The 57,111-nt window shown below is 68.5% G+C and carries 54 protein-coding genes; 24 read left to right on the top strand and 30 right to left on the bottom strand.

Annotated features, from left to right (window positions below; translation table 11 throughout):
- The first annotated feature begins 16 nt into the window (after positions 1-16).
- From ACFXHE_RS15975 to ACFXHE_RS15960, 4 genes are all read left to right on the top strand, one after another.
- Complete coding sequence (locus ACFXHE_RS15975) at positions 17-1,516, top strand: HD domain-containing phosphohydrolase (protein ID WP_379384168.1); 1,500 nt, start codon at positions 17-19, stop codon at positions 1,514-1,516.
- A gap of 59 nt (positions 1,517-1,575) precedes the next feature.
- A complete protein-coding gene (locus ACFXHE_RS15970) occupies positions 1,576-2,313 on the top strand; it encodes a hypothetical protein (protein WP_379383646.1) in 738 nt (245 codons plus the stop codon).
- A gap of 120 nt (positions 2,314-2,433) precedes the next feature.
- A complete protein-coding gene (locus ACFXHE_RS15965; protein WP_379383644.1) occupies positions 2,434-3,540 on the top strand; it encodes a sulfite oxidase in 1,107 nt (368 codons plus the stop codon).
- Positions 3,541-3,623: 83 nt separating this feature from the next.
- Positions 3,624-4,376: a metal-dependent transcriptional regulator gene (locus ACFXHE_RS15960; protein ID WP_379383642.1), complete on the top strand. Its 753-nt coding sequence runs from the start codon at positions 3,624-3,626 to the stop codon at positions 4,374-4,376.
- A 26-nt stretch (positions 4,377-4,402) separates the two neighbouring features.
- On the opposite strand, the gene ACFXHE_RS15955 is transcribed toward ACFXHE_RS15960, so the two are convergent.
- From ACFXHE_RS15955 to npt, 12 genes are all read right to left on the bottom strand, one after another.
- Positions 4,403-4,702 (bottom strand): protealysin inhibitor emfourin, encoded by a 300-nt coding sequence (locus ACFXHE_RS15955; RefSeq protein ID WP_379383640.1) that lies wholly within the window; start codon positions 4,700-4,702, stop codon positions 4,403-4,405.
- A gap of 25 nt (positions 4,703-4,727) precedes the next feature.
- Positions 4,728-5,774, bottom strand: coding sequence for a M4 family metallopeptidase (locus tag ACFXHE_RS15950; protein WP_379383638.1), 1,047 nt, complete (start codon positions 5,772-5,774; stop codon positions 4,728-4,730).
- A 19-nt stretch (positions 5,775-5,793) separates the two neighbouring features.
- Positions 5,794-6,741, bottom strand: coding sequence for a trypsin-like serine peptidase (locus tag ACFXHE_RS15945; RefSeq protein WP_379383636.1), 948 nt, complete (start codon positions 6,739-6,741; stop codon positions 5,794-5,796).
- Positions 6,742-6,989: 248 nt separating this feature from the next.
- Positions 6,990-7,724: an SDR family oxidoreductase gene (locus tag ACFXHE_RS15940; protein WP_379383634.1), complete on the bottom strand. Its 735-nt coding sequence runs from the start codon at positions 7,722-7,724 to the stop codon at positions 6,990-6,992.
- A gap of 322 nt (positions 7,725-8,046) precedes the next feature.
- Positions 8,047-8,940 (bottom strand): LysR substrate-binding domain-containing protein, encoded by an 894-nt coding sequence (locus ACFXHE_RS15935; protein WP_379383632.1) that lies wholly within the window; start codon positions 8,938-8,940, stop codon positions 8,047-8,049.
- 75 nt (positions 8,941-9,015) lie between these two features.
- A complete protein-coding gene (locus ACFXHE_RS15930; protein ID WP_379383630.1) occupies positions 9,016-9,816 on the bottom strand; it encodes an alpha/beta hydrolase in 801 nt (266 codons plus the stop codon).
- Positions 9,817-9,949: 133 nt separating this feature from the next.
- Positions 9,950-10,729, bottom strand: a complete 780-nt coding sequence (locus ACFXHE_RS15925) for an oxidoreductase (RefSeq protein ID WP_379383628.1) — start codon at positions 10,727-10,729, stop codon at positions 9,950-9,952.
- A 62-nt stretch (positions 10,730-10,791) separates the two neighbouring features.
- Positions 10,792-13,575: an AAA family ATPase gene (locus ACFXHE_RS15920; RefSeq protein WP_379383626.1), complete on the bottom strand. Its 2,784-nt coding sequence runs from the start codon at positions 13,573-13,575 to the stop codon at positions 10,792-10,794.
- 6 nt (positions 13,576-13,581) lie between these two features.
- Positions 13,582-16,227 (bottom strand): AAA family ATPase, encoded by a 2,646-nt coding sequence (locus ACFXHE_RS15915; RefSeq protein ID WP_379383624.1) that lies wholly within the window; start codon positions 16,225-16,227, stop codon positions 13,582-13,584.
- A gap of 108 nt (positions 16,228-16,335) precedes the next feature.
- Positions 16,336-16,731 (bottom strand): ester cyclase, encoded by a 396-nt coding sequence (locus ACFXHE_RS15910; RefSeq protein ID WP_379383622.1) that lies wholly within the window; start codon positions 16,729-16,731, stop codon positions 16,336-16,338.
- Positions 16,732-16,880: 149 nt separating this feature from the next.
- Positions 16,881-17,834, bottom strand: coding sequence for a tRNA pseudouridine(55) synthase TruB (gene truB, locus ACFXHE_RS15905; RefSeq protein ID WP_379383620.1), 954 nt, complete (start codon positions 17,832-17,834; stop codon positions 16,881-16,883).
- Entirely contained in the window at positions 17,834-18,508 is a 675-nt protein-coding gene (npt, locus tag ACFXHE_RS15900) for a 4'-phosphopantetheinyl transferase Npt (RefSeq protein WP_379384166.1), read from the bottom strand. The genes truB and npt overlap by 1 nt, the downstream gene beginning before the upstream one ends.
- 237 nt (positions 18,509-18,745) lie before the next feature.
- Here npt and ACFXHE_RS15895 point away from each other — a divergent pair, with 237 nt between their 5' ends.
- The 3 genes from ACFXHE_RS15895 to ACFXHE_RS15885 are packed head-to-tail and all read left to right on the top strand — an operon-like array spanning position 18,746 to position 22,538.
- Positions 18,746-19,291, top strand: coding sequence for a (2Fe-2S)-binding protein (locus ACFXHE_RS15895; protein ID WP_379383618.1), 546 nt, complete (start codon positions 18,746-18,748; stop codon positions 19,289-19,291).
- Entirely contained in the window at positions 19,288-20,295 is a 1,008-nt protein-coding gene (locus ACFXHE_RS15890) for an FAD binding domain-containing protein (RefSeq protein ID WP_379383616.1), read from the top strand. The genes ACFXHE_RS15895 and ACFXHE_RS15890 overlap by 4 nt, the downstream gene beginning before the upstream one ends.
- Positions 20,292-22,538, top strand: a complete 2,247-nt coding sequence (locus ACFXHE_RS15885; RefSeq protein ID WP_379383614.1) for a xanthine dehydrogenase family protein molybdopterin-binding subunit — start codon at positions 20,292-20,294, stop codon at positions 22,536-22,538. The genes ACFXHE_RS15890 and ACFXHE_RS15885 overlap by 4 nt, the downstream gene beginning before the upstream one ends.
- A 67-nt stretch (positions 22,539-22,605) precedes the next feature.
- Here the strand turns inward: ACFXHE_RS15885 and ACFXHE_RS15880 are convergent, their stop codons facing one another.
- From ACFXHE_RS15880 to ACFXHE_RS15870, 3 genes are all read right to left on the bottom strand, one after another.
- On the bottom strand, positions 22,606-23,562 hold the full coding sequence (locus ACFXHE_RS15880) for a metallophosphoesterase (protein ID WP_354839205.1): 957 nt from the start codon (positions 23,560-23,562) through the stop codon (positions 22,606-22,608).
- Between the two features lie 85 nt (positions 23,563-23,647).
- Complete coding sequence (locus ACFXHE_RS15875; protein WP_379383612.1) at positions 23,648-26,104, bottom strand: Ig-like domain repeat protein; 2,457 nt, start codon at positions 26,102-26,104, stop codon at positions 23,648-23,650.
- A gap of 27 nt (positions 26,105-26,131) precedes the next feature.
- Complete coding sequence (locus ACFXHE_RS15870; protein ID WP_379383610.1) at positions 26,132-27,814, bottom strand: Hsp70 family protein; 1,683 nt, start codon at positions 27,812-27,814, stop codon at positions 26,132-26,134.
- 49 nt (positions 27,815-27,863) lie between these two features.
- Between ACFXHE_RS15870 and ACFXHE_RS15865 the strand changes: the two genes are divergently transcribed.
- The 3 genes from ACFXHE_RS15865 to ACFXHE_RS15855 all read left to right on the top strand — a co-directional run bounded on the left by ACFXHE_RS15865 (position 27,864) and on the right by ACFXHE_RS15855 (position 30,405).
- The gene (locus ACFXHE_RS15865) at positions 27,864-28,388 is read left to right on the top strand and encodes a nucleotide exchange factor GrpE (protein ID WP_379383608.1); all 525 of its coding nucleotides are present in this window, start codon (positions 27,864-27,866) and stop codon (positions 28,386-28,388) included.
- Between the two features lie 63 nt (positions 28,389-28,451).
- Positions 28,452-29,240, top strand: a complete 789-nt coding sequence (locus ACFXHE_RS15860) for an SDR family NAD(P)-dependent oxidoreductase (protein WP_379383606.1) — start codon at positions 28,452-28,454, stop codon at positions 29,238-29,240.
- A gap of 19 nt (positions 29,241-29,259) precedes the next feature.
- Positions 29,260-30,405, top strand: coding sequence for a Rieske 2Fe-2S domain-containing protein (locus ACFXHE_RS15855; protein WP_379383604.1), 1,146 nt, complete (start codon positions 29,260-29,262; stop codon positions 30,403-30,405).
- A gap of 64 nt (positions 30,406-30,469) precedes the next feature.
- Here the strand turns inward: ACFXHE_RS15855 and ACFXHE_RS15850 are convergent, their stop codons facing one another.
- On the bottom strand, positions 30,470-31,888 hold the full coding sequence (locus tag ACFXHE_RS15850) for an MATE family efflux transporter (RefSeq protein WP_379383602.1): 1,419 nt from the start codon (positions 31,886-31,888) through the stop codon (positions 30,470-30,472).
- A gap of 401 nt (positions 31,889-32,289) precedes the next feature.
- Here ACFXHE_RS15850 and ACFXHE_RS15845 point away from each other — a divergent pair, with 401 nt between their 5' ends.
- On the top strand, positions 32,290-33,864 hold the full coding sequence (locus ACFXHE_RS15845; protein ID WP_379383600.1) for a mucoidy inhibitor MuiA family protein: 1,575 nt from the start codon (positions 32,290-32,292) through the stop codon (positions 33,862-33,864).
- 9 nt (positions 33,865-33,873) lie between these two features.
- On the opposite strand, the gene ACFXHE_RS15840 is transcribed toward ACFXHE_RS15845, so the two are convergent.
- Positions 33,874-34,098 (bottom strand): cupin domain-containing protein, encoded by a 225-nt coding sequence (locus ACFXHE_RS15840; RefSeq protein WP_379383598.1) that lies wholly within the window; start codon positions 34,096-34,098, stop codon positions 33,874-33,876.
- A 24-nt stretch (positions 34,099-34,122) separates the two neighbouring features.
- Here ACFXHE_RS15840 and ACFXHE_RS15835 point away from each other — a divergent pair, with 24 nt between their 5' ends.
- Positions 34,123-34,551 (top strand): hypothetical protein, encoded by a 429-nt coding sequence (locus tag ACFXHE_RS15835; protein ID WP_379383596.1) that lies wholly within the window; start codon positions 34,123-34,125, stop codon positions 34,549-34,551.
- A gap of 18 nt (positions 34,552-34,569) precedes the next feature.
- Here ACFXHE_RS15835 and ACFXHE_RS15830 read toward each other — a convergent pair whose 3' ends face one another.
- From ACFXHE_RS15830 to rimP, 7 genes are all read right to left on the bottom strand, one after another.
- The gene (locus ACFXHE_RS15830; protein ID WP_379383594.1) at positions 34,570-35,556 is read right to left on the bottom strand and encodes a bifunctional oligoribonuclease/PAP phosphatase NrnA; all 987 of its coding nucleotides are present in this window, start codon (positions 35,554-35,556) and stop codon (positions 34,570-34,572) included.
- Between the two features lie 7 nt (positions 35,557-35,563).
- Entirely contained in the window at positions 35,564-36,016 is a 453-nt protein-coding gene (gene rbfA, locus ACFXHE_RS15825) for a 30S ribosome-binding factor RbfA (protein ID WP_379383592.1), read from the bottom strand.
- 20 nt (positions 36,017-36,036) lie between these two features.
- A complete protein-coding gene (locus ACFXHE_RS15820; RefSeq protein ID WP_040859602.1) occupies positions 36,037-36,327 on the bottom strand; it encodes a DUF503 domain-containing protein in 291 nt (96 codons plus the stop codon).
- Positions 36,328-36,436: 109 nt separating this feature from the next.
- On the bottom strand, positions 36,437-39,538 hold the full coding sequence (gene infB / locus ACFXHE_RS15815; RefSeq protein WP_379383590.1) for a translation initiation factor IF-2: 3,102 nt from the start codon (positions 39,536-39,538) through the stop codon (positions 36,437-36,439).
- 108 nt (positions 39,539-39,646) lie between these two features.
- The gene (locus ACFXHE_RS15810) at positions 39,647-39,952 is read right to left on the bottom strand and encodes a YlxR family protein (RefSeq protein WP_354839708.1); all 306 of its coding nucleotides are present in this window, start codon (positions 39,950-39,952) and stop codon (positions 39,647-39,649) included.
- A gap of 152 nt (positions 39,953-40,104) precedes the next feature.
- Positions 40,105-41,154: a transcription termination factor NusA gene (nusA, locus tag ACFXHE_RS15805; RefSeq protein ID WP_379383588.1), complete on the bottom strand. Its 1,050-nt coding sequence runs from the start codon at positions 41,152-41,154 to the stop codon at positions 40,105-40,107.
- Positions 41,151-41,771 (bottom strand): ribosome maturation factor RimP, encoded by a 621-nt coding sequence (gene rimP / locus ACFXHE_RS15800; protein ID WP_379383586.1) that lies wholly within the window; start codon positions 41,769-41,771, stop codon positions 41,151-41,153. The genes nusA and rimP overlap by 4 nt, the downstream gene beginning before the upstream one ends.
- Positions 41,772-42,083: 312 nt before the next feature.
- Here rimP and ACFXHE_RS15795 point away from each other — a divergent pair, with 312 nt between their 5' ends.
- The 3 genes from ACFXHE_RS15795 to ACFXHE_RS15785 all read left to right on the top strand — a co-directional run bounded on the left by ACFXHE_RS15795 (position 42,084) and on the right by ACFXHE_RS15785 (position 44,759).
- Positions 42,084-42,668 carry a hypothetical protein gene (locus tag ACFXHE_RS15795; protein ID WP_379383584.1) on the top strand — a complete coding sequence of 195 codons (585 nt, stop codon included), beginning with the start codon at positions 42,084-42,086 and terminating at the stop codon, positions 42,666-42,668.
- Positions 42,665-43,099: a ferritin-like domain-containing protein gene (locus ACFXHE_RS15790; RefSeq protein WP_379383582.1), complete on the top strand. Its 435-nt coding sequence runs from the start codon at positions 42,665-42,667 to the stop codon at positions 43,097-43,099. Before ACFXHE_RS15795 ends, ACFXHE_RS15790 begins: the two co-directional genes overlap by 4 nt.
- A 229-nt stretch (positions 43,100-43,328) precedes the next feature.
- Positions 43,329-44,759: a three-helix bundle dimerization domain-containing protein gene (locus ACFXHE_RS15785; protein ID WP_379383580.1), complete on the top strand. Its 1,431-nt coding sequence runs from the start codon at positions 43,329-43,331 to the stop codon at positions 44,757-44,759.
- A gap of 298 nt (positions 44,760-45,057) precedes the next feature.
- Here the strand turns inward: ACFXHE_RS15785 and ACFXHE_RS15780 are convergent, their stop codons facing one another.
- Positions 45,058-45,285 (bottom strand): hypothetical protein, encoded by a 228-nt coding sequence (locus tag ACFXHE_RS15780; RefSeq protein ID WP_379383578.1) that lies wholly within the window; start codon positions 45,283-45,285, stop codon positions 45,058-45,060.
- Positions 45,286-45,501: 216 nt separating this feature from the next.
- Positions 45,502-46,158: a TetR/AcrR family transcriptional regulator gene (locus tag ACFXHE_RS15775; RefSeq protein WP_379383576.1), complete on the bottom strand. Its 657-nt coding sequence runs from the start codon at positions 46,156-46,158 to the stop codon at positions 45,502-45,504.
- Positions 46,159-46,248: 90 nt separating this feature from the next.
- Between ACFXHE_RS15775 and ACFXHE_RS15770 the strand changes: the two genes are divergently transcribed.
- Positions 46,249-47,751 carry an MFS transporter gene (locus ACFXHE_RS15770; protein WP_379383574.1) on the top strand — a complete coding sequence of 501 codons (1,503 nt, stop codon included), beginning with the start codon at positions 46,249-46,251 and terminating at the stop codon, positions 47,749-47,751.
- 344 nt (positions 47,752-48,095) lie between these two features.
- Here ACFXHE_RS15770 and ACFXHE_RS15765 read toward each other — a convergent pair whose 3' ends face one another.
- Positions 48,096-49,157 (bottom strand): protein kinase family protein, encoded by a 1,062-nt coding sequence (locus ACFXHE_RS15765; RefSeq protein ID WP_379383572.1) that lies wholly within the window; start codon positions 49,155-49,157, stop codon positions 48,096-48,098.
- 222 nt (positions 49,158-49,379) lie between these two features.
- Here ACFXHE_RS15765 and ACFXHE_RS15760 point away from each other — a divergent pair, with 222 nt between their 5' ends.
- Positions 49,380-50,060: a class I SAM-dependent DNA methyltransferase gene (locus ACFXHE_RS15760; protein WP_379384164.1), complete on the top strand. Its 681-nt coding sequence runs from the start codon at positions 49,380-49,382 to the stop codon at positions 50,058-50,060.
- Between the two features lie 263 nt (positions 50,061-50,323).
- Here the strand turns inward: ACFXHE_RS15760 and ACFXHE_RS15755 are convergent, their stop codons facing one another.
- Positions 50,324-50,659: a hypothetical protein gene (locus ACFXHE_RS15755; RefSeq protein WP_379383570.1), complete on the bottom strand. Its 336-nt coding sequence runs from the start codon at positions 50,657-50,659 to the stop codon at positions 50,324-50,326.
- Between the two features lie 565 nt (positions 50,660-51,224).
- Between ACFXHE_RS15755 and ACFXHE_RS15750 the strand changes: the two genes are divergently transcribed.
- The 3 genes from ACFXHE_RS15750 (at position 51,225) to ACFXHE_RS15740 (ending at position 52,093) form a co-directional block, all read left to right on the top strand.
- Entirely contained in the window at positions 51,225-51,425 is a 201-nt protein-coding gene (locus ACFXHE_RS15750) for a hypothetical protein (RefSeq protein ID WP_379383568.1), read from the top strand.
- A 139-nt stretch (positions 51,426-51,564) separates the two neighbouring features.
- Entirely contained in the window at positions 51,565-51,798 is a 234-nt protein-coding gene (locus ACFXHE_RS15745; protein WP_379383566.1) for a hypothetical protein, read from the top strand.
- 7 nt (positions 51,799-51,805) lie between these two features.
- Complete coding sequence (locus tag ACFXHE_RS15740) at positions 51,806-52,093, top strand: hypothetical protein (protein WP_379383564.1); 288 nt, start codon at positions 51,806-51,808, stop codon at positions 52,091-52,093.
- 240 nt (positions 52,094-52,333) lie between these two features.
- On the opposite strand, the gene ACFXHE_RS15735 is transcribed toward ACFXHE_RS15740, so the two are convergent.
- Complete coding sequence (locus tag ACFXHE_RS15735; protein ID WP_379383562.1) at positions 52,334-52,945, bottom strand: helix-turn-helix domain-containing protein; 612 nt, start codon at positions 52,943-52,945, stop codon at positions 52,334-52,336.
- 107 nt (positions 52,946-53,052) lie between these two features.
- On the opposite strand from ACFXHE_RS15735, the gene ACFXHE_RS15730 reads away from it, so the two are divergent.
- The 3 genes from ACFXHE_RS15730 to ACFXHE_RS15720 all read left to right on the top strand — a co-directional run bounded on the left by ACFXHE_RS15730 (position 53,053) and on the right by ACFXHE_RS15720 (position 55,617).
- Positions 53,053-53,871: an MBL fold metallo-hydrolase gene (locus tag ACFXHE_RS15730; RefSeq protein ID WP_379383560.1), complete on the top strand. Its 819-nt coding sequence runs from the start codon at positions 53,053-53,055 to the stop codon at positions 53,869-53,871.
- 425 nt (positions 53,872-54,296) lie between these two features.
- Complete coding sequence (locus ACFXHE_RS15725) at positions 54,297-54,977, top strand: SDR family oxidoreductase (protein WP_379383558.1); 681 nt, start codon at positions 54,297-54,299, stop codon at positions 54,975-54,977.
- A 25-nt stretch (positions 54,978-55,002) separates the two neighbouring features.
- A complete protein-coding gene (locus ACFXHE_RS15720) occupies positions 55,003-55,617 on the top strand; it encodes an SDR family oxidoreductase (protein ID WP_379383556.1) in 615 nt (204 codons plus the stop codon).
- Between the two features lie 73 nt (positions 55,618-55,690).
- Here ACFXHE_RS15720 and ACFXHE_RS15715 read toward each other — a convergent pair whose 3' ends face one another.
- The gene (locus ACFXHE_RS15715) at positions 55,691-55,957 is read right to left on the bottom strand and encodes a hypothetical protein (RefSeq protein ID WP_379383554.1); all 267 of its coding nucleotides are present in this window, start codon (positions 55,955-55,957) and stop codon (positions 55,691-55,693) included.
- Positions 55,958-56,043: 86 nt separating this feature from the next.
- Here ACFXHE_RS15715 and ACFXHE_RS15710 point away from each other — a divergent pair, with 86 nt between their 5' ends.
- The gene (locus ACFXHE_RS15710) at positions 56,044-56,961 is read left to right on the top strand and encodes a helix-turn-helix domain-containing protein (protein ID WP_379383552.1); all 918 of its coding nucleotides are present in this window, start codon (positions 56,044-56,046) and stop codon (positions 56,959-56,961) included.
- Positions 56,962-57,111: the final 150 nt, after the last annotated feature.

Here is a 57,111-nt window from a genome sequence, read left to right as displayed (position 1 = left end):
CTTGGCGGCACTTTCGATGGCGATCGATCTGGGTTTGGGCCAGCCGATGGAACACATGCTGCGGTCCGCCGTCATCGGGACCCGGCTTGCCGATCTGCTGCGCCTGACCGAGGAGGAGCGGTCGGCCGTCTTTCACACGTCGCTGCTGATGTGGATCGGATGCCATGCCGATTCGCACGAGTACGCCCACTGGTTCGGCGACGACATCACGGTTCGCCACGACAGCTTCGCGGTCGACTGGTCGGGATTACCGTATCTCCGCTTCTTGCTCCGCAATGTCGGACGCGGGTTGCCGGTGGGCAAGCGGGCGCAGATCGGCGCGACGTTGTTCAAGGACGCCAGGGGCAACCTCGGCAAACTGGTGCGCTCGCACTGCGCTTCCGCATCGCTGCTGGCCGAGCAGTTCGGCCTGGGCGAGGAGGTCGCCTCCGCGCTGCGTTTCGCCTTCGAACGGTGGGACGGGCGTGGACTGCCGAACGGAGTCGCGGGCACCGACATCCCGATCGTGATGCGGGTCGTCCAGCTCGCCGATGTCGTCGAGGTGCCCCATCGCGCCGACGGCGTCGAAGCGGCGATCACGGTGGCCCGCAGCCGAAGCGGCGGACAGCTCGACCCGCACCTGGTGTCCGTCCTCGCCGGCTCGGCACGGGATCTGCTCGGCCTGCCGGACGACGCGTGGCCGGCGGCCGCGGCTGCACTGCCCGATCCGGACCGGATCGTCACCGGCGCCGAACTCGATACGCTGCTGCAGGCGCTCGGCGACTTCGTCGACCTGAAATGTCCCTTCACCCTTGGTCATTCGCGTGGGGTGGCCGACCTGGCGCATGCCGCGGCGAGCTGCGCCGGACTGGGCCCGGCGGATGCGGACCTGATGCGCCGGGCAGGGTATGTCCACGACCTCGGCCGCATCGGCGTGTCCAACCACATCTGGGAGAAACCGGGACCGCTCACCGCCTCCGAATGGGAACGCGCGCAGATGCACCCCTACCTGACCGGCCGGATCCTGAGCCGAGTGCGCGGTCTCGAGGCGGTCCGAGCCGTCGCGGAACGGCATCACGAACACCTGGACGGCTCGGGGTACCCGAACGGTCTCGCCGGCGGCGCGCTCTCCGTGAACGACCGGCTGCTCGCAGCCGCGGTGAAGTACCACAGCTCGCGGGAACCGCGACCGTATCGGGTGGCCCTCGACCCCGACCAGGCTGCTCGCCGGCTGCGCCGCGACGCAGCTGCCGGGCAACTCGAACCGACCGCGGTCGAGACGGTGCTGGAAGCCGCGGGACACCGGCGGTCCCGGCGACCCGCACGCCCGTCCGGTCTGACCCCCAGGGAAACCGAGGTACTGATCAACGTGGCCCGGGGTCGATCGAATCGGGAGATCGCGAAGGCCCTCGGCGTTTCGGAGAAGACGGTCCGCAATCACGTCGAACACATCTACAGCAAGATCGGGGTCACGAACCGGGTCGGGGCGAGCCTGTTCGCGACGCAGCACGGCATGGTCAGCCCGGTGTCACTGTGAACCGGAAAAGGGGGCGAATGCCCCATGACCACCCGGGTCGTCCCGACGACGATCGTTCCATGACGACCATCAAGAACCCCAGAACCGCGTCGCAGGCGATGCTCGACCGGCCGGCGCTCTGGCCTGGCACGGACGAACGGCTCGCCGGTTACGGCGTGATGGGTGTGCCGTTCGAAACCGGGGACTACCTGGCACTGCGGCATTTCGCCGCCACGTCGATCGGTGCGGGCTATCGCGCTGTGTGGCACCGGAACCCGGCAGGCGACTGGACCTTCTACTCCGACGTGGCGCCGGAACTCAGCTGTGCCCGGTACTTCTCCGACGGCGGCTCGGCCACCACGGTCCGCACCCCGATCGATATCGAGTGGGTCGGCCCGTACTCCTTGGAGGCCCGGATTCCCGGCATTCTCGAGTGGCGGATCGACCTGGAGGCCACCGGCCGCACCCGCCTGCTGAGTGCCGTGGGACACCACACCCCGGCCGCGGTATGGCGCAGCGACCGTTGTCACCGGATCATGGCCAAGGGCGTGGGCCCGATGCTGCAGGTCGGGCATATCCGCATGAGCGGAACCGCCCCGAACGGGCAGCACTTCGCGGCCGGACCGATGCTGATGTGGCTCGTCTCCGCCAGCCGGGCGCGGATGCGCGGAGTCGATCTCGGCGCACCCGCTCCGCTGCCGGAGCAGCAGCGGCTCGGCGATTTCTGGCTGCCGCAACGCGGCGTGTTCGTCGTCGCGAAAGCCGCGTTCGAATCATTCGACCCGGCCAGACACCTGGCCCCTGCCGCCGCGGCGTGATCGCGGGCGACACCGTCGGTCATCGATGTTCGAAGACCGCAATTTCGGCACCCGGATCGTTCCGGCGCCGGTAGGTTAGGGCCTGCGGGAATTGAACCCAAAGGTCAGGAGTGCGCCTCGATGACCTGGACTACCGGCCCGGTCATACCCTTGATCAGCCCTCGGTCGGCCCACCGACAAGCCGTAGCGGCGGGCCTGGTCGTGATGAGCCGCGACCCGCTCAATGCCGAGACGCCGGTTTCCGAATTGGGGGGCGGCGTCACTCCGAACGCGCGGTTCTACAAGCGGAATCATTTCCGGATTCCGGATCTCGACCCGGGCGACTGGCGGCTTCGGGTCACCGGGCATGTCACACATCCGTCGACGTGGACTCTGCCGGACCTGCGCCGAATGCCGTCGCAGACACGGATTGTCACCCTCGAGTGCGCCGGCAACGGCCGAGCGGCCCTGGACCCACCGACGCCGGGAGAGCAGTGGGGACTCGGCGCGGTCGGCACCGCGGAATGGACCGGAGTGCCCCTGCTCGAGGTGCTCGCGCAGGCGGGTCCCGCGCCCGGAGCATGCGAGGTGGTGTTCCGCGGTGCGGACAGCGGGCCTGTCGACCGGCATTCGGGAACGATCCGCTACGAGCGCAGCCTCGACCTGACCGATGCCCGGCACAGCGGGGCGTTGCTCGCCTACGCCATGAACGGTGAGCCGCTATCGGCCCTCCACGGCCGCCCGCTCCGGCTGGTCGTTCCGGGCTGGTACGGCGTGGCATCGGTGAAGTGGCTCACCGACATCGAGGTCCTCGACCATCGGTTCGCCGGGTACTTCCAGACCGAAAAGTACTGCTACGAGTGGGAACGCGGAGAGCAAGTCGTCACCGAGCCGGTGCGCCTGCTGCGAGTACGGTCCGTGATCACGGTTCCTGCGTCGAACGCCGTGGTACGCCCCGGACCGCTCACCATCCAGGGTGTCGCCTGGTCCGGGCTCGCCCCGATCACCGGCGTCGAGGTCTCGATCGGCGGAGGGAGCTGGCAGCAGGCTCGATTGCCGGGGAGGCAACTGCCGGACAGCTGGCGTGAATGGGATCTCGTCGCCTCTGTCGATGCCCCCGGACCGACGACCGTGCGGGTGCGGGCGACGGATGCGGCCGGCCACACCCAGCCCGACGAGCCCGCATGGAATCGGTTGGGGTACGGGGCAAACGCTGTCCACTGTGTGCCGATCCACGTCACGCGATAGCGGACCCGCCCGCCGAACCGTGCTCCCTACCAGCGAGCGCGCCGATGTGTGAAACCGCGCGAGGTGTGCCTAAGCTCGGGTACGTGCCCGGAAAACGAGACATCGCCACCCGCCGTGAGCTGGCCGATCCGTCCGCACCTTCCGAACCCCACAGCAAGACCACGACCGTCGCCCCGGTGCTGTCCTCGGTCGCCCAGGACTATCTGAAAGTGATCTGGACGGCGCAGGAGTGGTCGCAGGAGAAGGTGTCGACCAAGCTGCTCGCCGAGAAGATCGGCGTCTCCGCCTCCACGGTGTCCGAGGCCGTCCGCAAGCTCGCCGACCAGGGGCTGGTCGAACACGCCCGCTACGGGGCCATCACGCTCACCGAGGACGGCCGCCGCGCCGCGATCGCCATGGTGCGCCGGCACCGGCTCATCGAGACCTTCCTGGTCAATGAACTCGGCTACGGCTGGGACGAGGTGCACGATGAGGCCGAGGTGCTCGAGCACGCCGTCTCGGAGACGCTCATGGATCGCATCGACGCCAAACTCGGCCACCCCGACCGGGATCCGCACGGGGACCCGATCCCGTCGGTGGACGGCGCGGTGCCCACTCCCCCGGCCCGCCAGCTCAGTGATTTCGACGCCGGCGAATCCGGCCGGGTGGCACGGATTTCCGACTCCGATCCGGCCATGCTGCGCTACTTCGATTCGCTCGGCATCGCCCTGGACACACCCATCGCCGTGGTGGAGCGGCGCGATTTCGCGGGCACCATCGCGGTGCAGGTCGACGAACGCACGATCGACCTCGGAAGCATTGCGGCCGAAGCGATCTGGCTCAGCGAAGCGCACTGACCGGGCGGCCGGCAACTCCGTCGCGGTCAGGCGGGCGCGGCCGGAGTCGCCCGGGAGGTGAGGGCCGCGAGCAGCGAGGAGACCTCGGCGGGCACGTACGGCTGACTCCATCGATACGTCCGAGTCCGGGTTCCGTCGCTGACGGTGACCTCGTAGCTGAACCCATCGGGAACACCGGTCCCGGCCGATCCGGCGGGGTCGCCGGTGAGAAGTCCCGCCGCGATCGTGGCGTCGCCGGGCGGCAGGTCGGCGGCATCGACCTCGGCGGTCAAGTCCAGACCGGCCAGCCCACCCGACCGTCGATATGCGATGCGTATCGGCGACATACGAACGAGCGTAGTCCCGATGCGATCACTGCACCGGAACCTTCACCGCGTCCCAGCCGGCCCGCACCGCGTCCGTTTCGCTACTCGTGGCGCCGAAGCGGGTGCGCGCGTTCTTCAACGTGAGGGTCGCGAAGCCGGTGAAGGTGCTGTTGGGCTTGAGCCTCGGGTCGTTGAGGGTTTCGTACCAGATCGTGCCCGGCGCCTGCCATGCCGGTCCGCCGATCGTGAGGGCGGTGACGGCGAACGCGCGGTTGGGGATTCCGGAGTTGATGTGGACGCCCCCGTTGTCCGAGGTGGTCTGCACGAAGTGGGCCATGTCCGCCGGCTGATTGTCATGCTTGTTGGCGGTGCCCGGTGCTTTCATCGACCGCAACGCCGGTGTCAGCAACGGCCCCACGATGTCGCCGCCGATGAGCCAGTCCGCCTGCGCGGCGTTCTGGCCCAGGTGGTACTGCTTGACCAGCGACCCGAACACGTCGGAGATCGATTCGTTCAGCGCACCCGACTCGCCCGAGTAGATCAGGTTCGCTTCGTGCTGGGTGACGCCGTGGGTCAGCTCGTGGCCGATCACGTCGATTCCCCGGGTGGTGTCGGTCAGGATCTGGCCGTCACCGTCGCCGAAGAACATGCGCCCCTGACCGTCCCAGAACGCGTTGTCGAAGGCGGTGCCGTAATGCACCAGCCCGGCGATCGGCATTCCCTGGCCGTCGATCGAATCTCGTTGAAACACATCCCAATACAGCGAGTAGGTAGCGCCGAAGCCGTCATATGCCGCGTCGACGGAGGCGTCCCCGGACGGCGGGTCGCCCTCGTGCCGGACCAGTGTGCCCGGACCCGGGCTCTCCGAGTGCCGCTGGTCGTAGATCCAGCGGTGCGGGGTGCCGCCGGCGGCGGCCAGCGCGAGCCGGACGGGCGCGACGAGCCGGGCCGCGGCCTCGGCACGAGCTTGCCGGAAGGAACTGTCCCGGTCCAGGGCCGTCAAGACCGCCAACCGCTGCTCGTGCGTCGCCTCCCTCGCCAGCGAGACCAGCAGGTCGGGCGGCAGAATGCAGGCGAGCGAATGCCTTCTCATGATGTCTCCCCCTTGGTTCTCAGGCGCGAACGAGGCTGCGGTTCGCCGGATCGGAGATCCAGTCGAGCAGGCCCTTGACGTCCTGGGTGAAGTACGGTCCGTATTCCACCGTGTCGCCGTCGTTGATGTGAAAACTCTGCAGCCCGTTCGCATATTGGCGCGCTGAACCGTTGAAATCGGTGATCCACGGTCCGCCGCTGCTGCCGTGCTCCATATTGTCGTTGCTCAGCCCGATGGTGCCGGTGGTCGAACCGGATTGCACCGTGCCCAGGGCCTCGTCCATCTTGTTGCCGTCGAACGGCGGGCTGGGTGTCGCGGGGTAGCCGACCGCGTCCCAGACCCGGCCCGCGGTGGCGGCGTTCCACAACAGCCCCAGCCAGCCCACCTGATTTCCCGGGGCGCTGTCGAACCAGATCATTCCGTAGTCGAAGGCGCGGTCCCCGCGCTGAGTCCACGCCGTCCAGGCCGCGGCAGAGTTGTAGTTGAAGCGGTAGGCCGGGTCCGAGGTGGCGCGACTGGGATAGGACGGGAAGAACGCCAGATTGGTGGACCAGTTGCCATTGCCGAAGACGCAGTGGCCGGCGGTGAGCAGGACGTTCGGCGCGACGAACGCCGCCGATCCGGCGAAGTTGCCGCTGTTCTGGGTGAAGAAGAGCTTGCCGCAGGCGGTGTACGGGTAGGCGAGCGGGTTCAGTACCGGGTCGGCGTCGCTGGTGCCGCCATGGCCCGAATCTCGGTGTGCGCGTGCGGTTCCATTGTGACCCGCCGGAGTATGTCCGGCCTTTCCGGATGGCTGCGGTGCGATCGCCTGCCGGGGCTGCGCGGCCTTACGCTCCCGCGGCAGCGGAACCGGAATGGCCGCGGCTCGGCGTTCGGGCGTCCAGTATTCTTCGCCGGCCTCGACGCCGGCCATTTCGGCCGGGCCGGATCCGACCACGTAGTTCTCGTTGTCGCGTGATGTGCTCATTGTGGTGGTCTCCTCTTCGGGCGGTTTCCAGCAGGGTCGAATCTGCGGGATCATCGAATGACCCAGCCGGAGAATGAGTTCGGAGGCCGCGAGTAGCCACAGCCCCCTCACCCCCGAGGCCGGTAATGGATGGGCCCGTTTCGCCCCTCTACAGGGTGAGCCGGTCCGACCCGAAGGGCATGAGTACTCGGCTACTCGAATCGACGCGTCAGCAATCAGGCAGCATCCGGAGAACCACCGGCGCGAGATCAGACGAGGCGGTGCCCGCCGTCCACGTGCAGGACGGTGCCGGTGACGAAACCGTTGCCGATGACCGAAAGCACGGCGGCCGCAATGTCGTCCGGTCGCCCCAACCGCCGGGCGGGCAGCTTCTCCGCCATGGCCGCCAGCCGTTCCTGCTTGTCCTCCCAGGGCATCGACTCCCAGATATCGGTCAGCACCCAGCCGGGCGACACCGCGTTCACCCGAATCGGGCTCAGCTCCACCGCCAGCGCCCGCGTCAACCCCTCCAGCGCGGCATTCACCGCCGCCACCATGGCCCCGCCCACCGCCGGGCGGTAGGCGGCGATTCCGGAAATGAAGGTGAGCGAGCCGTTCTCCGTCAACCGCGCGTGCTTGGCCAGCAGCATCGACCCGATCAGCTTGGTCTCGAGAAAGCCGCGCCCGTGCTCGAAATCGAAGGTGGCGACGGGTCCGTACGCCCCGGCCAGATCGGCGGCGGTGGTGATCACATGATCGACGGTCCCGACGGTCTCGAACAACCGCGAAATCTGTTCCTCGTCAGCGACATCCGCGACGACGGCACTCACCTTCCCATCCCCGAGCTCCCGCACCGCGTCGGCCAGCCGCTGCTCCGACCGGCCGACGATGATCACCTCGTTGCCCGCCGCCAGCAGGGCGTCGGCGATCGCCTGGCCCATACCGGAGCCGCCGCCCACCACGACCGCCCGTCCGACCTGTGTTCCGAATCCGTTGTCTGTCATGCCATTGAGCAAACCGGCGGCGCACACCCCGCGTCCACGACGCGCGGTCGAACAGCCGTGAGGCCGGGGCTAACACCGCAGGCCGGCCGCGTGCGGCAGGGCCGGAACGCCGCGAGTATGGCCGCCAGCGCCCGCAAGTCCGGGCCGACGAACGCGGGCACCTCCGGCGCGGTGGCCGCCAGGTCCAACAGCCGCTCGTTCAGGCCCCTCGCCGGGGCAGGCCCACGCCGTCGGCCCACATGGTCACCGCGCGATCCAGCAGGCGGCTGCGGCTGTCGCCGCCCGGATCGTTTCTCGAAGTCGAGGCCCGGGCGGGCACCGGTCAGCTGGAACCGAGGCGGAGGCCGCCGGCCAAGGCGTCGGCCATGGTGTGCAGCAGGGGGTTTCGGGTGGTGGTGCGCCAGGCGGCGGCGTAGGTGATGACCAGAGGGCGGGGTTGCAGCGGCCGCCAGACCAGGCCGGGGACCGTCGCGGTGCGGGCGGAGCCGACGCCGATGGCCCCGGGGCGGAGCGGTAGCAGCTGCAGCATCTGGGCGTGGCTCATGGCGCTGTCGCTGAGGACGACGGTCGCACCCCGCTCGCGCAGTTGCGACAGCACCGAGTCGTGGACCTCGGGGGCGGCATCGCGGGCGAACATGATGAGCTCGTGGTCGCCGAGGTGCGCCGGTTCCACCGAAACCGCTGCCGCGAGCGGGTGTTCACGGGACATGACGATGCCGAGCTCCTCGTCGGCGATGGGCGTGCAGGTGAGGTGATCGGCCAGCCGGACCGGCATGCGCAACACGGCCAGGTCGACCTCCTCCCGATCCAGCAACCGCGCCTGGTCGCCGCTGGTACCGGTGGACAGCGCGATGCGCACCCCCGGCTGGCGGGCCTTGAGCAGCGCCTCGAGCCGCCCCGGCAGCCAGGCGGGCGCGCCGTTCACGATGCCGAGGCGGAACACCGCGTCGCCGGGCTGGGCGACCGCGCGGGTCGCGCGCAGGGCGGTCTCGGCCGCCTCCAGCACGTTCCGGGCGGTCTTCAACAGCACCTCACCCGCGGCCGTCAGCTCCACGCCATGACTGCCGCGGATCAGCAACGGTCCGCCGACCTCACGTTCGATGGCCCGGATCTGCTGGCTCAACGTCGGAGTGGAGATGAACAACCGCTCCGCCGCGCGCCGGAAATGCAGCTCCTCCGCCACCGCCACGTAATACCGCAACTGCCGCAATTCCACCCTTGAAGAGTAGGCGGCCATGCGGGTGCGAGGGTCATCTGCTCGGCGCTTCGGGTGGGCGATTGCGCCCGCACCTCACAGGCCCTGCGCTGCCAGCCAGGTCAGGGTGGCGTCGGCGATCTCGGCCCAGCCGTGGTCGATGGTCAACGAGTGCCCACGATCGGGGAAGGAGAGCAGTTCGGTGGGGGCGTCGCTGTGGCGATACTGCTTCAGCGTCGCGGTCGTGATGACCTCGGGGACCGTGTGGTCCTGGCCGCCGGCGATCAGCAGCAGCGGTGTGGCCGGATCGCGGTCGGTGTTCACCGCGGCGGGCGAATGCGGCAGGAAGTTGGCGGTCGCGGCTTCGAACAGCGGCCGGCCCGGCGCGGGCACCACCCACCGCCGGTAGAGCTGCGTGGTTTCCTCCTCGCTGATCGCGTTGCCGAAGGCGTAACGAAACTGCTCCTCGGTCAGCGATACCGCACGGTGGATGTTGGCCGGGTTGCGGAACACCGGCAGAGTCGCGTGCAGGGCCGACAACGGCAGTGGCAGTACGCCTTTGATCTGCGCGGCGTCGATCGCCACCGCCGCGGCGGCCTTGCCCTCGCCGAGCAGTTTCTGGGCGATCATGCCGCCGAAGGAGTGTCCGACGAGGATCGGTTTCGCCGGCAGCTCGGCAATGATCTTGCTGTAGTGGGCGTCCACGTCCTCGATGCCGTGATCGGCGATCGACTCCGGCGCGGAGCGAGCGGCCTCGACATCGGCCGGCATCCCCGGCCAGCCCGGCGCGACGGCCTGGTAGCCGTGCTCGGCGAACTTGACCACCCACGGCTGCCAGGAATCGGGATGCAGCCACAGACCGTGGATGAAGATGACGGGAAGTTTCGAGGTCGTCATTGTTGCCTTCTCTCTTCGGGTTTCGCTCTCGATGACAGATCCTCGTCTCCGGCTCCGCTCCTCCGCTTCGGTCGATCGACTCAATTTCCCGGATCGCGCGAGCGCGCAATCGAATTCCTGCGGCCCGGGCAGTTCACCAGGTCGGGACGTAGCCGCCATCGATGCGGAAGTCCGCGCCGGTGATGTTGCCGCCGCGGTCGCGGGCCAGCATCACCACGATCTCCGCGACCTCTTCGGGGGTGGAGAAGCGGCCTGTCACCATCGCCGCCGAGGCCGTCGCGGCCACCTCGTCGGCGGGAATGCCCGCACTGCGGCTCACCGTCGCCGCAACGCCGTCGGCGGCCAGCCAGAGATCGGTGGCGACCGGTCCGGGGCTCACGGTGTTGGCGCGAATCCCCTGGGGCCCGAACTCTTTCGAGATCGCCTTGGTGAACGCGGACAACGCGGCCTTGGCCGCGCTGTAGTCGACCACCAGCGCTTCGGGCAGAATCGCGTTGACCGAGCTGATATTGACGATGCCGCCACCGCCGGCGGCGATCATCAGCGGGATCGCGGCTCGTGTGGTCCGTACCGCGGCCAGCAGGTTGAGCTCCAGCGTCGCCTGCCACTGATCATCGGTGATCGCCAGGAAGCCGTCGGTGCGGGCGGGTGCTCCGCCGACATTGTTGACCAGTACGTCGATCCGATCACCGGCCGCTGCCACCAGTTCGGCGGCCGCGGCGGGTTCTTTCAGGTCCGCGGCGACGAAAGTGACGTCGCTGCAGTCGATCACGGCCGCGAGCTCGGGGCCGAGTTTTCGAGCACCGGCGACGACGTGCGCGCCTTCGGCGGCCAGGGCGCGCACCACGGCCAAGCCGATGCCCCGGCTCGCGCCGGTGACGACGGCGGTGCGGCCCTGCAATCGATTCTCCATCGTGACTCCTTGTGGGTGAACGGAATTGGGATTCATGAAGCCCGGCGAGTGGAGCGAGTGGACTATCCGTTCGCCGCCGCGACGGGGTTCTCGTCGAATTCACCGTCGTGCGACTCGACCCCGAACGAGCTGCCGAGCTGGTTGCGGGAGGTGATACCGAGCTTCGGGAAGATTCGGTACAGGTGTGAGCCGACGGTGCGTGGCGAGAGGTAGAGACGTTCGGCGATCTGGCGATTCGAAAGACCTTGCGCGGCCAGTCGCGCGATCTGGGCTTCCTGCGGGGACAGCACCTCCGGCGTAGCGGAGTCGGCCGGGGTGTCGCGTTCACCGGCGGCACGGAGTTCGGCGCGGGCTCGGCGCGCCCAGGTGGTCGCACCGATCAGATCCAGAGTCGTCTGCGCGGACCGCAGCAGGGCGCGGGCTTCGGCGACCCGTCGTCGGCGACGTAGCCAATTGCCGTAGGCGAGTTCGGTTTTGGCGCGCACCAGCGGCCAGCGAGCGAGGTCGCGGCCCAGCGCGCCACGGTACAGCGCTTCGGCCATGGCGTCGTCGGCGAGGACGGCCCGGGCATACGCCAGCTGAATGTGCAACAGCGGGGAGGGCGTGACCGCCGCCGTGGCCTCGAGTTCCGCGATCGTGCGGCGGGCTTCGTCGACGCGGTCGGCATGGACGGCCGCCTCGGCGAAGAACATCACCCCGTCGAAACTTTCGCGCTGGTGGTAGCACGGTTCGCTCGGGTCGAACAGCTTGCGCAGCAGATCGAAGGCCACCTGGAAGTGGTCGGCGCACAGCCAGGCCAGTCCGCGCGCCAGCTGCAGGAACGACAGCAGATTGTTGAGCCCGCCGGGGCTGACGGACTCTTCGGCGAACGCCACCAGCGCCAAGGCCCGGTCGAGCTCGCCGCGGAGGCCGCACAGCATCGCATCGCCGATGGTGGCGCCATTGATCCAGATCGGCTGGCGGGTTTCCTCGGCGACCTGGCGGCCCTCGGCGATCACTTCGGCCGCGCGCTTCCAGTCACCGGTCCACAGCAGATCGCCGGGTTGCATCGCCAGGGTGTGGGAGAGCAGTCCGAGTCTGCCCTCGGCACGAAGCAGGGTGTCGGCACGGCTCAGCAGGTCGATGGCCCGCGGCGAGTCGCCGATCGCGTGTGCCGCCATGCCGAGCATGCGCAACGCGTCGGCATCGGCGGTGCCCGTGATCGGCCCGCCGAGCCGTTCGTGCACGAGGGTGCCACACCGCACCGGTTCGGCGACCGCCACGATCGCCGCCCACCGCGGATCGCCGACCGCAATGGACTGCTCCTCGGCGACCGTGACGACCAGGGCCCGAGCCCGCGGCCCGGTGTCGGCCCACCAGCATCGAAGTGCCGCGCCCAGCAGCAGATTCAATGCCAGGTCGAGATCGCCGGCCGCGGCGGAACGCCGGGCGACCTCACACAGCTGCTCGACCCGGGCGGCGTCGCCGGGAGTGCCGTCGGAGAAGATCTCCCGGATCCACTCCATCCGGGCGTGGTCGAGCTCGGACAGTTCGGTGCCCGCGGCGCCGCGCAGCAACCGGTCGACGAGATCGACCTGCCCGAGTCCGAACGCGTATTCGGCGGCCAGCAGCAGCCGTCTGCCCCGGGTCGGGGATGCGGTGCACAGCTGGGCGGCACGCTCCAGCGCCCAGATGGCGGCGGTGACTCCGCCACGGCGCAGCGCGATCGCGTGGCTGGCTTCCAGCTCGTCGGCCACGTCGTCGTCGGGGCCGACGATGGATTGGGCGCGATGCCAGGTACGCCGGTAGGGCTCATCGACGAGGGCCTCGGCCAGGGCGGCATTGGCGGCCATTCGCTGCGCCGGTGGTACCGATTGCAGCACCGCCGACCGCACCAGCGGATGGTGCAGGCGCACCCGCATGCCATCGACATGCAACAGGCGTGCGTCGATAGCGGGGTCGAACACATCGACCCGCACGTCGTCCCCGATGAGCAAGCTTGTGGCCGAGAGGATTTCGGGCAGCGCGTCGGCATAGTCGATCGCCGCGATCAGCATGGCCGCGCGAGTCGCGGCGGGCATCTCGGCGACGCGGCCCGCGAACGCACGCTCCAGTTTCGCGGTCAGCGGCAAGAATTCCGGACTCCGGGCCTGCGCGCCGGCACCGTCGTGGTCACGCCAGGCCAGCGGCAGCTCGACCAGGGCGAGCGGATTGCCGCCCGCCTCGCGGCGGATACGGGCTTGCGCCGCCTGGCCGATCGCCCCCGCGTGCCGCGCCAGCAGCACCCGTGAGTGCGTGTCGTCGAGTCCCGGCACCTCCAGTTCCGGTGTGCGCGCGCCGGCGTACGGGCCGGAGTACCCGGTCCGTAGCGACGCCAGGATCACCAGCGGATCCTTGCTGATCCGGCGCGCGACGAAGGCCAGCACCTCCTGGGAGGGACCATCGAGCCAGTGCATGTCGTCGACGATCGCCACGCGCGCGGTGTCACCGTCGGTCAGCAGATTCAGCGTGGCCAGCGCGACCATGAAGGTCTCGGGCCTGGGCCCATCGTGGATCCCGAACGCGGTCAGCAGCGCGGCGCGCTGCGGCGCGGGCAGCCGCTGGACCGCGGGCAGCAGCCCGCGAACCAGCTGATGCAACCCCGCGAACGGCAGGCCTGCCTCCACCTCGACGCCGGCTGTGCGCAACACCTCGAGACCCGCGGTCGCCGCCTCGCCCGCCATGGCGTCGAGCAGCGCGGTTTTGCCGATACCCGGAGCACCGACGATCGTGCAGGCGCCACCGGCCGCAGGCAGCTCGTCCAGCAGCGACCGCAGCACCGCCAACTGTGGTGCCCGGCCGATCAACGCGTGCCCGTCCACTGGCATGCCCACCTACTTCCCGGCCCCGGACCGATAGAGCGCGACAACACGCGGAACGATGGACAGTCGTTCCGCGATCTCCCCATCACTGTGACCCGCCGCCAGCAGATCGGCCAAGGCGCCATACCGTGCGGCGCCACCCCTCCCGGTGATGGGCCAGTCCACGGCATCGCCATTGGCGTGCAGCTCGATTCGCGCTTCGTCGGCCAGCGCGAGGGCGTCGATGCGGTCCAGTCCGGTCGCCGCGGCCGACAGCAGCACGCCGGCCTGCCGATGCCGTCCACGCCTGCGCAGCCACCGGCCGTAGGCCAGCTCGGTCTTCGCGCGAGCCAGCGGCCAGCGCGACAGATCGTGCCGTAATGCCTCCAGATACAGCTCTTCGGCGTCACCGGCGTCACCCGCCAGGACGGCGCGCGCGTAGCGCAGATGCACCTGCCGCATGGAGGCCACGCCCTCGGCCGAGCCCAAACCCACGACGATGGCTGCCGCGTCCTCGCGGTGCCCGCCCCGGACAGCGGCATCGGCGAAGAACATCAGCGCGGTGTACTGCTCACGCGGGTGATACGACCGGTCGTCCGGATCGAAGCAGCGGCGCAGTGCACCGTAGGCGTCCCGGGGCCGCCCGGCAGCGAGCCAGGCGATACCTCGCGCGACCTGCACACAGCAGAGCAAGTCGTTGACTTGCCTTCTGCTCGCCGACAATTCGGCGTCGGCGGCGATCTCCAGCGCGGTGTGCGCCCGGCCCCGGAGCGCCTCGTGGACCGCTTCACAGACACGCGTGCCGGCCTCCCAGATGGGCTGGCTGGTCCGGCGGGCGAGCTCGAGACCTTCCGCCGCGGCCTCTCCGGCGGCGTCGAGATCGCCGAGTACCAGGTTCACCATCACGGCCATGGACAGCACCTGCGACAGCAATCCGAAGCGTCCTTGCGTACGCAGAATGTTCGCGGATCTGCCCAGATAATCCTGGGCCGCGTCCTCGGCTCCGATCGCGTGCGCCGACATTCCCAGCAGCCACAGGCTCTGCCCGTCGGCGATCCGATCGGCGGGCCGCGCACGCAGGATGTCGAGAACCGTGGCCCCGCACCGGATCGGCTCGGCAACCGCGACCGCGGCGACCCGGCGCGGATCCTCCCAGCCGTCGATCAGCTCGGCGGTCCGCACCACCCGCGCCTTCGTACCGGGCTCCGTATCGGCCCACCAGCACCGGAGGGCGGCCGCCAGCAGGAGATTCAACGCCAGGTCCACCTCGCCCGCCGCGATCGAGCGTTCCGCCAGATCACACAGACCGGCGATGCGAAGACGATCACCGGGGACACCGTCGTGAAAGATCTCCCGCAACCACTCCATGCGGGCCACCGCCAGCTCCGACAGCTCGGTCTTCGCGGCCGCGTCCAGCAGCCGCGCCACGAGATCGGCCCTGCCCGCACCGAAAGCGTGCTGCGCCGCCGAGAGCAGACGTTCACCACGCCGGGCCGAGTTACTGGTCAGCTGCGCGGCCCGTTCCAAGCCGTCGATCGCGTCCAGCACCGCGCCGCGGGCCAACGCCACCGTGGCGTTCGCGGCCAGCCCGTCGGCGATCTCGTCGTCGGGGCCCATGATCGATTGCGCGCGATGCCATATCCGGCGATAGGGCTGCTCATCCAGCACGGCGGCCAGCGCCTCGTGTGCGGCCTGCCGCCGCCGCAGCCCCTCCGCCTGCACGATTCCCGAGCGAATCAGCGGATGACGAAAACGGACATACGGCCCTTCCCGGCACACCAGCCCGGCTTCCTCCGCCGGAACGAACGCCGACTCCGGCACCGGTGCTCGCTGCAATAGGGAAGCCGCGGAAACGATTTCGGCGGCCGCGCCCACCGAGTCGATCGCCGCCATCAGCAGCAGGTCCCGGGTCGGCGCGGGCAGATCGGCGACCCGGCCCGCGAAAGCGTGCTCGAGACGCTGCGACAAACTCGAGGTGCGCGACCCCGGCAGCCGGTCCGGCACCGCAGGCAATTCCAGCAGCGCCAGTGGATTCCCGAACGCCTCACTCCGAATCCGGAAATGATCCGCTTCGGCGAGATCGGGTGCGCGATCCCGCAGAATCACTGTCGCGGCGGCATCGTCCAGTCCGCCGACACACACCGTGGGGAGCGCTTCATCGAGCAGGGGCCCGTGATATCCGGAGCGCGCCGCGCCCACGATCACCACGCCGTCACCGACCCCGACCTGCTGTGCCAAATACGCCAGGATCTCCCGGGATTGGCGATCCAGCCACTGCACATCGTCCACCGTCACCAGCACGGGGCGCTCCGCGGCCATCGCGGCCAGCACCATCGCGGCCGCCGGGCAGATGGCGAAGGGATCCAAGGGAACCGGCTCGATCAAGCCGAGCGCTCCGAGCAGGGCGTCACGATACAACGGCGGCAACGCCGAGAATTCCGCCGACACCGGTCGCAGCATCTGATGCAGCCCCGCGAACGGAAACCCCGCCTCTGCCTCCACACCCACCACCGACAGCACTCGCCAGCCCTGGCCGGCGGCCCGCGCCCGCACCGCCTGCAGCAGTACCGACTTGCCGATACCGGGATCACCCTCCAACAGCAGTACGCCACCGTTCGACGCGCCCGGCTCCACCAGCGCGAACAGCTGCTCCAGCTCGCCATCCCGTCCAACCAGCACTCGCCGACGCTAGCCGCCCACATCGCGACCACGCTCGAGTCAACCGACTCAATCACACACCGGCCGTACCGATCGGCTTACGCCGGACGGCAAGGGAATTCGGACCGGCTACGCCCAGCCCGGGCTCGGGGCGGGTGAGGTGACGGTGGCCCAGCGTTCGGCGATGCGGCGGCCCTGGAAGCGCCACAGCACGAAGCCCTGGAAGCTGAGCGGCTGCCCGGTGGCGCGGTCGGTCCAGCGCCAGATGTTGCGGCACATCACCCGGTCGCCCTCGGCGAGCATCTCCACCACCGTGACGTGCAGGTCGGGCATGGCCTCGTACATGCCGAGCATCATCTTCTCGTCGCCGGTCAGGTCGGTGGGGCTGCCACCGGGACCATCGTGGTCGACGAAGTCGGGGGTCATATTGCGGTGGATGACAGCGGCATTGCGCCGGTTCACGAACTCCTCGAAATGGTCGGCGACGAACTGCTTCATGGATTCGAGGGAGAGGTCGGTGGGCATCTTCGCCTCCTCTGCGCGGCCGAGCGACCCTCTCCATGGTGCGCCCGGTCGCCCACGCGGCGTGAGGGATTGGGCAGCGCGGTGTCGGCGATTGGGCAGTGCCATGCCAGAAGAGATCGGTCGGTGCCACGCCGGAAGGCCGGGCCGCCTCAGAGATTCGCGGGGCGGACCACCATGACCGAAGAGGCGCGTTTGCCCGATTCCTGGAGCAGCGCGATGGCGTGCCCCTCGGGATCGACGGCGGCGTAGACGCCGGGCAGGCCGATCGGGTCCAGCCAGCGGCCGTTGCGCAGATCTTCGGCCTGGGCGGCGGTGATGTCGCGGACCGGGAAGGCGGTGCGCACGGCGGTGTCGATGTCCAGGCTCAGCAGCGGTTCGCCCGCCTCGGCGGCCACGGCCAGCTGGTCCAGGGTGCGGGCGTGCTCGAGGGTGAAGGGGCCGACGCGGGTGCGGCGCAGCGCGGTGAGATGGCCGCCGACACCGAGCTTTTCGCCGAGGTCGCGGGCCAGGGCCCGGATGTAGGTGCCGGAGGAGCACTCCACCTCGACATCCAGATCCACGAATCGGGTTGTGCCGGTGTCGATATCGCGGCGGGCAAGGACGTCGAAGCGGCTGACGGTGACGGGGCGCGCGGCCAGCTCCACCTCCTCACCGGCGCGGGCGCGCGCGTAGGCGCGTTCGCCGTTGACCTTGATGGCGCTGACGGTGGCGGGCACCTGCTGAATGTCGCCGGTCAATGTGGCGATGTGCGAGGCGATCTCGGCGTCGGTGAGATGCCCGGCCGCGGTGGTCGCGGTGACCTCGCCCTCGGCGTCGTCGGTCACGGTGGACTGCCCGAGCCGGATGGTGGCGGTGTACGCCTTGGTGGTCAGGATCAGCTGCCCCAGCAGTTTGGTGGCCCGTTCCACACCCAGCACCAGCACGCCGGTGGCCATCGGGTCGAGGGTGCCGGCGTGCCCGACCTTCTTGGTGCGCAACAGCCTTCGGCTCTTGGCGACCACGTCGTGGCTGGTCCAGCCGCCGTCCTTGTCGACGATCAGCAGGCCACCGAAGGCGTCGACCAGCGGCGGCAGCTTCTCACGCTTGGCCTGCACCGCGCCCATCAGGCCTCCACGATCGCGGTCAGGATGAGGCCGTCGCTGATCAGCCAGCGGCCGTCGAACGAGGTCAGCGGACTGCCGCCGTCGGTGACCGAGCCGGGGACGAGCAGCTCGGTGTGGAAGGTGCCCGCGCCGCCGCCCGCGGACTCCTCGTCCACGGTGAAGGTGATGTGTGCGTCCTCGAAGCCCAGCCACCGGCCGGTGAGCGGGAACCACGCCTTGTAGGTGGCCTCCTTGGCGCAGAACAGCAGCCGGTCCAGATGCAGATCGGTGCCGGGCAGAACGGTCCGCAGCCACTGCCGCTCGGGCGCCAGGCTCACCGAGTCCAGGACACCGTCCGGCAGCTGACCGTGCGGTTCGGCATCGATGCCGATGGACCGGAAGCGCAGTTTGTGGCCGAGCGCGGCAGCCCGGTAGCCGTCGCAGTGGGTGAGGCTGCCGACAATGCCGCGCGGGAACACCGGTTCACCGGTGCCGCCCTTGCCGATGGCGACGGCGGGCTCCCCCAGCTGGGCCAGCGCCTGCCGGGCGCAGTAGCGCGCGCCGATGAAGTCCCGGCGCCGCTTCTCGACCGCGCGGGCAATCAGGTGCTCCTCGCCGGGGTACGGTGTCAGGTCCTCCGGGTACGCCGTCAGTTCGGCCGCGGCGACCCCGTTGGGCAGAATCCTGCCGAGTATGCGCGCCGACTCCGTCGCCGCGACTGCCCGCTCCTCGATGACCCGCCTCCTGCTCGCTTCCGGCACTGCCGAATCGAGCCTACCGGGCAGGCGCGGGCGGCTCCGCCGGTCATCCGGGAGCGCTCTTCGCCGGACACCGCCGCGGGTCCGTTGCTAGGCTTTTGCCAGCTCATATCCAATCCGCAGTCCGCAACCATCGCGGCGCTCCCGGCGAGTCCGCGAGGCAGGAGGCGCGATATGACCGTCGAACCGTCGAAACGGACCGGCTCCGCGCCGGCCGGATTCATCGGGCCCACCCGCACCATGACCACCCTGCGCGTCAACGGCCACGACCACTACACGGTGCTCGAACCCCGCACCAGCCTGCTGGACGCACTGCGCGAGCATCTGCACCTGACCGGCACCAAGAAGGGCTGCGACCAGGGCGCCTGCGGCGCCTGCACGGTGTGGATCGACGATCGGCGGGTGCTGGCCTGCCTGACCCTGGCGCTGGCCGCCGAGGGCCGCGAAATCACCACCATCGAGGGCGTGGCCGACGGGGACCGGCTGCATCCGGTGCAGCGGGCTTTCCTGGCGGCCGACGGATTCCAGTGCGGCTACTGCACTCCCGGCCAGATCATGTCGGCCATCAAATGCATCGAGGAGGGCCACGCCGAATCCGAGGCCGAGATCGCGGAGTGGATGAGCGGCAATATCTGCCGGTGCGCGGCCTACCAGAACATCCGGGAGGCCGTCTGCCAGGGCCGGGACGCCCTGCGGCGCGAGGACGGTGAGCTGCCGTGAAACCCATCTCCTATGCCCGGCCGACCACCGTCGAACAGGCGGTGAGCACCGTGACCTCCAGGCCCGCAACGGTTTTCCTGGCGGGCGGCACCACACTGGTGGACCTGCTGCGCACCGGCGCGCTGGAACCGGACAATGTCGTGGACATCACCTGGCTGCCGCTGGGCGGAATTCAGCACACCGCCGACGGCGGGCTGCGCATCGGCGCGCTCGCCACCATGAGCGAGGTGGCGGCGGAATCCGGTGTGGCCGAACGCTATCCGTTCCTGTCGCAGGCGCTGCGCCAGGGCGCGTCGGCGCAGTTGCGGAACATGGCGACCATGGGCGGCAACCTCATGCAGAAGGTGCGGTGCTCGTATTTCCGGGATCCCGCCAGCGCCTGCGACAAGCGCGATCCCGGGTCGGGCTGCGATGCGATCGACGGGTTGCACCGGGGGCACGCGGTGCTCGGGACGGGGCAGAGGTGCTTCGCCACGCATCCCTCGGATGTGGCGGTCCCGTTGACGGCCCTGGAGGCGACGGTCACCGTGTGGGGTCCGCGCGGGGAACGCACGATCGCCTTCGACGACTTCTTCCTGCTGCCCGGCCGCACCCCGCAGCTGGAGCATCCGATCGCCCCCGACGAACTGATCACCCGCATCGATGTGCCCGCACTGCCGTTCGCCCGCAACTCGCACTATCTGAAGGTGCGCGACCGGGAGTCCTACGAGTTCGCGCTCGCCTCGGCGGCGGTCGCGCTGAGCGTCGCCGACGGCACGGTGCTGGATGTGCGGATCGGGCTGGGCGGTATCGCGACCAAGCCGTGGCGGGCCCGGATCGCCGAGCAGTTGCTGATCGGGGTGTCCGCGACCCGGGAGAACTTCGACAAGGCCGCGGCGACCGAAGTGCAGGGCGCGGACACCTCGCATCCCATGAACGCGTTCAAGGCGGAACTGGCGCGGCGGACGCTGGTGCGGGCGCTGGAAACGGTGTCACCACAGCCGCTTTCGGGAGCGACGCGATGACCGCCACCGCGGCCCGGCCGCTGATCGGGCAGGGATTCGATCGGGTCGACGGGCGCGCCAAGGTCACCGGGGCGGCGCAGTACACCGCCGAGGTGCCGCTGCCCGGGCTGGCGCACGCGGTGATCGTGGGCGCGCGGATCGGCAGCGGCACAGTGCTTTCCATCGACAGCGGGCCCGCGCTCGCGGCGGGCGCGTTCGCTGTGTACACGCACGAGAACCTGCCGAAGGTGGCGGCCATCCCGTCGCAGTGGCCGTCCGGCTTCGGCGGGCCCGCGCCCGGGCAGACCTTCTTCCCCTTGCAGGACACCACGATTCACTACTACGGCCAGCCGATCGCCGTGGTGGTCGCGGATACCTTCGAGTGCGCCCAGCACGCGGCCGAGCTCGTGACGGCCGACTACGACGCGCAGCAGCCGCTCATCCGGCTCGAGGACGGACGCCACGCGCAGTATCAGCCGAAGACGGTGTTCTGCGGTCTCGTCCCGGCCGTGCAGTCGCGCGGGGACTTCGAGGCGGCGGCCGACACCGCGGTCCACACCGTCGACGTCACTTACCATTTCGCCGCCAACCACCACAATCCCATCGAGTGCTCGGCCACCGCGGCGAGCTGGGACGGCGACACCGTCACCGTCTACGACGCCACCCAGGGCGTGAGCGCCACCCAGGCCACGGTGGCCGCGTACCTGGGCATCTCGCCCGCGAATGTGCGAGTGGTCGCGCACTTCGTGGGCGGCGGCTTCGGCGCCAAGGCCCTGATCTGGCCGCATGTCACGCTCGCGCCCATGCTCGCCCGGGAACTGGGCCGCCCGGTCAAGGTGGTGCTCACCCGCGAGCAGATGTTCTACGGCACCGGATTGCGGGAGGAACAGGAGCAGCGGGTCACGCTGACCTGCGACGGCCAGGGGACCTTCACCGGGTTGCGGCACCACAAGCTGTCCGTCACCTCACCGTTCGACGACTGGGCCGAGGTGTCGCTGGGCGTGGCCGGGCAGGCGTACGCGATTCCGCACTGGGACGGGCAGTATCGCCTCATTCGCGGCAACCTCATGTCGCCGACGTTCACGCGCGGGCCCGGCGAGGCCTCCGGCATGCTCGCCATGGAGTGCGCCGTCGACGAGCTGGCCGCCGACATCGGCATGGACCCGATGGCATTGCGGTTGCACAATCACGCCACCATCGACCCGGCGAGCGGGCATCCGTGGAGTTCCGACGGGTACGCCGAATGCGTGCGCACCGCCGCGGAACGCTTCGGCTGGTCCATCGAGATCGGGCGCGGTGCCGTGCGAGCCGACGGCCACTGGCTGCTGGGCTGGGGCATGGCCACCGCCGGATACCCGGTGTACGAGCCGGGACAGCCGCAGCGCGCCCATGCGCGGCTGCTCGCCGACGGGGCGCTGATCGTGCAGGCGGGCACCCAGGACTTCGGCACCGGCGTGGCCACCGCCATGGCGCAGGTCGCCGGGGACGCCCTGGGCGTCGAATTCGACCGCATCCGAATCGATATCGGCGACACCGACTACCCGAACATCGCGGCGGCCGTCGGATCGATGGGTGCGGGCATGATCAGCGCGGCCGTGCACACCGCGTGCACCGATCTGCGCAGGCAGTTGACAGCGCTCGCGATCGGCGATCCGGAGTCACCGCTGCACGGGCGGATCGCCCCGGAGATCGAGGCGCGCGGCGGGCGGCTGCGGGTGCGCTTCAATCCGGCTGTCGGCGAGACGTATTCGGCGCTGCTGGCCCGGCACCATCTCACCGACCTGGAGACCATCGGCACCTGGCACCCGCCGACCGGCGATCTGCCGTTCGGGCGCATCAGTTTCGGCGCGCAGTTCGCCGAGGTGGCGGTGGATCCGGAACTCGGGCTGGTCCGGGTGCGGCGCATGGTGGGGACCTTCGCGCCCGGGCGGGTGCTCAATGCCAAGCTGGCGCGCAGCCAGGTGCTGGGCGGCATGAACTGGGGGCTGTCGCAGGCGCTGCTGGAGGCGACGCTGCCGGATGCGCGCACCGGCGCGTGGGCCAATCCGTCACTGCTGGAATATCTGCTGCCCGTCAATGCCGACGCACCGGAGGTCGATATCTCCTTCGTGGAGGTCAACGACGCGGTCGTCAACCCGCTGGGTGTGAAGGGGCTCGGCGAGCTCGGCATGATCGGCGCGGCGGCCGCCATCGTGAACGCGATCGCGCACGCCACCGGTAAACGCATCCGCGAGTTCCCGGTGCGCATCGAACACCTGCTCTGAAAACCGGTGTCTCACCGGTGAATCGGGCCGCCCGGCGCGGCAAGCGGCCGGCCCGATTCACCGGGTGTCAGGCCAGGCCGCGGCGGCGTTCGGCGGCTTCCTTCATCTTCAGGGCGGCGGCCTGCATTTCGGGGGTGATCTTGAAGTGGCCGCCCCACTCGTTGAGGGTGTCGCCGTAGTCGGGGACGGGGAGGATCTGGCGCAGCAGTTTGTCGGGGAGGCCGCGGCGCTGCCATTCGCGGGGGTAGCCGAGGGAGACCTCTTCGAAGCGGACGCCGTCGTACCAGGTGGTGCGGGGGATGTGGAGGTGGCCGTAGACGGCGCAGACCACGTTGTAGCTGGTGTGCCAGTCGGAGGTGAGGTCGGTGCCGCACCACAGGGAGAACTCCGGGTACCACATCATGTCGACCGGCTTGCGCAGCAGCGGGAAGTGGTTGATCAGCACCAGCGGGGTGTCGGCGGGCAGGGCGTCGAGCCGGCGCTGGGTGTACTGGACGCGGGCGTGGCACCAGGCGTCGCGCGTCAGGTACGGCTCCGCCGAGAGCAGGAACTCGTCGGTGGCCACCACATTGCGGTCCTTGGCGATGGCCAGGCCCTCCGCCTTGGTCTTCGCGCCCTCCGGCAGCCAGGAGTAGTCGTAGAGCATGAACAGCGGGGCCAGGGTGACCGCGCCGCCGAACTCCTCCGCGCCCGCGCCCTCCCACACCGGGAACGGGTCCTCCGGTGTGACGACGTCCACATCGCGGCACAGCGAGACCAGGTAGTCGTAGCGGGCCGCGCCGTGCATCTGCACGGGATCCTTTGCGGTGGTCCACAATTCGTGATTGCCGGGCACCCAGATGACCTTGGCGAAGCGGCCCCGCAGAGTCTCCAGGGCCCAGCGGATGTCATCGGTCTTCTCGCCGACGTCACCGGCCAGGATGAGCCAGTCCTCGGGGGAATCCGCGCGGATCGCCTCGACCACCGGTTTGTTGCCCTGATGACCGACATGGATGTCGCTCACCGCCATCAACTTCGGAATCACCCAGCTCCGCCTCTCTGTTCGCGACCGGTCCTCGCAGCAACAGACCCGGCCCCCACCAGATTCCCATGCGGGGCCACAGCGGCTCTCAGCGCACCCAGCGAATCCGGGCGTTCGGGCCGAATCCAGCGGCGACGGTGAGAGTTCCGGTGGTATCGCGCCGGCAGGAAGCCACGGCCACGTGACAGGGCCGTGGGATCTCGGACGGGATCCGCACCCCGCCGTCGATCTCGTAGCGCATATTGGTGACCTTCCACCGGTGCGCCCGGGGATCCTCGGGATCCACCGGCGGGGCGTCGGGGCGGGCCACCACCATCACCTCGGTGATGCCGATCGGCCATTCGAAGACCAGCAGCCCGCGCTGTTCGGTCAGGCTGCGCACGGTGGGCATACCGCTGGGCCGGTCGCCGTCGGGCCCGCCACCCGCGGCATCCGGCTCGCCGCCCTGGGCCGTATCGCGGTCCGAATCCCCATCGGACCGGGCCATTTCGGAGGCCCGGCCGGAGACGGACGCCACCACCCCGTACACCGGCACCGGCCCGGTCGGCGCCCCGCCGTCCTCCAGCGCGGTGCCGCGGGTGCGGCCCACCACCCGCCACGACCCGTCGGCCACCAGCCGCGTGACCCGGTACTCCACCTGCGTGGTCCGCGACGGGAGCCAGGTGATCACCACCGTCCCGTCCGGCTTGCGGCTCACCGTCACCGTTCCCGGCGCGCCCACCTGTAATTCGGCCAGCGCCGCCAGCGCCTCGGCATGGTCGGCGCACACCTCGAGCACGGCCCGCACGGCCTGCATGCGCAGTCCCGGATCCGACGGCAGCGCCTCGAACAGCCGCCCCGCCTCCATCACCGCCGCCCGCGCCCGCCCGATCAGCAACTCCCGGCCGGCTCCCCGCGGATCGGGATTGGGCACATCCGCCGCCCGCCGATCCAGGAAATCCAGATGCTCGCCCAGCGCCTCCACGAACCGCCGCCCCGCACAACAGGAGACGGCCGCCCGCCAGTGCACGGCCGCCTCGGCCAGCACCCGCTCGACCTCTTCCCCCACCGCCCGCACCGACCGCGCCCCCAGACCGTCGTCCCCGACCCCGCGCCGCGCATCCGTGACGAATCCGGCCGCCTCCCTGGGCCGTCCCGCCCGCAACGAGGCCCGCGCCGCCCGCAACGCCGCCTCCCACGGCCGCCCCGCACCCGCCCCGGCCGCCTCGCCCGTATAGGGCGTCCGCTGCCACTGCGCCGCCTCCGGCGCCTCTCCACGACCTCGAACAGGTGCGCCACCGCCCGAATACCGTGGCCCGCCACCGGTTCCCGACGAGCCGCCCGCGCTTCCGGCAGCGGTCGCCGCATCGCGGTCCGGGCCGAAGCCACCCGCCGAGTCGCCGGTGTCGGAGGCGGCCGGACCCTTACCCCGAGGGTTGCTCGCGGGGTCGCGGCCGAATTCGCTTCCGGCGGCCGCGCCGGTCCGTGATGGGGCACCATTCCCCGTCGAGCGGGTCGAAGTCGTTGCGGCGGAGCTGGTCTGCGCGGGCCCACCGGAGCGGGGCGGGGCGGCGAGGTGTTCGCGGCCTTCGACGGTGGTGCCGAGTTCGTCGGTGAGGGTGATGAGGATGCGTTCGGCGGCGGCGCGGTCGAGGCCGGCCGCGATGGCGACGCCGAGGAGGTAATCGAAATCCGCTGCTACCAGGAGGTCTTCGACGAGTACGGCGGCGCGGACCTGAGGGCGGAGCTGGTCGGTGACCGTCTCGGTGATGGCGAGGAGGTAGGCATCGACCATCGCGCCGCCCGGCTCGAGGATGTCGCCGATATGGATGAGGAGTTCGTCGAGGACCACGCGGATCCGGCCGGGCGGGAGTTCGCGGGTGCGGGCGCGCAGGGCGCCGGCGCGCAGGCGGATCTCGTTGGTGTGGTGGGCCGCAGCGAATTCCATGCCGAGCAGGGCCAGCAGGGTGGGGACCGGATCGCCGGGAAGCAGGCGCTCGTATTCGGCGAGGAGCGCGCGGATCTGCCGGCGGCGTTCGGAACTCAGGGCGGGCGCGGCGGACGGCGATGGCGCTGCGGACGCCTCGTCGATGATGCGGTGTCGGCGTACCCGGGCGGCGATCTCGGCCACGGTCAGCCCGCCCATCCGGCCGATGTCCTCGAGGCCGGGGATCTTGGCTGCGGGAACGCCGCCGTGCCGCGCCACCAGCCGCTCGATGGCGGCGTCGAGCATCTCGTAGCGCTCAGCCTCCCGCCGGGCCCGCAACTGCGTCACGCGATCGGCCGCGACGAGCCGGGAACCGGTGTGCAGCAAGGGTTCCGAGAGTTCGGCGTGCGCGTCCACCAGCAGCCCGGCCAGCACCCGGTACTTGGGATGGTCGCGCAGCTTCTGCCAGAACGCCCAGACCGCCTCGACCCGCGCCGCCACCTCGGCGTCGCTCAGCCGCGCGGCCTCCGCGAGCGGAATGTCGTACAGCTCGAAGGCATCCGACTCACCGAGCCCGCCCCGGCGTTCGACGGCAGCGAGGACGCGCTTGCGGTAGTCATTGGAATCGAAGGCATGCATGGCTTGTCGTCGGACAGCGTATACCGGTCAGGAGTTGCGGCGGCGGGTGCGCTGCAACTGATCCAGTTCGCGCTCGACATCGGCCTGCGACAGGGTGGCCCCGGTCTGCACCGAAAGCGTCAGCGGCAGATCGGCATCCACATGGTAGGCGGTCACGTGCAGCACGCCGTCGAATCCCATCTCGAAGGTCACCCGGACTTCACTACCCTCCGGATACCCGGGTGGAATGTCCCGAATCCTGCCCTCCACCAACACCTTCGTGTCCTCGGGCCGGGTCGACGCCGCCTGCCCCTGCTGCTCCACGATGGTCAGCTCGATCTGGTCCTGGTCCGCGCGCACCGTCCCGTAGGACCGCCGCACGCGAATGGGCAGGGTCTGATTGCGATGCACCAGCCAGCTGGCCGCCAGCCCGTTGAACGGATCCAGCGCCAGCACCCCGAATCCGCGCGACACCACCGTGTCCACCTGGATCTCGATCATGCGGCGCACCAGGCTCACCGGCTGCCCGAACGAATCGGCCACCCGCGCCAGCGAGGCCTCCAGATCACCGGGATCCGCCTCGCGCAGCCCGGCGCCGTCGCGTAGTCGCCCACGGGTCACCAGGTCCGCGGCCACCAGCCGCTCCATCTCCAGCTTCTCGCCGTAGAGCGCGGCCCCGCGCGCCACCGACAGATCCGGATCGCGCAGCTCACCGGTCAGCCCGAATTCCTTGTGCAGCTGCTCGGCCACCATCGGCATCCGCGACGAGCCGCCCACCAGCAGCAGCCGATCCACCTGCCGGACCCCGCGCTGCCCGGCCGCGGCCAGCACCGCCTTGGTGAGATCCACCGTGCGCCGCATGAGCGAGGCGGTCATGGCCTCGAGCTCGTCACGGGTCAGCGGGATCACCGCCCGCGCGCCGTCGTGCGCGATCACCACCTCGGTGCTGTCGGCGGTGGTGAGCTCGCGTTTGGCCTGCTCGGCCGCCAGCACCAGCAGCTGCGAGCCGACCGAATCGTCCAGGGGGTCTTCGGCATCCGGATTGGCGGCGCAGAACCGCTGGGACAGGTGCAGCGCCAGCCGCTCGTCCCAGTCCGCGCCGCCGAGCTGATGATCGCCCTCCACGGCCAGCACCGAGATGCGCCGGTCGGCGAGTTCGATGACGGTGGCGTCGAAGGTGCCGCCCCCGAGGTCGTAGACCAGCACCGTTTCGCGCGCCGGCGACGCGCCGATCTCGATGCCGCCGTCCAGCCGCCCGAAACCGTAGGACAGCGCCGCCGCGATGGGCTCGGACAGCACGCCCGCCACCTCGAATCCGGCGTAGGTGCCGGCCTGGATGGTGGCCCGGCGCTCCTCGTCGCCGAAGTAGGCGGGCACCGTGATCACCACCCGCCGCACCGGTTCGCCGCCCGCGAATTCGGCATCGGCGGCAAGGCTTTTCAGAATGAGGGACGAGACCGCGGGCGCCGACCACAGCTGCCTGTGCGCGCCGAACCGCCACTCCGCGTCTCCCATGCGGCGTTTCACCAGCGTGCACACGTGATCGGGATCGAGGCGGGCCTGCCGGCGCGCGCCCTCCCCCACCACATGGTCGGTGGCGGAGGCGAACAAGACGACAGACGGGACAGTCGGTTCCCCATTGAGCCCGATCAGCACCTCCGGCCGGCCGTCTGCGTCAATTGTCGCAATTGCCGAATTCGTTGTGCCCAGATCGATTCCATAGACCCCCACGACGGCGATGGTAGCAGCCGGGACCGACTACCGGGTCTATCGTTCGAGCATGACCGATCCAGCCCCGGCGGCCACCCTCCCGGCCCTGCCCGCAGTGCCCGCCCCGACAGACCTACCGGCCACGACGTTCGACCGCATCACCGAGCGCATCGACGACCTGGCCCGCGTCATCGCCCGGCAGGCCGCCACCATCGAGCGACTGGCCGACGAGGCGAAACTGAAGATCCGCGACGAGCGCGCCGAAGCCGACGCTCCCCTGATCCGCGACCTGTTCGCCCTGCACGGCCTGGCCCAGACCTTCGCCTCCACCACCGATTCGGAGCCGGACCGCCAGGGCTTCGAGACCATGAGCCGCCGGGTCGAGCGCATGCTGGCCGAGCGGGGTGGTGAGCTGGTGACGCCGTTCCGGGGCACGGAATTCGATCCGGACACCATGGAGGCCGCCGAGCTCACCGACACCGACGATCCGGCCGCCGACCGGACCGTGGAGTCGGTCATCCAGCCGGGGCTGACGATAGGAGATCGGTCCATCCGGCCCGCGAAAGTCGTTGTGCGCCGGTATCGCAGGGCCTGACCGCCCCCCACCGCCCGAAACTGACACTTGTTCCAGTAAGCACAAGTGCTTAATCTCGGGCTCATGACCTATTCCGCCGCCACCGCGATCGTCACGGGTGCCGCCTCCGGCATGGGGAGAGCGCTCGTGACCCGGTTGCTGCAGCGCGGCGCGTGCGTCTATGCCGTCGACCGCGCGGTGGCGGGCCTGGACTCCCTGGCCGCGAGCAGCGCCGGCGACCTCATCACCATGGTCGCCGACGTCACCGACCGCGAGGCCCTCGCCGACGTGGTCGAGCGCGCTGTCGCCGAGCACGGGCGGCTCGACTTCATGTTCAACAATGCCGGCATCGTGGTCGGCGGCGATTTCGCCAAGATGACCGACATCGCCTGGAACCAGATCGTCGACGTCAACTTCTGGGGCGTCGTGCACGGCACCCAGCTCGCCTACGCGCGCATGCTCGACCAGGGCGGCGGGCACATCGTCAATACCGCCAGCAGCGCGGGCGTCCTGCCGGTGGCGCGATCGGTCGCGTACACCGCCACCAAGCACGCCGTGGTCGGCCTGAGCACCGCGCTGCGCGCCGAGGCCGCCGCACACGGCATCAAGGTCAGCGTGGTGCTGCCGGGTGTGGTCGACACCGGCATCTTCGACAGTGCCGTGAACCTGCCCGGCTACGACTATCGCGCCTCCATCGACAAGCTGCCCTTCGCCAAGGTGAAGCCGCTCGCCGCCGCCGACGCGATTCTCGACGGCGTCGCGAAGAACAAGCAGTACATCAGTTTTCCCGCCTACAACCGCCTCATCATCGGGCTCAACCGGCTCCTGCCCGACGTGATGGCGCCGATCATCAATCGCGGAGGACGCACATGAATCAGCACGGAGGACGCCCATGAAACAGCACTATCGCAGCATCGATGTCGGCGAGCCGATGACCCGATTCGCCCGGGGCTGGCACTGTCTCGGGCTGGCCGAGAGCTTCCGGGACGGAAAACCCCACTCGGTCAACGCCTTCGGCACCAAACTTGTGATCTGGTCCGACAGCAGGGGCGAGCTGCACGCCCTGGACGGGTACTGCCGGCACATGGGCGCGGACCTCGCCTACGGCAGCGTCAAGGACGACAATATCGCCTGCCCCTTCCACGATTGGCGCTGGCGCGGCGACGGTAAATGCGCCGCCATTCCCTATGCCCGCCGCGTTCCGCCATTGGCGCGCACCAGATCCTGGATCACCTGCGAGGAGAACGGGCAGTTCTTCGTGTGGAACGATCCCGAGGGCAATTCGCCGCCACCCGAGGTCGCCATCCCGCACATCGAGGGCATCGACACCGACGAGTGGAGCGACTGGGACTGGAACACCCTGCTCATCGAGGGTGCGCACTGCCGCGAAATCATCGACAACAACGTCGATATGGCGCACTTCTTCTACATCCACTACGCGTACCCGGTGTACTTCAAGAATGTGTTCGAAGGGCACGTCGCGACGCAGTTCCTGCACTCCAAGGGGCGGCCGGACGTGCACGCGAAGTCGAACTACTCGCAGGAGATGTCGCTGTTGCGTTCGGAGGCTTCGTATTACGGGCCGTCCTACATGATCAACACCCTGCACAACGATTTCGGCGACAACACCGTCGAGGTGGTGCTCATCAACTGCCACTACCCGGTGACGCACAATTCCTTCGTCCTGCAGTGGGGTGTGAGCGTGCAGCGCATCAAGGGCCTGCCGCCGGAGAAGTCGGAGAAGCTGGCCAAGGCGTTCGGCAAGAGCTTCGGCGTCGGATTCCTGCAGGACGTGGAGATCTGGAAACACAAGACCCGCATCGACAATCCGCTGCTGACGCAGGAGGACGGGCCGGTCTACCAGCATCGGCGGTGGTACGAGCAGTTCTATGTCGATGTCGCCGACGTGAAGCCGGAGATGACCGACCGGTTCGAATACGAGGTCGACACCACGCACGCCAACGAGAATTGGCAGGCCGAGGTCGCCGAGAACCTCGCAAGGCAGGCCGCCGCCCAGGCGAACGGCGCGGCCGACTAGCTCCGGGGGTGGCCGGGGCACTCCGCCTCGGCCGCCGATCCCGCTGCCGCCGAACGCATTTCTCCTAGGCGGCGCGGCGCGGCACCTCGGCCCCGACCCGCGCCCAGCGCCCGGACAGCGCCCGCCAGCTGACGGCGACCAAGCGCAGCAGCATGAAAGCGACCAGCCCGGTCCAGATTCCGCCGATCCCCCAGTCGTAGGCCAGCGACAGCCAGATCATCGGCAGGAACCCCAGCAGCGCCGACCCCAGCGTGGCATTGCGCAGGAACGCGGCATCGCCGGCGCCGAGCAGCACGCCGTCGAGCGCGAACACCACGCCCGCCACCGGGATCATGGCGACGAAGAACCACCACACCACGTGGGTGCGATCCAGCACCGACGGATCATCGGTGAACAAGCGCGGGATCACCGAGTATCCGGCCGCGAACACCGCCGCCAGCAGCACCGAGAAGACCGTGGACCAGCCGGTGATCCGCCGCGCCAGACCCTGTGCGCCGCGCGCGTTTCCGGCCCCGAGCGCCGCGCCCACCAGGGTCTGCGCCGCGATCGCCAGCGAATCCAGGGTCAGCGCAAGGAAATTCCAGATCTGCAGTACCAGCTGATGCGCCGCCACCGATGCCGCCCCGAACCGCGAAGCCACCGCCGCCGCCGACACGAACGACGCCTGGAACGCCAGGCTCCGCACGATCAGATCCCGCCCCAGCACCAGCTGCGCCTTCATGATCTCGAGATGCGGTGCGAGCGGCACCTTCGCCCGCCACAGCGCACTCACGAACAGCGCACCGGAAATCGACTGCCCCACCAGATTCGCGACCGCCGACCCCGCCAGCTCCATCCGCGGCGCCCCCAGCAGCCCGTGCACCAGCGTCGGGCACAGCACCCCCGAAACCACCAGCCCCGCAACCACATACATCAGCGGCCGCCGAGTCTGCTGCACCCCACGCATCCATCCGTTCCCCGCCATCGACAACAGGATCAGCGGCACCCCGAACAACGCGATCCGCACCCACGACTCCGCCGCCCGTGCGATGTCATCCCCACCCGCGATGGCCCGCGTGATCGGCCCCGCGAAGATCTGCACCACCAGCACGATCGCCAACCCCGCCCCCACCGCGATCCAGCTGGCCTGCACCCCCTCGACAACAGCCGCCCGCTCGTCCCCCGCCCCATGCCGCCGCGCAGCCCGGGCCGTCGTCCCATAACTCAAGAACGTCAACTGCGAACCGACCTGCGCCAGTAACAATCCCCCGACAGCCAGCCCGGCCAACGCCAAGGCCCCCAGCCGCCCCACCACGGCCATATCGAACAGCAGATAAATCGGCTCAGCGACCAGCACCCCCAGCGTCGGCACCGCGATCCCGAGAATCCGCCGCGGCCCGGCCGCCGCAGCCTCAGCGCCCCGCACCGCCGCCGCGTCCTCCGCCGACGCGACCACGAATGCCGGGTCCTCCCCGCCACCATCCACCACGCCGGCACTGCTCATCCGCCCACCATCCCACACCACCCCGACCCAGCCGCACCGCGCCGCCACCCCACCGTCGAACCCGCCGATCCGCCTGTCACCACCGCTTTTCCAGATCCCGCAAGCAGCGAGACCGTGCCGCCGGCCACCGATCGAAATCTATAGCCAAGCAAATATATGTCCGTGTCCGCATCCAACTCACCAGCGGCGTTCTCGCCGATCGGCTTCGGCTGAGTCAGCGGACCAGGTTCGCCACCAATTCCACGGCGACCCCGGACAACTCGCTCGGCCACCCCGGACAACTCGCACCTGCGAATTCCGCTCCGGCAGAAAGCTATTCGCGGTGCCCCTCCCCCGGCACGGTCGTATCGCCGCGCGTATTCCGGTCGCCTCGCGACGGCTCCTCGGGCAGGCTGGGCGGCATGGTGGATCTCGAGACAACAATCGCGGCGGTGACGGTCTATCCGGATCGGGCCCGAGTCACCCGGTCCGGCAAGGCGACACTGGACGCGGGCGAACATCGCATCCGCGTGTCACCGCTGCCGCTGGAACTGCTGCGCGACTCGATCCGCGTCGCGGGCCGGGGCGACGTGACGGTCCTGGGGGTGGACATCATCACCGAACGGCAGCCCGAGCCGGACGACGAACAGATCGCCGAGCTCACCTCACGCAGAAACGAACTGGATGCCGTGCTGGCCGAACTCGCCGACGCCGACCGCGCCGCCGACGCCCGCATCGAATTCCTGCAGCGCCTGGTCCGCAAGTCCGCCGGGCACCTGGCCAAGACGACCGACGAGCGGGTCATCGCCTTCGGCGACAGTCTCGAGGCGCAATACGGGGCCGTGCATGCCGGACGCCGCAACCGAGAACGCCTGCGGCAGAACCACATTCTGGACAAGCGGGCGATCGAGCGGCGGCTGGCGGACCTGGGCCGCAAGAACCGCCCCGACATCCGGGCCGCGGTCATCACCGTCGACGCCGCCCAACCGGCCACCGCCGAACTGGAACTGTCCTATGTGGTGCCCGGCGCGCGCTGGACCAGCACCTACGATCTGCGCCTCGACGACAGGGGCCTGAGCCTGCGCTGGTTCGGACTGGTGCGCCAGCAGACCGGCGAGGATTGGCCCGAATGCCGCCTCGAATTGTCGACCGCCCGCCCGGCGGTCGCCCTCGACGTGCCCGAACTGGACCCCTGGTACCTCAGCACCACGCCACCCGAGCCGAAACTCATGGCCAGGCGGCGCGCTTCCCGGACCGGGGACCCCGACGGCGCGAACCCCATGCTCGCCCCGGCCGCGCCCGCGCCCGCCGGTGCGCTCCCGCCACCGCCACCGCCGCCGCCCCCGGTCCGAGAAGCGGTCACGACCGTCGAGCACGGGGCCACCGCCGCGACGTACTCCCCGCAGCGCCCGGTCGCCATCGCCGCCGACGGCACCGAACACCGCACGCTGATCATCGCCCTCGACCTCGAGGCCGATCTGGATCACGTGACCGCGCCGATCCGAGCACCCGAGGCGATCCTGCGCGCCACCGCGCGCAACACCTCCGAGCACACCTTCCCCAAGGGCCGCGCGTCCCTGTTCAACGACACCGAATACGTCGGCGCCACCGATCTCGACCTCTGGGCCCCCGGCGAGGAACGCGAACTCGCCCTCGGCGTGGACGATCGCATCCGCGTCGAACGAGAACTGGTGCGCCGCAATGCCTCCAAGGCGCCCCTCGGCTCGGCCCGCCGCGTCGAAATGGAGTACACGATCACCGTCACCAACCACGGCGCCCGCCCCACCACCGTGACTGTCCTCGACCGCCTGCCGGTCGCCCGCGACGCCACTGTCACCGTCCGCGACACGGTCCTGAAACCGCCCCCGACCGAGCGCGACGACCTCGGCATCCTCACCTGGAAACGCGACCTCGAGCCGCAGGACCGGACGGTCATCACCCTCGGCTACCGAGTCGAAGCCCCCAAAGGCGTCACCATTTTCGGCCTGCCGGACTGACCCGGCCGATCACCCGGCGGCGTCATTGTCGTCCGGCCGGTGCCCGCGGTGGGCGGCGCGGTCGAAGATCCCGAGGATCTCGCACGGTTTACCCACGGCGCCGATGGCGTGCGGCATCATCGTGGGGAGTTCGGCCGCCTGGTCGGTCTCGACGCGGAAGCGGCGGTTGCCGAGCATGAGGATCGCGGTGCCGGACAGGACGACGAGCCATTCCCGGCCCGGGTGCGCGCGCATGCGAGCAGGGTTGTCCGGCGCGCCATGGGTATCGGTATGGGCCTGTCGATGACGCCGGCCACCGGGGCCATCACCGGTTCCCTGCCGCGCGAGCAGCAGGGCGTCGCCTCCGCGCTCAATGACGTCACCCGCGAGTTCGGCACCGCCCTCGGCGTCGCCCTGCTGGGCGCACTGCTGTCCGCCGGATACCGCGGCGCCATCGACGATCGCCTGCACAACATCTCCGGGCCGCTCGCCGACACCGCCCGCGAAGGCATCGCCAACGCCGTCGAAGTCGCGGGCAGCACCGGCACGCACGCACCGGACCTGATCCACGCCGCCCGGCAGTCCTTCGTCGACGGATGGCAGCAGGCCATGTGGGCGGGCGTCGCCGTCATGGGCGCGTTGTCCGCCTACATCACCCTGCGCGGCATCGGCGGGTCGACCACGGACCTCGGTGACGAATTGAACTGAGGGACACCGGGACCCGGGTCAGCCGAGTTCGCGGAGGAGGTTCGCCAGCAGGTCCGGGGCCTGGCCGGTGGTGGAATAGCCTGCGGCATAGCGGTGTCCGCCGCCGCCGAGGGCGGTGGCGACGCGGGCGACGTCCAGGCCGGGTGAGCCGTCGGCGGCGTCGTGTGAGCGCAGTGAGACCGTCCAGTGGTCCGGGTCGGTGCGGGATTCCTTGAAGACCGCGGCGACCTGGGCTTCGGCGGTGGTGCGGATGAGGTCGATGATGCTCTCGACCTCTTCGGAGCGGACGGCCCCGGTGTCCTCGCGGTGGACGACCGCATAGACCAGGCCCGCGCCGGCGGCGGCATCCGGAATCAGCTGGGCGGAGGCCAGCACTCGGGACAGCATGGGGAGCCAGGCGAAAGGATGGGTGTCCATCAGGGTGCGGGTGATGGCCGCGCCGTCGATGCCGGTGGCCAGGAGGCGTTCGGCCAGGGTGTGGGAGCCGGGGCGCACCCATTTGAAAGAGCCGGTGTCGGTGACCAATCCGGCGTAGAGGCAGTGCGCGATATCGCGATCGATGGGCTCGCCCCACGCCTCCAGGATGCGGGCGATGACGCCCGCGGTGGATTCGGCGGCCTCGTCCACCACATTGACCTGACCGAAGCGGGTATTGGACCGGTGGTGGTCGATGACCAAAGTCGTTGCGGCGCTGTCCAATCGGTCACGCAGCGAGCCGAGCCGTCCGGCACTGCCGCAGTCCACGGACACCAGGACATCGACCTCGCGCGGCACCTGGTCGGCGCGGACCAGCAACTCCGTGCCGGGCAGCGACCGCATGGACACCGGCAGTTCGGCCGGTTCGGCAAAGGAGACGACGACCGGGACCCCGCGCCGACGCAGCACCTGCGCCAGGGCCAGCCCGCTGCCGACCGTATCGGCATCGGGCTGGATGTGGCAGAGAATCGTCACCGATTTCGCGGCCTCGAGAACCTCGACGGCAGGGGTGACATCGACGGGGGTCACGGCGTGGTCAGGCTTCGTCGTCTTCCTCGTCCTCGTCCGACTTGTACGGGTCCGCCTCACCGGCGTAGTTCGCGCCGACCGCCACCTGCGCCACGCGCGCGTCGGAGGCGCGGGCCTTGGCCAGCAGCTCCTCCATCTCGCGGGCCGCGTCGGGCACGGTATCGAGCTTGAACGCCAGCGTCGGGGTGAACTTCACCCCGGTGCCCGCGCCGACCTTGGATCGCAGAATCCCGGCAGCCTTCGACAGGCCGGCGGCGGCTTCCGCAAAATCGGGTTCGGCGTCGATGGTTTCGCCCATGACGGTGTAGTAAATGGTCGCCTCGCGTAGATCACCGGTCACCTTGGCGTCGGTAATGGTGACGAACCGCAGTCGCGGATCCTTGATCTCGTATTCGATCGCCGTGGCGACGATGGACGAGATGCGCTTCGCGAGTCGGCGTGCTCGAGCCTGATCAGCCATGCCGAGCCCTCCTCACTTCTTCAGTCTTCGGGTCCGAAGACGCGACGGCGTACCGCCAGCAACTGTAACTCCGGACGATTGGCGACGTGCCGTTCACATTTGTCCAGCACCTCGGTCAGATGATTCATGCCGTAGCTGACCATTGCCACACCGAGCAATGCCCGGCGATACCGGTCATGATCTCCGCCCTCGGTGACACTCACCTCGAACCGCTTCAGGTCGGCGAGGATGGGGCGGATGACAGAGCGCTTCTCTTTCAGTGAATGCACATCACCGAGCAAGATATCGAACTCGAGCGCTCCGAAGAACATCTTTTCAGTCATATGAACGCGCCCCGGGGAATGCGCGCACGGTTACCCGGAAAGGGAAGGGGCACAACCCCGCCGGACCCGAAGGCCCGGCGGGATCGTGTACTGCTTCCTAGTCGCGCGGCTTCTCCCGCAGCTCGTAGGCCTCGATGATGTCGCCATCCTTGATGTCGTTGAAGCCCACGGTCATACCGCACTCGTAGCCTTCGCGAACCTCGGTGACGTCGTCCTTCTCGCGGCGCAGCGACTGGATGGTGGTCTCGGCGACCACCACGTTGTCGCGGATCAGGCGCGCCTTGGCGTTGCGCTTGACCGAGCCCGAGAGCACCCAGCAACCCGCGATATTGCCGAACTTGGAGGACCGGAAGATCTGGCGGATCTCCGCCCGACCCAGCTCATGCTCCTCGTAGATCGGCTTGAGCAGACCCTTGAGGGCCTTCTCGATCTCGTCGATCGCCTGGTAGATGACCGAGTAGTAGCGAATGTCCACGCCTTCGCGGTTCGCCAGCTCGGTCGCCTTGCCCTCGGCCCGGACGTTGAACCCGATGATGATCGCGTTCGACGCCGACGCCAGGTTGACGTTGGTCTCGGTGACGCCACCGACACCGCGGTCGATGACGCGCAGCCGCACCTCGTCGCCCACATCGATACCGAGCAGCGCCTCTTCGAGGGCCTCGACGGTACCGGAGTTGTCGCCCTTGAGGATCAGGTTCAGCTCCGAGGTCTCCTTCAGAGCGGCATCCAGATCTTCCAGGGAGATCCGCTTGCGGCTGCGCGCGGCCAGGGCGTTGCGCTTGCGAGCGTTGCGACGGTCGGCGATCTGACGCGCGATGCGGTCTTCCTCGACGACGAGCAGGTTGTCACCCGCGCCCGGCACCGAGGTGAAACCGATGACCTGGACGGGCCGCGACGGCAGCGCCGCCTCGACGTCGTCGCCGTGCTCGTCGACCATGCGGCGCACGCGACCGTAGGCGTCGCCCGCCACGATCGAGTCGCCGACGCGCAGCGTGCCGCGCTGGACGAGGACGGTGGCCACCGGGCCACGGCCGCGGTCGAGGTGGGCCTCGATGGCCACACCCTGCGCGTCCATGTCCGGGTTCGCCCGCAGGTCGAGGGCCGCGTCCGCGGTCAGGACGACCGCCTCGAGCAGCGACTCGATGTTGGTGCCCTGCTTCGCCGAGATGTCCACGAACATGGTCTCGCCACCGTATTCCTCGGCGACCAGACCGTATTCGGTCAGCTGCTGGCGAATCTTCTGCGGGTTCGCGCCTTCCTTGTCGATCTTGTTGACCGCCACCACGATCGGCACGTCCGCGGCCTGCGCGTGGTTGATGGCCTCCACCGTCTGCGGCATGACGCCGTCGTCGGCCGCGACCACGAGGATCGCGATGTCGGTGGCCTTCGCACCACGGGCACGCATGGCGGTGAACGCCTCGTGACCGGGGGTGTCGATGAAGGTGATGAGACGGTCGTCGCCGTTGACCTCGGCCAGCACCTGGTAGGCGCCGATGTGCTGGGTGATGCCGCCGGCCTCGCCCTCACGGACGTTGGCCTTACGGATGGTGTCCAGCAGTCGGGTCTTACCGTGGTCGACGTGACCCATGACGGTCACGACCGGCGGACGGACCTGCAGGTCTGCCTCGTCGCCGTCGTCCTCGCCGTAGGTGAGGTCGAAGTTGGCGAGCAGCTCGCGGTCCTCGTCCTCCGGAGAGACCACGTGCACGACGTAGTTCATCTCCGAACCCAGCAGCTCGAGGGTCTCCTCGTTCACCGACTGGGTAGCGGTGACCATCTCACCGAGGTTGAACAACGCCTGCACCAGCGAGGCCGGGTTGGCGCCGATCTTCTCGGCGAAGTCGGACAGCGACGCGCCACGGGCGAGGCGAACGATCTCGCCGTTGCCGCGCGGCAGCCGCACGCCACCGGCGATGGGCGCCTGCTGGTTCTCGTACTCGGCGCGCTTCGCCCGCTTCGACTTACGACCCTTGCGGGGAGCACCACCCGGACGTCCGAAGGCACCCGCGGCACCGCCGCGACCACCACCGGAACCGGGACGGCCACCGCCGCCACCACCACCGGGACGACCGCGGAAACCACCGGGAGCACCACCGGTACCGGCACCGGCACCTGCACCCTGACCGCCACCGGGAGCGCCGCCGCCGCGGTAGCCACCGCCGCCGCCACCGGGACGACCGCCACCGGCGCCGCCGGGACCACCCGGACGCGCCGGACGGCCTGCGCCACCCGGACCGGCCGGGCGCTGAGCGCGCGCGGGCATGGCACCCGGGTTGGGCCGAGGCGGCATCGAGCCGGGGCTGGGACGCGGGCCACCCGGACGGGGACCACCCTGTCCGGCCGCGGCCGGACGCGGACCACCCTGACCCGGGCCGGGGCGCGGACCGCTCTGACCGGGACCCGGACGCGGGCCACCCTGGCCCGGACCCGGACGGGGACCGCCCTGCGGACCGGGACGCGGGCCACCCTGGGCCGGACCCGGACGGGGACCGCCCTGGTGCTGACCCGGACGCGCGCCGCCCTGCTGCTGCTGGCCCGGACGGGGAGCCGGACGCGGCGCCGGACGCTCCGGAGCCGAGGAGAACGGGTTGTTACCGACCCGCGGCGCCTTCGGACCCGGCTTGGGTCCGGCCGGACGCGGGGTGCCCGGCTGGGCCGGGGCGCTGCCCTGCTGAGCCGGACGCGGGGCCGGGGCACCCGGACGCGGCGCGTTCGGACGCGGGGCCTGCGGGGCCGGAGCGGACGGGGTAGCCGACGCGGAAGCCGCTGCGGGAGCAACGTTTTCGCGAGCAGCGGGCTTCGGGCCCGGGGCTGCCGGACGGGCAGCCGGAGCCTCGACCGACTCGGCGCGGGCAGCCGGAGCCACCTGCGGAGCCGGAGCCGGAGCCTGCGGCGCGGGGGCCGGAGCCTGCGGCGCCGGGCGGGGGCCCGGACGGGGACCGGCACCGGGGGTGGCCGGCTTGGCGGCCGGACGCGGGGCGCCGTCACCACTGGGCTTGGGGGTCGCCGACTTGGCGGTCCCATTGGACGGGGTGCTCTTTGGTGCGAGCGACTCCCGCAGTCGGCGCGCGACGGGTGCTTCCACCGTCGAGCTCGCCGACTTCACGAACTCGCCCTGCTCCTTGAGCCGCGCGAGTAGTTCTTTGCTCGTGACACCGAGTTCTTTAGCCAACTCGTGCACGCGGGCCTTGCCTGCCACTGCTCTCCTCACTCAGAGGTCGAGCGCAGCAGCCCGTTTCACGACGGGACGCCCGCACGACCTCGACTAATTTCGAAGGCCGATCATTTCTGGGACTTCACGGTTTGCTCATGAGTGCTCGTGCCTGTTCTCTACGTAATGCTCCAGGGCTGAGATATCCAGATGTCCGGACACTCGTAGTGCTCTGCCGAATGCTCGGCGCCGAACTGCTTGGCTCAGACAAGCCGAAGAGGGGTGCAACCAGGCACCCCTTCCGGGAAGTCTGTGCCGCGGATCCGGAATGACCACAACGTCCTGCCCGGAGGCAGACCCTTGCGCCACGACCCGCATCAGATCGGCGGCCAGCTCGCGTCTGCGACATCCGATGCAGGTCCGGACGGGTGCCGATCTTGCTGACACCCGCTCGGCGCGCAGAGAAGCCGAAGACTCGCGCTGAGCCTGCGTCCACTCTACCGCTGTCACGTCCCGATCTCCGCATCCGTACCCCTTGGAAGTTACCAACCTGTCATCCCAGGGGTCTGTTTCACAAATCTCGGGACCGACCGGGCCGGATGGATCCGGCAAGATCAACCCCGGTGGGCCTCGCCACCGCCGGCCGCCGCCGCGGGACGCACACCACCCTGGACCTCGGACGCCGCATCGGAACGAATGTCGATGCGCCAGCCGGTCAGCCGGGCCGCCAGGCGGGCGTTCTGGCCCTCCTTGCCGATGGCGAGAGAGAGCTGGAAGTCCGGAACCACCACCCGCGCGGCGCGGGCCTCGGGGTCCACGATGGTGACGGATACAACTTTCGACGGCGACAGCGCATTCCCGACGAAGGTGGCCGGGTCCTCGGCGTAGTCGATGATGTCGATCTTCTCGCCGGCCAGCTCGCTCATCACATTGCGCACGCGCTGGCCCATCGGGCCGATGCAGGCGCCCTTGGCATTGACGCCGGGGACCGTCGAACGCACGGCGATCTTGGAGCGGTGCCCGGCCTCACGGGCCACGGCCACGATCTCCACCGAGCCGTCGGCGATCTCGGGGACCTCCAGCGCGAACAGGCGGCGCACCAGGTTGGGGTGGGTGCGCGAGAGGGTGATCTGCGGGCCACGCGGGCCACGGGAGACACCGACCACGTAGCACTTGATGCGGTCGCCGTGCTCGTAGGTCTCGCCCGGCACCTGCTCGGCGGGCGGAATGACGCCTTCCGCGCCATGGGCTTCCGAGCCGATGCGGACCACGACGGTGCCGCGGGCGTTCATACGGGCGTCGCGCTGCACCACACCGCCGACGATGTCGCCCTCGTGGGTGGAGAACTCGCCGAAGGACTTCTCGTTCTCGGCGTCGCGCAGCCGCTGCAGCACGACCTGGCGGGCGGTGGTGGCGGCGATGCGGCCGAAACCTTCGGGGGTGTCGTCCCATTCGGAGATGACGTTGCCGTCGGTGTCGAGCTCACGGGCCATCACGCGCACGACACCGGTCTTCTGGTTGATGTCGATGCGGGCGGTGGGCTGGTGGCCCTCGGTGTGCCGGTAGGCGGTGAGCAAGGCGGACTCGATCGCGGAGATCACCGTCTCCATCGAGATCCCCTTGTCGGCGACAATCGCGCGCAGGGCTTCGATTTCGATGTTCATTCCACGATCCCTTCGGTCAGTGAATCGGACTCTGCTGCTTCGTTTTCGGATCCCTCCTGCGCACCGGGCTGGGGACGGCCCGGCGCTACTCCCCCTGCGAGTTCCAGTTCGGCCGCACCGGGTGGAGCGAATTCCACCTGCACGACGGCGGATTGGATATCGGCGAGCGGCACCGTCACCCGGTGTGGCTTCCGCTTGCCGCCGAGGACCAGGGCGACGTCGGTGTCGGTGAGGACGCCGACGCGGGCCTCGAACGTGGTCTTGCCCTTCTCCTCCGGGGATTCGGCGCCGGGGCGCAGCACGATCTTCACCTTGCGGCCCTGGGCGCGCCGCCAGTGGCGCGGGGAGGTGAGGGGCCGGTCTATGCCGGGGGTGGTGATCTCGAGCAGGAAGGCGGTCTCGCCGAAGTCACCGGCGTCGTCGAGGGTCTGCGAGATCTCCGAGCTGAGTTCCGCGACCGCGTCCAGGTCGGGGGACCCGTCGCTATCGACGGTGACCTTGAGCTTGGCCTGCGCTGTACCGGCAGCCGAAATCGCGACGCCTTCGAGGTCGAATCCTCGGCGTTCGACGAGCTCAGCAACTAGCTGGCTCACCCTTTCCTCGGTCGGCATCGGCATGTGGGGCGGCTCCTGGTTCAGTTGTCACGGGTTGAGTTGTCGGTATCGATACTGGTCGGGCACGGTCGGCAGACCCGTCTCCGCCCTCGGGAGGGAGGATTCGGCGAAATGCCGTGCCGAAGGTCTAGCGTAACGCGCGGAAAGAGTGTAAAGGACCAGCCAACTCGCTCGATTTCGGCATGGTCGGCGCTGTGGTGCTGACGGCGTGTCCAGCACGACGCGCCCATGACGGTTCCCCGTCGTTCCAGATCACAGCCTATCCGACGGCCCTCACGCAGCAAGCTGTCCGCGACGGCTGGCACCATGTATGCCGTGCCCAGCAGTCAGAGCGGCCTTCCGGCCGATGTCGTCGGTCTCACGGTCCCGCCGGACCGAACCGGGTCCTCCCCCACCCCCGAACCTCCCCTCTCCGCCGTGAACCGCCGCAGCGCGCTGCGGCTGGCCGGTGGCGGCGCGCTGGCGGTGGCGGCGGTGAGCGCGCTGGCCGCCTGCACCAGGAACGACACCCCTGCGGCTCCGGATCCGCTGATCGCGCAGGAGACCTCGGCCCGTACCGACGCGACCGCCGCGACCGCCGCCATCGCGACCTCTCCCGACAAGGCCGGTGCACTGCAGACCATCGCGACCCAGCGCACCGCGCACGCCGATGCTCTGCGCACCGAAATCGACCGCGCCATAGGCGTTTACGGCGATGGCAGCACCCCCAGCCGCCGCACCCCGCCGGTCACCCCGACCGCGCCCGTGCCGCCCCCGGGCGTCGCCGTGCTGCGCACCCAGCTCCAGCAGTCCCAGCGTTCGGCCGCCGATCTGTCGGCCCAGCTCTCCGGCTACCGCGCCGGTCTCCTCTCTTCGATCAGCGCGTCGTGCGCTACCCACGCGGGGGTTCTCCTGGCATGACCACAACCGACCAGCAGGCACTCATCGATGCGTTGAGCGCCGAATACGCCGCTGTCTACGCCTACGGCGTGATCGCGGCCTACGCCAACCACGACCGCGACAAACTCGTCGCCGAGTACACGGCATCCCACCGCGCCCGCCGCGACGCCACCATCGACACGCTGAAGGCTTCCGGCGCAACGGTTCCCGAGCCCGCCGCCGCCTACACCTCCCCCGTCCCGGTGAACGACCCGATCCCGGCCGCCAAGCTGGCGGTGACCGTCGAATCCGATGCGGCGGCGGCCTGGCGCTCGGTGGTCGAACGCGCCGGCAACCCCGATCTCCGCCGCACCGGTATCGAGGCGCTCACCGAATGCGCTGTGCGCCTTGCCACTTGGCAGTCGATCCTGGGCACCAGCCCGGCCACCGTGGCCTTCCCCGGCCAAGCCTGAGGCCGCGGCGGCCCATCGCCGTGCCGCGTGGGGCAGCGGATCGCACCGTCCTCCGACGCGGATGACACCGTCTTCCGCGTCGGAGGTCACCGGGAATTCGCCGGACCCGCACTTGCCGTTTCCGTTTTCGATCACGGATCGGCACCCGCCGCCGATAGGGTCCGGTCGGCGCGGCTTGTCGCAATTTCCTGCCGTGCAACGGAATTCGGTGTGAGGTCGAGGAGATGCTGTGGCGGTCGATGCTGCGCGGGAAGAGAAGGCACTGCGGGAGGTGACGAATCGCCTGGTCGAGGACTATGGCGAGGCGCATCCGGCAGAGCGGGTCGAGGCCGTGGTGGGGGCGGTGCGCAAGCGGTTCGAGGGGCATTCGGTGCGTGAGTTCGTACCGATTCTCGTCGAGCGGATTGCGCGGCGGGAATTGGATCCGAAGCGGTCCATGAATGCTGCCACGGAGGTGGATCTGACCAAGGCGGCGGTCAGCGAGGAGGGTTCACCGGATGGGCATCCGGCGGAGACCACGAGCGTATTCGCCGCTGTCGCAGGGCGATTCGTTCCGGCTCGGCTGGTCGAGAACAAGCGGGCGCTGAGCGTGGTCGCGGCGGGTGTCGTAGTGGTGCTGGCGTTCGCGGTGATCATGGCTGTGCGGCAACCGGATTCGCCGTCGGGAATCACCGCCGCGCCGGCCCTGACCACGGTGCACGGTGTGGCCGGCTCGGAGAAGTCGGCGTTCTTCGACGACCCCAAGGTGGCCGACGCATTGGCCAAGCACGGGTTCAAGGTGGACGTGGAGCCCGCGGGGTCCCGGCAGATCGCCACCTCCGTCGATCTGGGCAAGTACGACTTCGCCTTCCCGTCCAGCTCGGCCGCCGCGGAGCTGGTTCAGCGCAAGAGCGGGGTGACCGGCAAGTACGTGCCGTTCTCCTCCCCCATGGTCATCGCCACCTTCAAGCCGATCGCCGACCTGCTGACCCAGGCCGGGATCGTGCAGCCGGGCGCGACAACGACTTTCGACGTCGAGAAGTATCTGGCTCTGGCCGAGAAGGGCGTCCAGTGGAACCAGCTGGAGGGCAATTCGACCTATTCGGTGCCCAAGAACGTGCTGGTCTCCACGACCGATCCACGCACCTCCAACTCGGCGGCCATGTACCTGGCGGTGACCGCCTACGTCGCCAATGACAACACCATCGTGCGTGGCGCCAAGGCGGAAGACTTTGCGGTGTCCCGCGTTTCGCGCCTGTTCACCCGGCAGGGCTTCACCGAGTCCAGCAGCGACGGCCCCTTCAAGGACTACCTGTCCAACGGCATGGGCACCGTCCCCATGGCCTGGATCTACGAGGCCCAGTACGTCGACGCGGCCGTGCACAACCAGCTCAAGCCCGACATGGTCCTGATGTACCCCAAGCCGACGGTCATGTCCCAGCACACCGTGGTCCCCCTCGACGACAAGGGCGACCAGATCGGCAAGCTCCTCACCACCGACCCCGACCTGCAGCGCCTGGCCGCCGAACACGGCTTCCGCCCCACCGACGTGACCCTGTTCACGAATACCACCGCCGCCCACCAGGTCCCGGTCGACGTGAACCTCGTCAACCAGGTCAGCCCACCCGACTACGACACCCTCGAACACCTCCTCGACGGCGTCGCCAAGTCCTACAACTGAGCGCCCGAGTCCCCCGGCCGCGCAGCACCGAAGGGGTTGCGCGGCCCTCTGGAAGACCGCCAACCCGGTCCGGTTCCATCCAGCGACGAACCCGGCCCGAATTCCTCCGGGACGAGTCGAACGAAGCGTCAGGGGGATGCTGATGAGCTGCGGCAATCGCCGACCACGGTTACGGAACCACGAGACCCCGCAGGGCTGTGACCGTGAATTCGTCGAGCGGATAGAACAATTCGATGGCCAGTTCGGACAGGGTGACGTGCGCACAGCCGGGCATCGCCGGTCGCACTGATCTGGCGGGTCAGTCGCTCGAGGAAGAGATGCCGAATCTAGTGCCGTTCACCGGGTGCTGGATGAGCCCTTTCGTATGCAGTACGAGCCGGTAGACGTTCGCCTCGGGCGTCAGCAGGTGCTCAGGGATTCCGCTCATCAGCACACCCATCGCCTTGTTGCCGATGACCATGTTCCAATGGACAGCGGCGCGCTCGTAGTAATCGTCTTCGCCGCCGTCGAACACAACGCCCGTCACGACTCCGCAGCAGTTCGGTAGGCGGTCTCGACCGACCGCGTTACAGCTTGCCTCGGTGAAATCGATTCGCACACTGCCCGTTCCGCATCCGGCATCGATCCGGCTCGGCACTATCCAACGACCTTCCCGCTCAGCGGTTCCGGCCCCGATCTTCAGTGCGACAGTTCGCGAATCGGCCGCCGATCCTGGCCACGCCCCGGGCACCGCATGGCGATGTCAATCGAGTCGGCCGTAGATCAGGCGCAAAATCGCCTCGGCGAGGTCGTCGATGCTGCTGGGCATGTCATCCTGGGGCGCTGCGGACAACTGGGAGAGCCGCCCGTCGCGCATGAGCGCGACCAGGCCCGCGAGCGTTGCCGAGTCGATCCCCTCGGGAGCGAGCCCGGCCGCGCGGTCGCGGTCGATCTTGGCCGCGAGCCCAGTGGTGAATCGTGCCTGGATGCCGGCGATGAACTCGGTCAGCGGGGGGTAGCTGCTGTCGTAGCCCTCGAGCGAGCAGACGAGGATCGCGCTGTTGTCGTGCCAGATCTCGGCCGCTCCGCTGAGCTGGGCGCGCAGGAGCTCTCGCTGCGGGCCGGTGGACGGCAGCCAGACGTGGGTTTGCGCGTAGCGGTCGCTCACGTCCTCCATGAGGCGGGCGAAGACCGCCTGCTTGGAGGGGAAGTAGAAGTAGAAGCTGGTGCGTGAGATGCCGGTCGCGTTGGTGATGTCGTCGACGGTCAGGTTGGCCATCGGCTTCTTCGTCAGCAGGTGGCGGGTCGCGTGCAGGATCTGGGCCTCGCGCTGATCACCTTTGGACATGGTGCCGCGGCGGCGGAGACCTTCGGTCGTGTCTTGGGTCCGGTTCACTCCGTATCCGCCCTTCTGCGCCATGACCTCACCCTAGAGCGATTTTCATTCCTGCTATCGACGTGGCGTCTATCATAATCGACACTATGTCGATTCCAGCGTAGCGTGCCAGCAATGACCTCCCCGCTCGAGCTCCGGCGCGCTTCGTCGCCGACCGCGATCGTGCTGACCATGGCCAGCACTGTGTTTCTTCTGGCCATGGCTCAGACGCTCCCCGTACCGGCGCTGCCGCAGATCGGTCTGCAACTCGGGGTCTCGGCGACGACCGTCGGATGGGTGACGACGGCGACGATGCTGGCCGCCTCGGCGCTGACGCCGCTGTTGGGGCGCCTGGGTGATGTCTACGGGCACAAACCGGTCGTGCTGGCGACGCTCGTGGTCACGCTGGCCGGCAGCCTGCTCGCCGCGTCGGCGCACAGCATCGATCTGCTCATCGTCGGACGGGCCCTGCAGGGAGCCAGTTTCGGCCTGTTCCCGCTGGCGATCAGTGTGCTGCGTCACGAACTTCCCGCCGAGCGCCTGACCGGGGCGTTGGCAGTGACCGCGTCGACCCTGGGCGTGGGCAGCGGTGTTGCGCTGGTGGCGACGGGTCTGCTGACACAGGGCGGTGCGGACTACCGCCGCATCTTCTGGCTGTGCGTCGTGCTGACGGCGGTGGTGCTGGTGCTGGCGTTCGTGACGCTGCCGCGCCGCGCGGGGCAGGGCGGCCGCGTCGATTATGTGGGTGCCGCGGTTCTCGGCACCGGTCTGGTCTGCCTGCTGCTGCCGATCTCGCAAGGACACGAATGGGGTTGGGGCAGCGCACGAGTGATCGGGCTGTTCGTGGCCGCGGCGATCGTGCTGGCCGGGTTCCTGCTGCTGCAGTCCAAGCTGCGTGAGCCGCTGGTGGCGACCTCGCTGCTGGCGCATCGGCCGGTCGCGGTGACCAACCTGGCCAGTTTCTGCGTCGGTTTCGCGATGTTCAGCGTGTTCCTGGGGGCGACCTATTTCGTGGCGACGCCGCGGGCGCTGGCGGGGTTCGGTTTCGACGCCTCGGTGCTGCGCACGAGTGTGGCCTTCATGCTGCCGGGCGCCGTGGTGTCGGTGGTGATGGGTCCGCTCGCCGGGCGTCTGGTTGGGCGGATCGGCCCGCGCTTTGTTCTGCTGCTCGCCAGCGTCATCGGCCTGTGCGCTCTCACCGCCCTGGCGTTGCTCCACGCGACGAGCGCGGAAGTCGTTGTCGCACTGGTCGTCGCGAATGCCGCGATCGCGATCGCCTACGCCGCCATGCCCGCCCTGCTGGTCGCCAATGTCGCCCCGCACGAGACCGGAATCGCCAACTCGATCAACTCGATCATGCGCACCGTCGGCGGCGCCATCGGCAGCGCGCTGGTCGTCACGATCCTCACCAGCGACACCCTGCGCCATGCCCTGCCCCACGGTGCGGTCGTGGCCCTGCCCGCCGAAGGCGCCTACCGCATCGCCTTCTTCACCGGCGCGGCCTTCTTCGCGGTGGCAGCACTCCTGGCCGGATTCGGCCTCGGCCCCAGCGGCCGGCGCCTGACCCGGCACGAGGTCGACGAGGACATCGCCCTGGCGAGCGCCGGCGAGTTCGCCACGGCGTCGACCAGCCTCTGACGATCGGACCTGAGGTCCAACTCGGGCGCAACGCGGCACCGCAGAACGTTCTGTGGAGTCAGTCAGCCCGAGATGGCCTCAGTCCGTTTCTCTTCCGACGAAACTACGTGGCCGGTTCGAACAAGGCACTAGGCGGCCTCCCGGCGAGTTCAGGCCAGTAGTGGATGCTCGGTGGCGCAACAGATTCCGCCCGCCAACCGGCCTGGTTCGCAGAGCCCGGGAGTTGGCGTACTGGAACGCGCCGGCGAATCCGTCATATTGCTGAATCTCGATCCGGCAGGTTCATCGGTGACGGGGATCGACCTGCTCGACGGTTCGCGATCAAGCCCCTCCACTTCTTCGAATCAGTACTCAGCCAGTCGATTTCCCTTGTAGGCCAGGTCGATTCGGGCGTGCGGGAACAGCGCCCTCTTGCTTCGAGCGAGCAAGTCGCGGTGGAATCCATTGAGGATCAGCGCGGGCCGGGCATGGCGGTCGATGATTGGGATGAGCTCGGGTGAGATGTTGTCCGGTCTGCGACCCGCAATCCAATTGCACAGGAGCGCTTCATATTCGGACTTGTCGCATACGTCTCCGAGTAGATAATGGGCAAGCATGTGGTTGGCGGTGTAGCACTTGTCGTACAGGCGGTGGCGGGTGAGGAACTCGGCTTCGGCCGGAGATAGGTCGAACTGGGAGCTGAGGGCTAGGCCGAGGTCGGCGAAATAGATCAACCGCCCGTCGGTCAGAAGGTTGGCAAAATGCGCATCGAAGTGGGTAAATCCATGATTGCTCAGGAAGGCGGTTCCTTGCGCCAATGCCTCCGCCGCCCACTGATACGTTCCGGCTTCACTGCGATGGCCGGTCAGCCAGTCGGCAAGAGTGCACGGTACGTATTCGAGGAAGAGCACGAGGCTGAATGTGGACTTGCTGATTGCGGTCAACCGGCGATGAACCGCGAGCGAGCCGTCCCAGTGTGCGACAGCGCCTTCCAGGCCGCCGAACTCGTCGGCGAAATCCCGGGGTGCGATATCGGGTAACACTCGCCAGTGGTACATGAGTGGGAAACCGACATAATCGTGTTCGAGTACCCAGCCCGTAGTGATGATGTGCGCCATCAGCTCCCGCCAGGCTCCGAAACCCGTCGAGCCCAGTCCGTACTGATAGAACGCGGGAAGGCCGAAGATGTTCGCCGTCGACCGCGCATGTTCGGGTCGCAACTCCAACTCGGTCAACGGAACTCGCTTGGCGAATACCTGTGTCCCGTCGAGGTCGACCACCGTCGATCGGCCGCCGATCCCGGACCTATCCAGCATCCCTGCCGCCATGATCTGTTCGAGCGTGCGGTCGGGCATCCCGGACAGGTGGCTGCGTGTCATCGCGTATCGAGACAACCTGGCGGAATACAACGAATCTGCGTCGTGCACGAACACCCTCGCTAGTGCCTGTCCCAGGGTACGAACGATTGGAGATCGACTGTACGCGGACCCAACTGTCACCGGTGGCGCAAAGGTACTCGGCAGTCAGGAACGACCCCCGAATACCAACAGCCCGAGTTGGACAAGATCGACTGTGGTGCAGTCGATCTCGACTTCGCTGAACTAAGCCGTCGTCTCGTTCGGGCTGGTGGGTAACCTGCGGTCGTGGGAATGGGACCGAACACTGATGGTTGGCTGGAAGACACGCGGGCGTCGTACGACACCGTCGCTGCCAGTTATGCAGACCTGACGCGTCACCTTCTGGATGAAACACCCGAAGAGCGCGCCGTTCTGGCGTTGTTCGCCGATCTGGTGCGGGCCCAGGGCGGGGGGCCGGTTGCGGATGTGGGATGCGGGACGGGGAGGATCACAGCTCACCTGCGTCAACTGGGCACGGACGTGTTCGGAATCGACTTGTCGCCCGGAATGATCGGGGTGGCTCGGCGTGATCACCCCGACCTCCGGTTCGATCTTGGCTCAATGACGAACCTCGCTCTGGAGGACGCCTCGATTGCCGGCCTGGTCGCGTGGTACTCGCTGATCCACATCCCCGACGATGAGATCAGTTTGGTCTTCACACACTTCCAGCGAGTGCTCCGGCCCGGCGGGCCACTGTTACTCGGCTTCCACGTCGGAGACGAGTCGCAGTTGATGACCCATGGCTATGGCGGGCACCAAATGAACCTCTGTGTCCATCGTCGTCAGCACAGCCAGATGCGTGCGTGGCTAGAGGATGCCGGTTTCGTCGTCGAGGCATCCAGAACTCTCACCTCAGCCGAGAGCAAGCTCGGGGGGATCATTCTCGCGCGCCGCCAGGATTGCCGATCCCGAAAGGTGATCACGCCGTTCTGAGCCACGGATGCAATGAACGTCGAGGTCGCTCTCACATCCTGCCTCGACCAAACCACTCGACAGGCGCAGTAGAAGGGTCCGGCGATCGAAGAAACGCACTGCATTCGGCAGTAACCTGCGTTCCGTCGACGTCGAAGCCCCAGTGCCCGTTGACTTTCCACTGCCGCGCACTGGCCAGCTCGGTCAGCGCGGTCCGCGGCATTCCAGGATGTTTGGCGGCCTGTGCTCTGACCGTTCGAACATTCGTCATCGGCGACCGAGATTCACTGCCAGTCTGTGACCACCCGAACGAGAGCCTCCAGCTTGACATCGAAGAGAAAGGGTATGCCGACACGGCTGATCGTCCACCACGGGCTGACCGTTGCGATGTCGCCGTTGATCTCTTCGATCGAGCACTGAATGCGGGTCGCTCGGGGGTAGGTTGATGTCGGCAGCAGGTCGGCACCGAAGATGGCACACTTGTCGACCAGCCAGTGGGGGCGACCGTTGGCATCAACAAACTCGACCAGGACCAACCCCGGCTGCGGTTCATCGCAAAGCCAGTAGGCAGCGGTGGCTGGCAGGCAACACTTGTCGCCCGGGGCCCAATTCGGTGTCATGGCAGGACCATAACGGCGCAGCCATCCGAACGCGATCCCGATCCGGCGGATCAACCGCCTCTGTGTTGGTGGCAAACCGCAGGCATTTCAGTGCGTTCACGGGCGGGTACGCGGCTGCTCCGATCAAGCGGAACCCTCAGTGTTGCAATACGTTTCGGCCACACTGATACGTTCGACATGGATCGCACTGCGGGGAAGGGACAGCTGGAATCTGTTGCCGACCTGACGCCCTGGTCGTGCACCTGGAACGAGTTCCATGACGGAACCCTGGGCCCGACCGATGTTGTCGACGGATTCGGTAGTGTCGGAAGCGTCGCCAGCTTCCAAGGACTCGATCCCGATACAGGACGCAATCGCATCTACTGGGCACATTTCGATTGGGGTCTGTTGCAGTCCGTCGAGCTCGGATCGGCACGGCCAGTTGATCTTCCGATGCCCCGCTGGCCGGTTCGGTCCGCCCGGGTTGCGGTAATTGTGCGTTCGTTGCGTCGGCCGCACTTTCTCGGAGTAGGGCCTCTTCAGAATCCGGTTGCCGATCCCCGCGGTGCACCGACACACTGCTCACGTGAATGGCGAGACCTCGGTGGACGACCTGATCGTCACCGAGAAGGCTGTCCAGGCGCTGCGAGCCATCATGACCGAGATGGGTTGCAGCCTCCACGAGGCCATCGATGAGTTCCAGCGGCGTTACAACCGTCTGCGCGCGGAACGGCCGGACGATTTCACGCTGCCGCACGGTGAGTACGGTCGCCATGTCTACACCTGAGTACACGGCCGCGTTACAGATGGTGGTCGATCACTCGAGACGTTCTCGATCCGTGGATCTTCCAACAACCGTGGGGACCTGTTCGGTCAGTGGCATGCGACATTATCGTGCGTTCCGAGCCAGTCTGGAGGGACCACCAGTGGATGTTGTCGCGATCATGGAAGCGCTTGCTGCGCAGGGCATAACCGTGTTGTTCAAGGCCGATGCCGAGCGGATGGCCGAGAGGGACAGGCCGTGGACGTTCGTGGCCAGCGGTGCTCCGTTGCGTAATGACGTCCTTGTGCGAACAGACGCCGATTCGGTGGAGCAGTGTCTGGTGGTGTGTTTGCCGCGTCTGCGCGAACTGGGCTTGTCGATTCCCGAGGGCAGGTAGTGGCGAGATGGGCGCGGCCGATGAGCTGATCCTGGAGGCCGAATCGGTCCGGTACTACTCCTACAACGACGAGGCGGCGTTCTTCGAATGGCTGGACAAGCTGCCATGCGTCATCTCCTATCGGGGTCGTGGGACGACGCTGTACATCACGGTGAACGGTGCCCAGGTCGATGACAACGCCTTCGTCGACCTCTTCGCCTTGTTCCGCCGCTACGGCGTCGACCGCGAACAACTCCGCACGCTCGCTCCCCGCCGCTTCATCGCGTGGTTCAACAACGCAGCGTCTACCGACTAACGCGAACTCTGCGTCGAGTACTTCCCCGCGGGCCGCATGGACGCTTCGAACCGCGCGCGGGTAGCGGCACAGCGCGTTTCGTCGATCTTGCTGAAGCCCGGATGGCAACCGGACACATTAGGTGGTGACAACCAGCGACGAGTGGGAACAGGTGTGCCGGCCCATGGAAGCGGCCATGCCTCGCCGGGCACCGTACCTATCCCAATTCGACACAGTGGTCGGCTATTCGGATCTGGGCCATCAGGTTCTGCGCGAGATGAACATGATGTATTCGCAGGGGGCGTTCGTTCGGTTGGCGAAGCCGTGGTCCGCGTCGGCCTGGAAGAACAGGGAGTCGCCTGTGTTCAGGGTCTCGATGATTCCGCCGATCGCGACGGTGAGGGTGCCTTCGAGCACCACGAGTTGTTTCTCCGTACCCGGCGGATACGCGGGCAGCAGCCCGGTAGAGACCTGTGCGGGGAGGTAGTGGAAGACCATCTCGGCTCCTCCCGCGCCCGGAGCCGCTGACACCATGTGCCGTTCGAAGCCGGTTTCCGGGTCACGGAAAACGGGGCGATCGTTCTTGCGCAGGACAACGGCCACACCAGACGCGGCAGCAGCCGCCCCACCGATCAGCTCCGAGAGCGACGCGTCGAGCGCGTGGGCGATCCTGGACGCGACGCCGATCGTCGGGCTCTTCTCACCGCGTTCGACCTTGGACAGCATCGCCCGGCTGACCGACGACTGTGTGGACAGCTGCTCCAGCGTCAGGCCCGCCTCCTCGCGGCGTCGCCGCACGTTGGCGCCGAACGCGCCGGCCAGGTCGTCACCGTGCTGTGGTTCAGCCGCGTTTCCGTCTTGCTCGACCACCATGCTCCTCGATCGATGGATACCTTGCTGCCCACAGTGTAGATTTCTCCTAAAGAAGATATAGTCTTCTATCGGAGACGCGCGATATGCGCCAACACGACGGAGGTTCCATGCGTTTGATCTCGAGTGGCCAGCACCATGCCACGTTCGAATTCGGCGATCTGCTGGTGATCTCGTTGCGAGACGGGTACATCGACATGCCGCCGACGCGGCTCCGCGACGAGGATGGGCGCACGCTCGATGAGCTGCCGGCCGCCGTGCCGCTGGCCGGCGACAACCTACGACTGTCGGTCAACGCCTTCTTCGTCACCGACGGCACGCGGTCGGTTCTCATCGACACCGGCGCGTCCAACGTCTGGCACGACCCCACCATGGGATTGATCTACGCCGCGCTCGACGAAGCTGGAATCGACCGCGCGCAGGTCACCGATGTGGCCATCACCCACAACCACGAAGACCACGTGAGCGGCCTGATCGCGCCGGACGGTTCAGAGGCGTTCACCGAACTCGAGCGCGTGTGGATCGGCGCGGGCGACACCTCGGTGTTCACAGGGCGGCTCGAGCCGATCCGCGACCGGGTCGTACCCGTGTCGGAGAACGTCGCGATCAACGCCTGGACCACCACGATCCCGACACCGGGCCACACACCCGGTCACACCGTCTACGACGTCAGGAGCGGCACCGGCCACCTTCTCGTCTGGGGCGACACCGTTCACGTTCCCACGCTCCAATTCGATCAGCCGAACGTGTCCTGGGAACTCGACGGCAACCAGCCCCAGGCCCGCGCCGCGCGAGCGGCTCTCCTCGAACAACTGACCCAGCCACACCACTTCGTAGCCGGCGCCCACCTCGACTCACCCGGCATCGCCCGCGTAACCCCCTCCGGCGATGGTTATGCGCTGGAATACCTCGCACCACCGATCGGCTGATCGAGCCTGTCGGCTCCGGGCCGCGCTCGGGATGGCGGCATCGAAAACACTTGCCGCAAAAGGGAATCCGGCGACCACGCTGAAGACGCTGGCGTCGCCGCCAGCACCAAGCCCGCTTCAGCCACTACCGCCGCCGCGGTCCAAGGCGGCCCTACATTCTGATCGCTCATCGGCATGTGCGGATGGTTGAGATGTCATCGAACGCTACGGCACACCGATTGCCTCCGAGGCCGATGCGCTCGTGGCCGAAAACGCGATACCTCGCGCGCTCTGCATCGCCGTGCGCGAGGCACTATTGCTCAACGGACGCTGAGCACGAAACTTCAGCGCTTGTCGTCGAATCCGCGAAGCTTCGAGGGCCTTCCTGACCCCGTTGAGCGAAAGCGACTCGACGACTTGGCGATTCAGCGGCAAGATCGACAATTATGAGCGATATCGCGCTGGTCACCGGCGGCAACCGCGGGATCGGCCGGGAAGTCTGCAGGCAGCTGGCCGAACTCGGGTTCACTGTGTTGCTGGGTGCGCGGTCGGAGAAAGCCGGGAAGACCGCGGCCGCAGAGGTGGGGGCGTTCCCGTTGCTGCTGGATGTCACCGACAACGCCAGCGTCGTGGCGGCGGCCCGGGAAGTGGAAGGTGTGCACGGTCGGCTGGATGTCCTGATCAATAGTGCCGCAATCACCTACGACACCTGGCAGCGCGCCGCGACCGCGGACCTGGCAGTCGTGCATGAGGCCGCGGAGACCAACCTCTACGGGCCCTGGCGCATGGTCCATGCCTTCTTGCCGTTGCTACGCAAGAGCTCCCATCCCCGCATCGTGAACGTCTCCAGCGAAGCCGCCTCCCTCACCGGCATGGGCGGCGGCACCCCCGCCTACAACACAACCAAGGTGGCCCTCAACGCTCTCACCCGCATGCTGGCCGCCGAGCTGCGCTCCGATCACATCCTGGTCAACTCCATCTGCCCGGGCTGGGTGGCCACCGATATGGGCGGCCCCGGCGGCCGCCCCGTCGCCGAGGGCGCGGCCGGAATCGTCTGGGCCGCAACACTGCCCGACTCCGGCCCCACCGGGGGCTTCTTCCGCGACGGCCACCCCCTGCCCTGGTGACAAGTTTCCGCAACAGAGGAGTTTCATGAAGTACCTGGTCATCGGAGGCACGGGCCGCACTGGCAGGCAAGCCGTCGACCTACTCCGCAACCTCGGTCACGAGGTGGTCGTCGGCACCCGGCATCCCCGGGACGAGCAGAGCATCGCGGTCGACCTGGCGAACCCGCTCGATCCCCGGATGCTGGCCGGCGTCGACGGCATCATCGTCTCGGTCGAGCCGCCCGTGGATGACGCGGCCGCCGACGCGGTGATGCACACCGGAGTCGGACAGCTCGCCGAACTAGCCGCCGCACAGAAGATCCCCATTGTTCTGATCTCCCAGATCTACATCACCCGCGCCGCCGAACATCCCGACATGGCAGGCATCATCCGCGCTCGCGGAGCCGGTGAACAGGCACTGCGGAACAGCGGCGCACCGTATGCGATCGTCCGCCCCAGCTGGCTCACGAATTCACCTGCCACCGGTGTGCATCTCGAACAGGGCGATCGCGGCGACGGTCGCGTCAGCCGCGAGATCGTTGCCCAGGCAGCGGTCGCGGCCCTGCTCTACCCCGAATCCCAAGGCAAGACTTTCGAACTGTATGACGGGCATACCCCTGTGGACTGGCCCACGGCTTTCACCGCCCTGACCGCTGATTGATCCGAACAGCCCGCCATCCGGCATTATGGTGCCTTCGGCCAACCCCGGATGGCTACGGCCAGTTAATCTTCCGTCATCCCGTGCCGGCCGGTTCGGTCAGCACGGTCAGCACGCAATAGCGGATGCTCACGTATGGCTGCCCAGGCAGGGTGCAGCCGGTTTGCCAGTGGGATTGTGTGGCCGCTAGCCACCCCCAGAAGCCGATGAGATCTTTGTCGGCTGCCTTCGATTCGCGCAGCCAGTCAGCGATGCGTCGACCGTAACCGTCGCAGTAGTCGGGATCTTCGGCAAGCCTGCTCTCCCAATGGTTCAGCTCCTCGGCGCGGTCCTCCTTGCTCATGTGTCCGATCCCACACACGCCTGATTCACGTTGCGACCGGCCGAGCCTTGACTCGCATGAATCAAGATGATTCGATCTGAATCATCATGGTTCCAGTGAATCAACCGGCAGAGAGCGCGACGGCGGCGGCAACCGCCGCGAATTCCGTTGCGCGCCAGTCGCACCCGCGCCAGCAGTTGGGCGCGGAGCTGCGCCGGTTGCGGGACATGGCCGGAATCTCCGGGCGGGAGTTGGCCAAACAAGTCGGAATCAGCCAGTCGACGTTGTCTCGGATCGAAGCCGGCCACGTGGTTCCCCCACTACCGCAGGTGCTCGACTGGGCCAAAGCGGTTGGGGCAGAAGAGAATTCTCGAGATTCTTTGCGTACTCTCACCGCAGCGGCGCACTCGCCCGAGCTGCAGGACTGGGCGGCCTCACTCGCAGAGCGACCGCATTTGCAGGACGACGTACGGGCATTCGAGGAGGACGCGCACGTGGTGCGGAACTTCCAGCCCGCACTGGTGCCGGGTCTGCTCCAGACCGCCGACTACGCCCGCCGGGTGTTCGCCACTTTCGATCCGCCCTATACGCCCGATGCTCTGGCGGCCGCGCTCGCCGCGCGCCTGGATCGCCAGCGTGTGCTGTACGACCCCGCGAAGCGCTTCGAATTCCTGATCACCGAAGCGGCCCTGCGCTTTCGGCCCGGCCCGCATCGCGTGCTCCTCGCGCAACTGGACCGGATCATCTCGATCGAGACCCTCGATACGGTCAGCATCGGGGTAATTCCGCAGGATATCGAGGCGAGCACCACGATCCCGCACGGTTTCGTCATTTACGAGAACGAGGACCACGCACTCGCCTCGGCGGAACCGATCCCGGGAAGCATGGTCACTCGCGGCCCCGAACTTGTCGACGCCCATCGCCGCCGCTGGGTGGCTTTGACTCGAATGGCCGTGTTCGACACCGATGCCCGCGTATTCCTTGCCGAACTCCGGGACGAAATCCACGGCATCGTAACCAATTGACCTGTTTCCAGCGGCCGTCGAGGGGTCGGCCGCACGTGGGGGTGGTGGGGGGGGGCGGGCGCACCGCGCCGGCCCCCCCAACCCCCACACCCGGCGCCACCAAAAAAAACCCCCCCCCCCCCCCAAAAAAAAAAACCCCACCCAAAAAAA

It is taken from the genome of Nocardia sp. NPDC059229 (assembly GCF_042754165.1).
Taxonomy (GTDB): Bacteria; Actinomycetota; Actinomycetes; order Mycobacteriales; family Mycobacteriaceae; genus Nocardia.
The sequence above is the reverse complement of the archived record's forward strand: the minus strand, read 5'-3'. Positions and strand labels throughout refer to the sequence as shown.

Coding starts and splice junctions, on each gene's coding strand:
- ACFXHE_RS15975 (WP_379384168.1), top strand. CDS start 17: ATGGCGATCGATCTGGGTTTGGGCCAGCCGATGGAACACATGCTGCGG.
- ACFXHE_RS15970 (WP_379383646.1), top strand. CDS start 1,576: ATGACGACCATCAAGAACCCCAGAACCGCGTCGCAGGCGATGCTCGAC.
- ACFXHE_RS15965 (WP_379383644.1), top strand. CDS start 2,434: ATGACCTGGACTACCGGCCCGGTCATACCCTTGATCAGCCCTCGGTCG.
- ACFXHE_RS15955 (WP_379383640.1), bottom strand. CDS start 4,702: ATGTCGCCGATACGCATCGCATATCGACGGTCGGGTGGGCTGGCCGGT.
- ACFXHE_RS15950 (WP_379383638.1), bottom strand. CDS start 5,774: ATGAGAAGGCATTCGCTCGCCTGCATTCTGCCGCCCGACCTGCTGGTC.
- ACFXHE_RS15945 (WP_379383636.1), bottom strand. CDS start 6,741: ATGAGCACATCACGCGACAACGAGAACTACGTGGTCGGATCCGGCCCG.
- ACFXHE_RS15940 (WP_379383634.1), bottom strand. CDS start 7,724: ATGACAGACAACGGATTCGGAACACAGGTCGGACGGGCGGTCGTGGTG.
- ACFXHE_RS15930 (WP_379383630.1), bottom strand. CDS start 9,816: ATGACGACCTCGAAACTTCCCGTCATCTTCATCCACGGTCTGTGGCTG.
- ACFXHE_RS15925 (WP_379383628.1), bottom strand. CDS start 10,729: ATGGAGAATCGATTGCAGGGCCGCACCGCCGTCGTCACCGGCGCGAGC.
- ACFXHE_RS15920 (WP_379383626.1), bottom strand. CDS start 13,575: ATGCCAGTGGACGGGCACGCGTTGATCGGCCGGGCACCACAGTTGGCG.
- ACFXHE_RS15910 (WP_379383622.1), bottom strand. CDS start 16,731: ATGCCCACCGACCTCTCCCTCGAATCCATGAAGCAGTTCGTCGCCGAC.
- truB (WP_379383620.1), bottom strand. CDS start 17,834: ATGGGCGCGGTGCAGGCCAAGCGTGAGAAGCTGCCGCCGCTGGTCGAC.
- ACFXHE_RS15895 (WP_379383618.1), top strand. CDS start 18,746: ATGACCGTCGAACCGTCGAAACGGACCGGCTCCGCGCCGGCCGGATTC.
- ACFXHE_RS15885 (WP_379383614.1), top strand. CDS start 20,292: ATGACCGCCACCGCGGCCCGGCCGCTGATCGGGCAGGGATTCGATCGG.
- ACFXHE_RS15875 (WP_379383612.1), bottom strand. CDS start 26,104: ATGCATGCCTTCGATTCCAATGACTACCGCAAGCGCGTCCTCGCTGCC.
- ACFXHE_RS15865 (WP_379383608.1), top strand. CDS start 27,864: ATGACCGATCCAGCCCCGGCGGCCACCCTCCCGGCCCTGCCCGCAGTG.
- ACFXHE_RS15860 (WP_379383606.1), top strand. CDS start 28,452: ATGACCTATTCCGCCGCCACCGCGATCGTCACGGGTGCCGCCTCCGGC.
- ACFXHE_RS15855 (WP_379383604.1), top strand. CDS start 29,260: ATGAAACAGCACTATCGCAGCATCGATGTCGGCGAGCCGATGACCCGA.
- ACFXHE_RS15850 (WP_379383602.1), bottom strand. CDS start 31,888: ATGAGCAGTGCCGGCGTGGTGGATGGTGGCGGGGAGGACCCGGCATTC.
- ACFXHE_RS15845 (WP_379383600.1), top strand. CDS start 32,290: ATGGTGGATCTCGAGACAACAATCGCGGCGGTGACGGTCTATCCGGAT.
- ACFXHE_RS15840 (WP_379383598.1), bottom strand. CDS start 34,098: ATGCGCGCGCACCCGGGCCGGGAATGGCTCGTCGTCCTGTCCGGCACC.
- ACFXHE_RS15835 (WP_379383596.1), top strand. CDS start 34,123: ATGGGTATCGGTATGGGCCTGTCGATGACGCCGGCCACCGGGGCCATC.
- rbfA (WP_379383592.1), bottom strand. CDS start 36,016: ATGGCTGATCAGGCTCGAGCACGCCGACTCGCGAAGCGCATCTCGTCC.
- ACFXHE_RS15820 (WP_040859602.1), bottom strand. CDS start 36,327: ATGTTCTTCGGAGCGCTCGAGTTCGATATCTTGCTCGGTGATGTGCAT.
- nusA (WP_379383588.1), bottom strand. CDS start 41,154: ATGAACATCGAAATCGAAGCCCTGCGCGCGATTGTCGCCGACAAGGGG.
- rimP (WP_379383586.1), bottom strand. CDS start 41,771: ATGCCGATGCCGACCGAGGAAAGGGTGAGCCAGCTAGTTGCTGAGCTC.
- ACFXHE_RS15790 (WP_379383582.1), top strand. CDS start 42,665: ATGACCACAACCGACCAGCAGGCACTCATCGATGCGTTGAGCGCCGAA.
- ACFXHE_RS15775 (WP_379383576.1), bottom strand. CDS start 46,158: ATGGCGCAGAAGGGCGGATACGGAGTGAACCGGACCCAAGACACGACC.
- ACFXHE_RS15770 (WP_379383574.1), top strand. CDS start 46,249: ATGACCTCCCCGCTCGAGCTCCGGCGCGCTTCGTCGCCGACCGCGATC.
- ACFXHE_RS15760 (WP_379384164.1), top strand. CDS start 49,380: ATGGGACCGAACACTGATGGTTGGCTGGAAGACACGCGGGCGTCGTAC.
- ACFXHE_RS15755 (WP_379383570.1), bottom strand. CDS start 50,659: ATGACACCGAATTGGGCCCCGGGCGACAAGTGTTGCCTGCCAGCCACC.
- ACFXHE_RS15740 (WP_379383564.1), top strand. CDS start 51,806: ATGGGCGCGGCCGATGAGCTGATCCTGGAGGCCGAATCGGTCCGGTAC.
- ACFXHE_RS15735 (WP_379383562.1), bottom strand. CDS start 52,945: ATGGTGGTCGAGCAAGACGGAAACGCGGCTGAACCACAGCACGGTGAC.
- ACFXHE_RS15730 (WP_379383560.1), top strand. CDS start 53,053: ATGCGTTTGATCTCGAGTGGCCAGCACCATGCCACGTTCGAATTCGGC.
- ACFXHE_RS15725 (WP_379383558.1), top strand. CDS start 54,297: ATGAGCGATATCGCGCTGGTCACCGGCGGCAACCGCGGGATCGGCCGG.
- ACFXHE_RS15720 (WP_379383556.1), top strand. CDS start 55,003: ATGAAGTACCTGGTCATCGGAGGCACGGGCCGCACTGGCAGGCAAGCC.
- ACFXHE_RS15715 (WP_379383554.1), bottom strand. CDS start 55,957: ATGAGCAAGGAGGACCGCGCCGAGGAGCTGAACCATTGGGAGAGCAGG.
- ACFXHE_RS15710 (WP_379383552.1), top strand. CDS start 56,044: ATGGTTCCAGTGAATCAACCGGCAGAGAGCGCGACGGCGGCGGCAACC.